The organism is Hyphococcus aureus (genome assembly GCF_042643165.1).
GTDB classification, from domain to species: domain Bacteria; phylum Pseudomonadota; class Alphaproteobacteria; order Caulobacterales; family Parvularculaceae; genus Hyphococcus; species Hyphococcus aureus.
Genome location: NZ_JBHRSH010000001.1, coordinates 1975001 through 2029672, shown reverse-complemented (window position 1 = coordinate 2029672; position 54672 = coordinate 1975001). Strand labels below are relative to the sequence as shown.

62 protein-coding genes (2 of these 62 only partly in view) are annotated in these 54672 nt (G+C 56.4%); 41 read left to right on the top strand and 21 right to left on the bottom strand.

Going from position 1 to position 54672, the window contains the following annotated elements:
- Positions 1 to 704: the end of a LysM peptidoglycan-binding domain-containing protein gene (locus tag ACFOOP_RS10030; protein ID WP_379880809.1), read on the top strand. 1177 nt of this gene lie to the left of the window's left edge; the window shows 704 of its 1881 coding nt (coding positions 1178-1881); its start codon lies beyond the left edge, outside the window; the stop codon is at positions 702 to 704.
- Positions 705 to 776: 72 nt separating this feature from the next.
- On the opposite strand, the gene ACFOOP_RS10025 is transcribed toward ACFOOP_RS10030, so the two are convergent.
- From ACFOOP_RS10025 to ACFOOP_RS10005, 5 genes are all read right to left on the bottom strand, one after another.
- Positions 777 to 1742: a M48 family metallopeptidase gene (locus tag ACFOOP_RS10025; protein ID WP_379880808.1), complete on the bottom strand. Its 966-nt coding sequence runs from the start codon at positions 1740 to 1742 to the stop codon at positions 777 to 779.
- Positions 1743 to 1745: 3 nt separating this feature from the next.
- Positions 1746 to 2435: an aspartate/glutamate racemase family protein gene (locus tag ACFOOP_RS10020; RefSeq protein WP_379880807.1), complete on the bottom strand. Its 690-nt coding sequence runs from the start codon at positions 2433 to 2435 to the stop codon at positions 1746 to 1748.
- Positions 2432 to 3058: a GNAT family N-acetyltransferase gene (locus ACFOOP_RS10015; RefSeq protein ID WP_379880806.1), complete on the bottom strand. Its 627-nt coding sequence runs from the start codon at positions 3056 to 3058 to the stop codon at positions 2432 to 2434. The genes ACFOOP_RS10020 and ACFOOP_RS10015 overlap by 4 nt, the downstream gene beginning before the upstream one ends.
- A 5-nt stretch (positions 3059 to 3063) precedes the next feature.
- Complete coding sequence (locus ACFOOP_RS10010; protein ID WP_379880805.1) at positions 3064 to 3627, bottom strand: LemA family protein; 564 nt, start codon at positions 3625 to 3627, stop codon at positions 3064 to 3066.
- Positions 3628 to 3721: 94 nt separating this feature from the next.
- The gene (locus ACFOOP_RS10005) at positions 3722 to 4495 is read right to left on the bottom strand and encodes an SDR family oxidoreductase (RefSeq protein WP_379880804.1); all 774 of its coding nucleotides are present in this window, start codon (positions 4493 to 4495) and stop codon (positions 3722 to 3724) included.
- Between the two features lie 157 nt (positions 4496 to 4652).
- Here ACFOOP_RS10005 and ACFOOP_RS10000 point away from each other — a divergent pair, with 157 nt between their 5' ends.
- Positions 4653 to 4988, top strand: a complete 336-nt coding sequence (locus ACFOOP_RS10000; RefSeq protein ID WP_379880803.1) for a hypothetical protein — start codon at positions 4653 to 4655, stop codon at positions 4986 to 4988.
- A gap of 4 nt (positions 4989 to 4992) precedes the next feature.
- On the opposite strand, the gene ACFOOP_RS09995 is transcribed toward ACFOOP_RS10000, so the two are convergent.
- On the bottom strand, positions 4993 to 5616 hold the full coding sequence (locus ACFOOP_RS09995; protein WP_379880802.1) for a LysE family translocator: 624 nt from the start codon (positions 5614 to 5616) through the stop codon (positions 4993 to 4995).
- A gap of 24 nt (positions 5617 to 5640) precedes the next feature.
- Positions 5641 to 5964 carry a DUF1476 domain-containing protein gene (locus tag ACFOOP_RS09990; protein WP_379880801.1) on the bottom strand — a complete coding sequence of 108 codons (324 nt, stop codon included), beginning with the start codon at positions 5962 to 5964 and terminating at the stop codon, positions 5641 to 5643.
- A 279-nt stretch (positions 5965 to 6243) separates the two neighbouring features.
- Here ACFOOP_RS09990 and purC point away from each other — a divergent pair, with 279 nt between their 5' ends.
- The 6 genes from purC to purQ all read left to right on the top strand — a co-directional run bounded on the left by purC (position 6244) and on the right by purQ (position 10381).
- The gene (gene purC, locus ACFOOP_RS09985) at positions 6244 to 7020 is read left to right on the top strand and encodes a phosphoribosylaminoimidazolesuccinocarboxamide synthase (protein ID WP_379880800.1); all 777 of its coding nucleotides are present in this window, start codon (positions 6244 to 6246) and stop codon (positions 7018 to 7020) included.
- Between the two features lie 217 nt (positions 7021 to 7237).
- The gene (locus tag ACFOOP_RS09980; protein ID WP_379880798.1) at positions 7238 to 7960 is read left to right on the top strand and encodes a hypothetical protein; all 723 of its coding nucleotides are present in this window, start codon (positions 7238 to 7240) and stop codon (positions 7958 to 7960) included.
- Between the two features lie 96 nt (positions 7961 to 8056).
- Positions 8057 to 8299, top strand: a complete 243-nt coding sequence (gene purS, locus ACFOOP_RS09975; protein WP_379880797.1) for a phosphoribosylformylglycinamidine synthase subunit PurS — start codon at positions 8057 to 8059, stop codon at positions 8297 to 8299.
- Between the two features lie 15 nt (positions 8300 to 8314).
- The gene (locus ACFOOP_RS09970; RefSeq protein WP_379880796.1) at positions 8315 to 9028 is read left to right on the top strand and encodes a class I SAM-dependent methyltransferase; all 714 of its coding nucleotides are present in this window, start codon (positions 8315 to 8317) and stop codon (positions 9026 to 9028) included.
- Positions 9025 to 9711, top strand: a complete 687-nt coding sequence (locus ACFOOP_RS09965; RefSeq protein ID WP_379880795.1) for a cysteine hydrolase family protein — start codon at positions 9025 to 9027, stop codon at positions 9709 to 9711. The genes ACFOOP_RS09970 and ACFOOP_RS09965 overlap by 4 nt, the downstream gene beginning before the upstream one ends.
- Before the next feature lie 7 nt (positions 9712 to 9718).
- A complete protein-coding gene (gene purQ / locus ACFOOP_RS09960) occupies positions 9719 to 10381 on the top strand; it encodes a phosphoribosylformylglycinamidine synthase subunit PurQ (protein WP_379880794.1) in 663 nt (220 codons plus the stop codon).
- Here the strand turns inward: purQ and ACFOOP_RS09955 are convergent.
- Entirely contained in the window at positions 10378 to 11862 is a 1485-nt protein-coding gene (locus ACFOOP_RS09955) for an amidase (protein ID WP_379880793.1), read from the bottom strand. The genes purQ and ACFOOP_RS09955 overlap by 4 nt on opposite strands.
- Positions 11863 to 11964: 102 nt before the next feature.
- On the opposite strand from ACFOOP_RS09955, the gene ACFOOP_RS09950 reads away from it, so the two are divergent.
- Positions 11965 to 13188: a parallel beta-helix domain-containing protein gene (locus ACFOOP_RS09950; protein WP_379880791.1), complete on the top strand. Its 1224-nt coding sequence runs from the start codon at positions 11965 to 11967 to the stop codon at positions 13186 to 13188.
- A gap of 206 nt (positions 13189 to 13394) precedes the next feature.
- On the top strand, positions 13395 to 14720 hold the full coding sequence (locus ACFOOP_RS09945) for a hypothetical protein (RefSeq protein WP_379880790.1): 1326 nt from the start codon (positions 13395 to 13397) through the stop codon (positions 14718 to 14720).
- A gap of 400 nt (positions 14721 to 15120) precedes the next feature.
- Here the strand turns inward: ACFOOP_RS09945 and shc are convergent, their stop codons facing one another.
- The gene (gene shc, locus ACFOOP_RS09940; protein ID WP_379880789.1) at positions 15121 to 17166 is read right to left on the bottom strand and encodes a squalene--hopene cyclase; all 2046 of its coding nucleotides are present in this window, start codon (positions 17164 to 17166) and stop codon (positions 15121 to 15123) included.
- 167 nt (positions 17167 to 17333) lie between these two features.
- Here shc and ACFOOP_RS09935 point away from each other — a divergent pair, with 167 nt between their 5' ends.
- Genes ACFOOP_RS09935 through ACFOOP_RS09925 form a run of 3 tightly spaced genes read left to right on the top strand, consistent with a single transcriptional unit; the run spans position 17334 to position 20071 of the window.
- A complete protein-coding gene (locus ACFOOP_RS09935) occupies positions 17334 to 17672 on the top strand; it encodes an ArsR/SmtB family transcription factor (RefSeq protein WP_379880788.1) in 339 nt (112 codons plus the stop codon).
- Positions 17669 to 18532 carry an MBL fold metallo-hydrolase gene (locus ACFOOP_RS09930; protein WP_379880787.1) on the top strand — a complete coding sequence of 288 codons (864 nt, stop codon included), beginning with the start codon at positions 17669 to 17671 and terminating at the stop codon, positions 18530 to 18532. The genes ACFOOP_RS09935 and ACFOOP_RS09930 overlap by 4 nt, the downstream gene beginning before the upstream one ends.
- Positions 18533 to 18568: 36 nt before the next feature.
- A complete protein-coding gene (locus tag ACFOOP_RS09925; protein ID WP_379880786.1) occupies positions 18569 to 20071 on the top strand; it encodes an AMP-binding protein in 1503 nt (500 codons plus the stop codon).
- A gap of 128 nt (positions 20072 to 20199) precedes the next feature.
- Here ACFOOP_RS09925 and ACFOOP_RS09920 read toward each other — a convergent pair whose 3' ends face one another.
- On the bottom strand, positions 20200 to 20742 hold the full coding sequence (locus ACFOOP_RS09920; RefSeq protein WP_379880785.1) for a GNAT family N-acetyltransferase: 543 nt from the start codon (positions 20740 to 20742) through the stop codon (positions 20200 to 20202).
- Positions 20739 to 22508 (bottom strand): DUF885 domain-containing protein, encoded by a 1770-nt coding sequence (locus tag ACFOOP_RS09915; RefSeq protein ID WP_379880784.1) that lies wholly within the window; start codon positions 22506 to 22508, stop codon positions 20739 to 20741. The genes ACFOOP_RS09920 and ACFOOP_RS09915 overlap by 4 nt, the downstream gene beginning before the upstream one ends.
- Positions 22509 to 22673: 165 nt before the next feature.
- Here ACFOOP_RS09915 and ACFOOP_RS09910 point away from each other — a divergent pair, with 165 nt between their 5' ends.
- Both ACFOOP_RS09910 and ACFOOP_RS09905 read left to right on the top strand, forming a co-directional pair.
- A complete protein-coding gene (locus tag ACFOOP_RS09910) occupies positions 22674 to 23876 on the top strand; it encodes a mechanosensitive ion channel family protein (protein WP_379880783.1) in 1203 nt (400 codons plus the stop codon).
- Positions 23877 to 23965: 89 nt separating this feature from the next.
- Positions 23966 to 24427 carry a YHS domain-containing (seleno)protein gene (locus tag ACFOOP_RS09905; RefSeq protein WP_379880782.1) on the top strand — a complete coding sequence of 154 codons (462 nt, stop codon included), beginning with the start codon at positions 23966 to 23968 and terminating at the stop codon, positions 24425 to 24427.
- A 60-nt stretch (positions 24428 to 24487) separates the two neighbouring features.
- On the opposite strand, the gene ACFOOP_RS09900 is transcribed toward ACFOOP_RS09905, so the two are convergent.
- The 5 genes from ACFOOP_RS09900 to fliF are packed head-to-tail and all read right to left on the bottom strand — an operon-like array spanning position 24488 to position 28843.
- Positions 24488 to 25615: a FliG C-terminal domain-containing protein gene (locus tag ACFOOP_RS09900; protein ID WP_379880781.1), complete on the bottom strand. Its 1128-nt coding sequence runs from the start codon at positions 25613 to 25615 to the stop codon at positions 24488 to 24490.
- On the bottom strand, positions 25615 to 26382 hold the full coding sequence (fliP, locus tag ACFOOP_RS09895) for a flagellar type III secretion system pore protein FliP (protein WP_379881548.1): 768 nt from the start codon (positions 26380 to 26382) through the stop codon (positions 25615 to 25617). The genes ACFOOP_RS09900 and fliP overlap by 1 nt, the downstream gene beginning before the upstream one ends.
- A 14-nt stretch (positions 26383 to 26396) precedes the next feature.
- Positions 26397 to 26729, bottom strand: coding sequence for a FliM/FliN family flagellar motor switch protein (locus ACFOOP_RS09890; RefSeq protein WP_379880780.1), 333 nt, complete (start codon positions 26727 to 26729; stop codon positions 26397 to 26399).
- Complete coding sequence (locus ACFOOP_RS09885) at positions 26726 to 27322, bottom strand: hypothetical protein (RefSeq protein WP_379880779.1); 597 nt, start codon at positions 27320 to 27322, stop codon at positions 26726 to 26728. Before ACFOOP_RS09885 ends, ACFOOP_RS09890 begins: the two co-directional genes overlap by 4 nt.
- The gene (gene fliF / locus ACFOOP_RS09880) at positions 27323 to 28843 is read right to left on the bottom strand and encodes a flagellar basal-body MS-ring/collar protein FliF (protein WP_379880778.1); all 1521 of its coding nucleotides are present in this window, start codon (positions 28841 to 28843) and stop codon (positions 27323 to 27325) included.
- A gap of 136 nt (positions 28844 to 28979) precedes the next feature.
- Between fliF and ACFOOP_RS09875 the strand changes: the two genes are divergently transcribed.
- From ACFOOP_RS09875 to ACFOOP_RS09830, 10 genes are all read left to right on the top strand, one after another.
- On the top strand, positions 28980 to 29765 hold the full coding sequence (locus tag ACFOOP_RS09875) for a flagellar basal body-associated FliL family protein (RefSeq protein WP_379880777.1): 786 nt from the start codon (positions 28980 to 28982) through the stop codon (positions 29763 to 29765).
- Positions 29766 to 29776: 11 nt separating this feature from the next.
- Complete coding sequence (locus ACFOOP_RS09870; RefSeq protein ID WP_379880776.1) at positions 29777 to 30388, top strand: hypothetical protein; 612 nt, start codon at positions 29777 to 29779, stop codon at positions 30386 to 30388.
- Between the two features lie 3 nt (positions 30389 to 30391).
- Positions 30392 to 30931, top strand: a complete 540-nt coding sequence (locus tag ACFOOP_RS09865) for a MotE family protein (RefSeq protein WP_379880775.1) — start codon at positions 30392 to 30394, stop codon at positions 30929 to 30931.
- A gap of 97 nt (positions 30932 to 31028) precedes the next feature.
- A complete protein-coding gene (gene motA, locus ACFOOP_RS09860) occupies positions 31029 to 31898 on the top strand; it encodes a flagellar motor stator protein MotA (protein WP_379880774.1) in 870 nt (289 codons plus the stop codon).
- Positions 31895 to 34324: a hypothetical protein gene (locus tag ACFOOP_RS09855; protein ID WP_379880773.1), complete on the top strand. Its 2430-nt coding sequence runs from the start codon at positions 31895 to 31897 to the stop codon at positions 34322 to 34324. Before motA ends, ACFOOP_RS09855 begins: the two co-directional genes overlap by 4 nt.
- The gene (locus tag ACFOOP_RS09850; protein WP_379880772.1) at positions 34321 to 35037 is read left to right on the top strand and encodes a flagellar hook-basal body complex protein; all 717 of its coding nucleotides are present in this window, start codon (positions 34321 to 34323) and stop codon (positions 35035 to 35037) included. The genes ACFOOP_RS09855 and ACFOOP_RS09850 overlap by 4 nt, the downstream gene beginning before the upstream one ends.
- A 30-nt stretch (positions 35038 to 35067) precedes the next feature.
- Entirely contained in the window at positions 35068 to 35853 is a 786-nt protein-coding gene (flgG, locus tag ACFOOP_RS09845) for a flagellar basal-body rod protein FlgG (protein WP_379880771.1), read from the top strand.
- A complete protein-coding gene (flgA, locus tag ACFOOP_RS09840; protein WP_379880770.1) occupies positions 35853 to 36365 on the top strand; it encodes a flagellar basal body P-ring formation chaperone FlgA in 513 nt (170 codons plus the stop codon). The genes flgG and flgA overlap by 1 nt, the downstream gene beginning before the upstream one ends.
- Positions 36362 to 37123 carry a flagellar basal body L-ring protein FlgH gene (gene flgH, locus ACFOOP_RS09835; protein WP_379880769.1) on the top strand — a complete coding sequence of 254 codons (762 nt, stop codon included), beginning with the start codon at positions 36362 to 36364 and terminating at the stop codon, positions 37121 to 37123. Before flgA ends, flgH begins: the two co-directional genes overlap by 4 nt.
- Before the next feature lie 12 nt (positions 37124 to 37135).
- Complete coding sequence (locus ACFOOP_RS09830) at positions 37136 to 37651, top strand: flagellar basal body-associated FliL family protein (RefSeq protein WP_379880768.1); 516 nt, start codon at positions 37136 to 37138, stop codon at positions 37649 to 37651.
- Positions 37652 to 37742: 91 nt separating this feature from the next.
- Here the strand turns inward: ACFOOP_RS09830 and ACFOOP_RS09825 are convergent, their stop codons facing one another.
- Complete coding sequence (locus ACFOOP_RS09825; RefSeq protein ID WP_379880767.1) at positions 37743 to 38435, bottom strand: flagellar hook assembly protein FlgD; 693 nt, start codon at positions 38433 to 38435, stop codon at positions 37743 to 37745.
- Positions 38436 to 38459: 24 nt separating this feature from the next.
- Positions 38460 to 39860 (bottom strand): flagellar hook-length control protein FliK, encoded by a 1401-nt coding sequence (locus tag ACFOOP_RS09820; RefSeq protein WP_379880766.1) that lies wholly within the window; start codon positions 39858 to 39860, stop codon positions 38460 to 38462.
- An 81-nt stretch (positions 39861 to 39941) separates the two neighbouring features.
- On the opposite strand from ACFOOP_RS09820, the gene ACFOOP_RS09815 reads away from it, so the two are divergent.
- The 7 genes from ACFOOP_RS09815 (at position 39942) to ACFOOP_RS09785 (ending at position 45282) form a co-directional block, all read left to right on the top strand.
- Positions 39942 to 40244 carry a rod-binding protein gene (locus ACFOOP_RS09815; RefSeq protein WP_379880765.1) on the top strand — a complete coding sequence of 101 codons (303 nt, stop codon included), beginning with the start codon at positions 39942 to 39944 and terminating at the stop codon, positions 40242 to 40244.
- On the top strand, positions 40244 to 40627 hold the full coding sequence (locus ACFOOP_RS09810) for a hypothetical protein (protein WP_379880764.1): 384 nt from the start codon (positions 40244 to 40246) through the stop codon (positions 40625 to 40627). The genes ACFOOP_RS09815 and ACFOOP_RS09810 overlap by 1 nt, the downstream gene beginning before the upstream one ends.
- Before the next feature lie 216 nt (positions 40628 to 40843).
- Positions 40844 to 42043 carry a flagellin N-terminal helical domain-containing protein gene (locus ACFOOP_RS09805; RefSeq protein WP_379880763.1) on the top strand — a complete coding sequence of 400 codons (1200 nt, stop codon included), beginning with the start codon at positions 40844 to 40846 and terminating at the stop codon, positions 42041 to 42043.
- A 279-nt stretch (positions 42044 to 42322) separates the two neighbouring features.
- Entirely contained in the window at positions 42323 to 43522 is a 1200-nt protein-coding gene (locus tag ACFOOP_RS09800; protein WP_379880762.1) for a flagellin N-terminal helical domain-containing protein, read from the top strand.
- A 100-nt stretch (positions 43523 to 43622) separates the two neighbouring features.
- Positions 43623 to 44015: a flagellar biosynthesis regulator FlaF gene (flaF, locus tag ACFOOP_RS09795; protein WP_379880761.1), complete on the top strand. Its 393-nt coding sequence runs from the start codon at positions 43623 to 43625 to the stop codon at positions 44013 to 44015.
- A complete protein-coding gene (locus ACFOOP_RS09790; RefSeq protein WP_379880760.1) occupies positions 44012 to 44434 on the top strand; it encodes a flagellar biosynthesis repressor FlbT in 423 nt (140 codons plus the stop codon). Before flaF ends, ACFOOP_RS09790 begins: the two co-directional genes overlap by 4 nt.
- Positions 44435 to 44478: 44 nt before the next feature.
- Positions 44479 to 45282: a DUF1217 domain-containing protein gene (locus ACFOOP_RS09785; RefSeq protein ID WP_379880759.1), complete on the top strand. Its 804-nt coding sequence runs from the start codon at positions 44479 to 44481 to the stop codon at positions 45280 to 45282.
- 3 nt (positions 45283 to 45285) lie between these two features.
- On the opposite strand, the gene ACFOOP_RS09780 is transcribed toward ACFOOP_RS09785, so the two are convergent.
- The gene (locus tag ACFOOP_RS09780; RefSeq protein ID WP_379880757.1) at positions 45286 to 46650 is read right to left on the bottom strand and encodes a FliI/YscN family ATPase; all 1365 of its coding nucleotides are present in this window, start codon (positions 46648 to 46650) and stop codon (positions 45286 to 45288) included.
- A gap of 77 nt (positions 46651 to 46727) precedes the next feature.
- On the opposite strand from ACFOOP_RS09780, the gene ACFOOP_RS09775 reads away from it, so the two are divergent.
- The 8 genes from ACFOOP_RS09775 to ACFOOP_RS09740 are packed head-to-tail and all read left to right on the top strand — an operon-like array spanning position 46728 to position 52442.
- Positions 46728 to 47102 carry a FlgB family protein gene (locus ACFOOP_RS09775; protein WP_379880756.1) on the top strand — a complete coding sequence of 125 codons (375 nt, stop codon included), beginning with the start codon at positions 46728 to 46730 and terminating at the stop codon, positions 47100 to 47102.
- 13 nt (positions 47103 to 47115) lie between these two features.
- Positions 47116 to 47508 carry a flagellar basal body rod protein FlgC gene (flgC, locus tag ACFOOP_RS09770; protein WP_379880755.1) on the top strand — a complete coding sequence of 131 codons (393 nt, stop codon included), beginning with the start codon at positions 47116 to 47118 and terminating at the stop codon, positions 47506 to 47508.
- 11 nt (positions 47509 to 47519) lie between these two features.
- On the top strand, positions 47520 to 47843 hold the full coding sequence (gene fliE / locus ACFOOP_RS09765) for a flagellar hook-basal body complex protein FliE (RefSeq protein ID WP_379880754.1): 324 nt from the start codon (positions 47520 to 47522) through the stop codon (positions 47841 to 47843).
- Between the two features lie 10 nt (positions 47844 to 47853).
- The gene (locus ACFOOP_RS09760; RefSeq protein WP_379880753.1) at positions 47854 to 48120 is read left to right on the top strand and encodes a flagellar biosynthetic protein FliQ; all 267 of its coding nucleotides are present in this window, start codon (positions 47854 to 47856) and stop codon (positions 48118 to 48120) included.
- A 25-nt stretch (positions 48121 to 48145) separates the two neighbouring features.
- Complete coding sequence (gene flhA, locus ACFOOP_RS09755; protein WP_379880752.1) at positions 48146 to 50230, top strand: flagellar biosynthesis protein FlhA; 2085 nt, start codon at positions 48146 to 48148, stop codon at positions 50228 to 50230.
- A 4-nt stretch (positions 50231 to 50234) separates the two neighbouring features.
- Complete coding sequence (locus ACFOOP_RS09750) at positions 50235 to 51023, top strand: flagellar biosynthetic protein FliR (protein WP_379880751.1); 789 nt, start codon at positions 50235 to 50237, stop codon at positions 51021 to 51023.
- Positions 51020 to 52120 (top strand): flagellar type III secretion system protein FlhB, encoded by a 1101-nt coding sequence (gene flhB / locus ACFOOP_RS09745; protein ID WP_379880750.1) that lies wholly within the window; start codon positions 51020 to 51022, stop codon positions 52118 to 52120. The genes ACFOOP_RS09750 and flhB overlap by 4 nt, the downstream gene beginning before the upstream one ends.
- On the top strand, positions 52104 to 52442 hold the full coding sequence (locus ACFOOP_RS09740; protein ID WP_379880749.1) for a hypothetical protein: 339 nt from the start codon (positions 52104 to 52106) through the stop codon (positions 52440 to 52442). Before flhB ends, ACFOOP_RS09740 begins: the two co-directional genes overlap by 17 nt.
- Here ACFOOP_RS09740 and ACFOOP_RS09735 read toward each other — a convergent pair.
- Positions 52439 to 53614: a PrnB family protein gene (locus ACFOOP_RS09735; protein WP_379880748.1), complete on the bottom strand. Its 1176-nt coding sequence runs from the start codon at positions 53612 to 53614 to the stop codon at positions 52439 to 52441. The two genes, ACFOOP_RS09740 and ACFOOP_RS09735, sit on opposite strands and share 4 nt — an antisense overlap.
- Before the next feature lie 216 nt (positions 53615 to 53830).
- On the opposite strand from ACFOOP_RS09735, the gene ACFOOP_RS09730 reads away from it, so the two are divergent.
- Positions 53831 to 54442 (top strand): hypothetical protein, encoded by a 612-nt coding sequence (locus tag ACFOOP_RS09730; RefSeq protein ID WP_379880747.1) that lies wholly within the window; start codon positions 53831 to 53833, stop codon positions 54440 to 54442.
- Between the two features lie 9 nt (positions 54443 to 54451).
- Here the strand turns inward: ACFOOP_RS09730 and ACFOOP_RS09725 are convergent, their stop codons facing one another.
- Positions 54452 to 54672 carry the 3' portion of an ion transporter gene (locus ACFOOP_RS09725; RefSeq protein WP_379880746.1) on the bottom strand. 580 nt of this gene lie beyond the right edge of the window, so 221 of the gene's 801 nt are visible here — the last part of the coding sequence; its start codon lies off the right edge, out of view; its stop codon occupies positions 54452 to 54454.

The window sequence follows — 54672 nt, the reverse complement described above, 5'->3', positions numbered from 1 at the left end:
ATGTTGCGCGCAACGCGGATAATGGCATCGAAACCGAACTGGCGACGGGGTCAGGCTTCTGGACTGTCGAGCCGAGCCTCACCTTCATCCTGTCCAGCGATCCGGCCTCGCTCTACGCAAATGTCGGCTATCAGTACAACATGCCGACATCGCCGAACGCTGTTCTGATCGACACTGAAACGGGCGTGATACCGGCCCCTGGCGACGACACTTTCGCCCTCTCCGACAGCCGGCCAACCAGAACGACGCTGCTTGAGTTCGACCCAGGCGACGCCATCCGCACCAGCATCGGCGTCGGGTTGTCGCTTAACGAACGCCTGTCGATCAACTTTGGATATGACCAGAGCTTCTTCCTGAGATCGCGCAACGAATTCGAGAACGTCTTCCGCAATCAGGTTTTCGAAATCGCGACCAGCACGGACGAAAATCCGGCCTATGTTGACGGCGGCGATCTGGTGCCTGCCCTTGACGAGGACGGCGTGCCGATCCCCCTCATGATCAACGACCTGCTTGTCTTCGGTCCGCAACAAACAACTCTGACCCTGTCAGAATCGCCGGCGACAACTGTCGGATCCTTCCTGTTTGGCGGGTCCTACGCAATCAACAACCGCCTGCGCATCAATCTCAGCGGCGCCATCGGCGCGACCGCGGAAGCGCCGGATGCGCGCCTCTCGCTCCGGGCGCAATACCGCCTGTTCGACTAGGATTTAGGACGAAACAATATCAAGGCAGAACGGCGGGACTGAAATCCCGCCGTTTTTCTTTTGGGTGTTTTTTTATTGCTGACCGCCGGCGAAACTGACCAGCGCCTTGATGCGTTTTTCTATGGGCGGATGCGTCGCGAAAACGCCCGCGAAGGGTTGGGTGTTTTCCACCATCATCTGCTGCACATCATTGGGCGCTTCGATGCGGCTATGGCCTGAAATCTTTTTCAACGCCGAGATCATGGCGTCGGGATTGCGCGTCAGCTCCGCCGCGCCCGCATCCGCCAGAAATTCGCGTTTGCGCGACAGGGAAAAACGGATCACGAGCGCCAGAAGATAAGCAACGACGATCATGGCAATCGCGATGAGAATCAGCACGCCCCCGCCGCGGCTGTCGCCATTGCGCGAGCGAGTATGGCCGCCAACGCGCACGCCGGACCGGAACATGTTGCGGAACACAAGTTCGCCAAAAAACGAAAAGACGCCGACAAAAATAACGGCGATGATCAGGAGCCGCACATCCTTGTTCATGATATGCGTCAGCTCATGGGCCAGCACCGCTTCGAGCTCGTCCTTGTCCAGCGTCTCAATCAGCCCGCGCGTCACCGTCACCTTATAGCTTTTCTCGGTCAGCCCGCTGGCGAAGGCGTTCAATGCATCGGTTTCAATGATGTTGAGCTGGGGCATGGTGAGCCCGCGCGAGACGCAGAGATTTTCCAGAAGGTTATAAAGCTCCGGCGCTTCCTTTCGCGTGAGACCGCGCGCGCCGACAGACGCTTCAATCATATTCTGATAGGAAAAGAAGGCGATGGCGAACCACAGTCCGGCGCCGAGAATCGCGAAAGGCCAGATGCGTTTCATGTGATCCGCCGCCAGAACCATGCCCTCGCCGACACTGTTGATCGGCTCCACAAGCCCGACATAGCCGACCGACAGGCCATACATCAGCAACAACAGCAGGACGGGAAAGCCGGCCAGCAACACGCCGGATTTCAGATTATTATTCCAGATATGCGTCTGAAGCCCTAACGCGCCCAAGGATCAATCCTCCCCGAACGCAAAACGCGCCGCCGCCGCCGCGTGAAGGCCAGTCGTATCGAACACCGGAATATCACAATGCTCGGCGCCCAGGATCATGCAGAGTTCCGTGCAACCGAGGATGACGCCATCCGCCTTGTGACGGCCGATGATCGCCAGCAACTCATCGCGCGAGGCGTCGCGAATGTCGCCGAGCACCAGTTCGTCGAGGATGACGCGGCCCACCACCGCCTGCTCCTCTTCGCTGGGAATCAACACATCGCCATCATAGCGTTTCGCCAGTTCGTTGCGGTAATGCGCCTCCGCCATGACTACGGGCGTGCCAAGCAACAGAGGACGCTGAGCGCCTTTCGCTTTCATCTCGCCCGCCAGCACATCAAGCATGTGAATGAGCGGAAGGTCGACAGCATCGCGCACGGCGTCTGCGGCGACATGGGTCGTGTTTGAACAAATAATCAGCCCGTCAACACCCGCAGCCTCAAGGTGTTTCGCGCCTTTCACCACTTCGGCGATAAACGCGTCCCAGTTGCGATGATCGTAATGACCAATCATCACGCCGTAATCGAGCGCATAGAGCATCAGGTTCGCCGAATGCAGCGCCCCTAATCTTTCGCGCGCCGCATCGGTCAGCAGACGGTAATAGATCGCCGTCGCTTCCGGACTGACCCCGCCGATGAGGCCAAGAAGTTTCATGGAGCCCCGCCTGCAGGTCGCAACATACCGAGCAATGGCGGCGCGCCTGTCGGCAAGGGCAGCGGCGCAATCGCCTGAAACCCCAGCCGTTCGTAAAGCGGTGTGTTTTTGGGATTGGAATTTTCAAGATAGGCGGGCGCGCCCTCTTCATCGGCGCGCTTCAGTCCTTCGCGGATCAGACGTCCACCGAGACCTTTTCCCTGTCCGTTTTTTGTGACGCCCACCGCGAAAAGATAATAATGCGGCTCGTCCGGATGATGCTTCTCCAGCACCGCCGCCGTCGCCAGCGCGCGACGGATGGAGGAAACGCCGTTGTGAAACAGGGCCGACGCCGCGATGCGCATCTCGTTCACCAATGGCAATTTGATCTCCACGCCCCTGGGCAACCAGAGCGTCGCCGCCCGTTCGCCCGTCAGGTTGTCGTCCGCAACATGGCCGAATCCGTCTTTCAGATATACGCCCCGCGCAAGCTCGTGAAAGACCGTGTGGAATGATTTGGCGCCGCCAAGGGTCCAGTTCATGACCGGATCGTCAGCGAAGGCCTCGGCGAGAATGCCGGCGATCAGACCGGCGTCGCCGCGAGCTGCGGCGCGGATTGCAATCTCTCCGCGCGCGCCGTCCATCCGCTTTAGAACTTCACTTCCGGGGCCGCCTCGATCTGGCCGCGGCTGCCTTCGGGGATCTCGAAATATTCTTTCGGCCCGAAACTGCCCATGGGCGCAACAAGATTGCCGGGGATCTGCTGGATCGCTGTATTGTATTCCTGAACCGCGTTATTGAAGAAGCGGCGCGCGGCGGCGATCTTGTTTTCAACGTCTGACAGTTCGCGCTGGAGCTCCATGAAGTTCGTGTTGGCTTTCAAATCGGGATAGGCCTCAGCGAGCGCAAACAGCTTGCCGAGCGCAGCGCCGAGAACGCCCTCAGCCGCGCCTTGCGCCGCGGGGCCATGGGCCGACTGGGCGGCGTTGCGCGCCTGAATGACAGCGTCCAGCGTTTCCTTTTCGTGGGTCGCATAGCCCTTCACCGTCTCAACCAGATTAGGGATCAGGTCATGGCGCTGGCGCAATTGAACATCCACATCGGCGAAAGCCTGCTCCGTGCGCTGAGAAAGCGCAACAATGCGGTTGTAAATGCCGATGATGAAAACGGCGAGAACGACAATAATGCCGATGAGGATAAGAATGCCGGACATGCGATCTCCTGTTTCGTGAGCGCGGCGCGGCAATGCCGGGCGCAAGCCCCTGTTATATAGGGCGCTTGCCGGTTCCCCGCAATGTTTCAGGCCGCTATTGGGCGGTGATCCCGCCGTCAATTTTGAACTCGGAGGCCGTAATATAACGGGACTCGTCCGAGGCGAGATAGAGAACGCAGTAGCCCACATCCTCGGGCTCGGCGAGGCGCTTCCACGGGATCTGCTGGACCAGGCGTTTTTCGCCCTCATCGCCGCCGCCGCCCAAGGCGATCAACGGATCGATGATCGGCGTTCTGGTGAACACGGGGTGTACGGAATTGCTGCGAATGTCATAGCCCGATCGCGCGCAGTGGAGCGCAATCGATTTCGACATCATCCAAACGGCCGCTTTCGCCGTATTATAGGCGATCATATTGCCGTCCGCGATCATGCCGGCGACGGAAGAAATATTGATGATCGAGCCGGGTTGCGAGTCCTTGAGATAGGGCATCGCAAGCTGCGTTCCGGTGAAAATGGAATCGACGTCGATCGCCTGCGTGCGCCGCCAGTTTTCTTCCGTTTCGGTTTCAATGCTGCCGAAGGTGCCAATGCCGGCATTGTTGATCAGCGTGTCGATGCCACCCATGGCGCCCGCAGCCGCCTCCAGCGCCGTCTTCCAGTGATCGCGGTTCGTCACATCATGATGGGCGGCCGATGCGGCGCCCGGATGCTTTTTGTTGATCTCCGCGGCGGTGGCTTCGGCGCCGTCGCCATTGACGTCGGTGATGAAAACCTTCGCCCCTTCATCGGTGAGCATGCGCGCGAAACAGGCGCCGAGCCCCTGTGCGCCGCCCGTAATGAACGCCTTTTTACCGCTGACCCGTCCCATGAACCGTCTCCTTTTGGTGTTTTGGCGGCAGCTTATCCCAGTTGACGCAGAAACGAAGATGCTTGTGCAGTTGCTGAAAGACCTGAAGGCGGCGTCATGCCGCAAGGCGCCGCGCCCGGGCCGGTATTAGTTTAGAGACCGGAGGTCACGGCAAGCGATGAAGAACATGCGCCGCAAGGGCATTGACTGGCGTCTGACGCGATTTTTGCTCACCCATCTCGCGCTTGGCGCGGTGAGCGGGTGGATTTTCGTCGGCGCGCTTTTCTATTTCAATGTCGGCGGCCTTGGCGATCTGATCGCCGACCCTGCGTCCGGGCCGCTAGCAGCGATCATGCTTCTGATTGTCGTCACCATTACCTGGGGCTCGGCGGCCATGGGCACGGCAGTATTTCTCTTGCCGCGCGAAGAAGATGATGAAGGCAAAGGCGGGCGCGCAATGATGACGCCTGCTCTGCAGCCGGCGCTGGCGAAAGTAAAAGCCCACCGCCGGTAATGTCTTATTTGGCGTGAGACGTCAGAAGATAAAGACCAAGCGCGCCGTAAACGCTGGCGGACAGCGTTTTCATGCGGGCCTGTGCTTTCGGCGATTCAACCAGCTTGCGCCGAAGCGCCCCCGCAGCAAACGCCACAAGAACCAGAACGCATGTGCCGGTAAAGCTGAAGATCGCGCCGAGCGTCATGATCTCCAGCCAGACGGCGCCCGCTTCCGGATTTGCAAAACCCGGCAGAAAAGCGAGAAAAAACAGCCCGACTTTCGGATTGAAAAGATTGGTCAGCGCGCCTGCGCGAAAGGACTGCAACGGGTTCGCCCGTCCTTCGGCGCCGATGGGCGCAGGTTTTTCCATCATCGTGCGAACCGCTAGATAAAGAAGATAAAGCCCGCCAACGATGCGAATGATATTGAGCGCGTGCTCTGACGCGGCGAGCATAGCCGCCAGTCCTACCGCGGTCGCAAGCGTCCAGCCGAGCGCGCCGGCGCCAACGCCAATCGCGGCTGCTATTCCTGCGCGCGCGCCGCCGCGCGCCGCTGACGCAAGGGTGAAGGCCATATCCGGGCCCGGCGTAATATTGAGAAGAAGCGCGCCGCCCAGAAAAAGCAGAAATGGCGCGCCTTCAATCATGACCCACCACTCAACTATTCGGATTTATTCGCCGGTCTGGAGCTGTCTGACAGCCTCTGTCATCATCTCCTCCATATGGCGGCGGATCTGGTGATCGGACTGGTCGACGCCGGCGGCGTCGAAATCCTTGCGGAGCTTGCGGAAGACATCCTCGTCGCCCGCTTCCTCGAAATCGGCCTTGATGACTTCCTTGGCGTAGGCGTCGGCGTCATCGCCGGTTTTACCCATCAGCCCGGCGGCCCAGAGCCCCAGGAGCTTGTTGCGGCGAGCCTCCGCCTTGAAGCGCAGCTCAGCGTCATGAGCGAACTTGTTTTCGAACTTGTCCTTGCGGTCGTCGAAGGTCGTCATCGGGGCAAAACTCCAGAATCTCAGCAATATCGAGCCAGCTGGCTGGCCGGTGACCGCGTCTTTACAGACGACCGGCTTCCGGCGCAACGCGCCTTCGGAAAATGTAAGGCGCCGGGGCTATCAATCAACTGACAAGGAGCGTAAACCCCCCGCTTCTCCCACCGCGCCAGTCGTGCTAGCGAAAAGGGAGGGCTAACCCGCTTGAGTCGCTGGGCGCGCCCTCACCCGCTCTTGCAGCGCTGGAGACCTGGCGCGCAAGGCACTGAAAGGATTACAGAAATGGCCCGCCGCAAGCAGATCTATGAAGGCAAGGCGAAAATCCTGTTCGAGGGCCCGGAACCCGGCACCATCATCCAGTATTTCAAGGATGACGCGACCGCATTCAATAATCAGAAAAAAGCCGTACTTGAGGGCAAGGGCGTTCTCAACAACCGCATTTCCGAGTTTGTCATGATGGGGCTGGAGCGCATCGGCGTCCCCACCCATTTCATCAAGCGCCTCAATATGCGCGAACAGCTTGTTCGCCATGTTGAGATCGTGCCGCTCGAGGTTGTGGTCCGCAATTACGCCGCCGGGTCGATTTCCAAGCGCTTGGGGATCGAGGACGGCGTGGCTCTGCCCCGCTCGGTGATCGAATTCTATTTCAAGAATGACGAGCTCGGCGATCCGCTGGTGTCGGAAGAACACATCACGGCGTTCAACTGGGCCAACCCCCAGGAAATCGACGACATGATGGCGCTGGCCCTGCGCGTGAACGACTATCTGTCAGGTCTTTTCGCCGGAGTCGGCATCAAGCTTGTCGATTTCAAGATCGAGTTTGGCCGCCAATATGAAGGCGATATGATGCGCCTGATCGTCGCCGACGAAATCAGCCCGGATAGCTGCCGCCTGTGGGACATGGAAACCGGCCATATCATGGACAAGGACCGCTTCCGCCAGGATCTCGGCGATGTCACGGATGCGTACCGCGAAGTCGCCCGGCGTCTCGGCGTTCTGCGTGAGGCGGAAAGTTCAGGCCAGAGCGGCCCTGTTCTTGTCAGCGACAACGAGAAATAAACAAAAATTAAGCGGTCGCTAAGATTCTCCGTGCATGGTCCCGGCGCGCGCCAGAAGGTGCCTGTCTTTCCTAACGTCAGGACCTGTGCGGGGTTGAACGGCGTCGACCGTTCAAGAACCTGTCCATCATGGTCAACAAAGAGTTGATTTAATAGATACAATACAAGCGGTTTTCCTAAGCCGCGGGCAAGCTGTGTTCTGATAATGTTACGCGGTTATGCCATACGCAGTGTTCACATATGGATCAGGCAGCGCCGGCTCTTCGCCGGTCTCGGCTCTGCGCCCGACAGCGCCGAACCGACAGCCTGCGAGCGCGCCGAGCAGGGAGGACGACGCCCTTTCGGGCAGCTCCTTACGCAACGCCGACGCCCGCAAGCAGGAAGCCGCCGCTGCATCGACCGCCAACCGGCAAGAAGCGGAGCGCCGCAGCGCCGAGCGCGCCGACGACCGCCAGATTCAAAACCAGCGCTCCGCCGATGAGCGCGCCTCTGCGGCTGACCGCAACGCCGAAAATGTGCGGGTCGCCGGCCAGAAGAACGAAGCGGCGCTCCGCAGCGCCGAAGCAGAGCTTAAGCGCCTGGAAGCGGCCGGAAAATCAGCCCAAAAATCCGACCAGGCTAAAGCGGCCGAGGAAATCGACGTCAATGACGCTGATGTGCCCGCTAGCCGCGAAGTGCGCCCCGAGGATATCAAGAAGCTGGAGCAGATCAGGGCGGAGGCGCTTTATCCGTCACCGCCCACCGCGGAATCGCGTGAAATCGCCCAGCGCGCCCACACACAGATCATCCGGGCCGAGGCCGAGCTCAAAGCCTACGCGCTTGAACAATCCATACAAAAGGCCCGGGAACGCGCAATCGCCCGGTTTGACGCCGATCAGGCCGCCGCCGCCTATCGCCAGCTTGAAGACTATACGGGCGAAGGCTCCCTCCTTTTGAACTAACTCAAGCCTTTCCGAGCTTCAGCCAAGCCCCGCTACATTGCGCCGCCAGACGGCCCGGTGTATCAGCCCCTGACAAGCGACAAGCGGGCACGGCTCATGAAAGCGAAAATCACCATCACTTTGAAAAACGGCGTTCTCGATCCGCAAGGCGCAGCGATTGAAAGCGCGCTCGCCGGTCTCGGCTTTGACGGCGCCCAAGGCGTGCGTCAGGGCAAGGTGATCGAGATGAAACTCGCGGAAACCGATGAGGCGGCGGCGCGCGCCACCGCTGAAGAGATGTGCAAAAAGCTCCTCGCCAATCCAGTGATGGAAAATTATTCGATCGAAATCCTGGCGTAACTTTCGGACGGGGACGTGGTCGCACAACCGCATTACATTCGGGAATATAACCGGCTCCTGCGTAATCTCCGCAAGACCAGCGCCAGTGAAACTGAAACTTTTGAGCGCGCCGTGGGCGGCGGCTTCAAAGCGACCGGCGCGACGCAGGCGAAACTAATCCTGGGACTCGCTCCGCAAGCGCCGTTTCATCTGATTGATGTTGGCTGCGGTTCGGGCCGTCTCGCTTATGCACTGCGCAATGAAGAACGCGTCTCCTATACCGGGTTCGACATTCTTCCCGACCTCATCGGTCATGCTGAAAAAGTCTGCGAAAGACCCGACTGGCGGTTCGACGCAATCTACTCCCTTGCCTTGCCGATAGAGGATGACGCCGGCGACATGATCGTTTTCATGTCGGTGTTCACCCATTTGAAGCCCGATGAAATCAAAACCTATCTCAGCGAGGCGGTGCGGGTGTTGAAACCCGGCGGCCGTATCGTCGCCTCCTATTTTGACGCCGATGATCCTCAGCACGCAAAACTTTTCCCGCCGGCGCCGGTTCAATATCTCGCCCGCATTCTCGGCCGTGATGTGCTCCGGGTGCGCCTGAAGCGCAAAGACCTTGAGACATGGATGCGGGACGCAGGAGTGGTTGTGGAGCAGGCCCTCACGCAGGGACCGCTGACCCAGCACGTCATGATTGCCCGCAAACCCTCCACCGCCGAACAAAACGGACAAGCGCAGCTATGATCGCCCTCGCCGCCCGCCCCGATCCCGTAGACGTCGCGCTTGAACAATCGGCGCTGGTCGTCGTCGACATGCAGAACGCTTTCGCCTCCAAAGGCGGCATGCTTGACCTTGCAGGTCATGACATCTCGGCGGCGGCGTCAGTGGTTGAGGTCAATAAAAAGATCATCGCCGCGGCGCGCGAAGCCGGCGTCCAGATCGTTTATCTGCAGGTTGGATACAAACCCGATCTCAGCGATGCCGGCGGGCCCCTGTCGCCGAACCACCATAAAGAACTTTCCTTGCGCACCATGCGCGCGCGGCCCGAGCTTGACGGCAAACTGCTGATACACGGGACCTGGGACTGGGAGATTGTCGACGCCCTGAAGCCCGAACCCGGCGATATGGTGATCCGGAAATCCCGCTATAGCGGCTTTGCAGGAACGACCCTCAACAATGATCTCCGCGCCAACAATATCCGCTATCTTTTCTTCACGGGAATCGCCACAAATGTTTGTGTGGAAAGCACCGCGCGCGACGCCTATTTCGAAGAATACTGGCCGATCATGGTCGAGGACGCCATGAACCATGCCGGGCCCGATTTTGTGCGCGACGCGACGATGTGGAATTTTGAAAACGTCTTCGGCTGGGTGACCGACTCGGACAATCTGATCGGCGCCTTTAAAAACAGAACCAATCTCTCATGAGGCAGTCATGAAAACCGCAGTCATCGTTTTTCCCGCTTCGAATTGTGACCGCGACATCGCCGTCGCGCTCGAGCAAGCCACGGGTAAAAAACCCGCCATGGTCTGGCATGGCGACACCGATCTGCCGGAGGCGGATTTCTACGCCCTGCCCGGCGGGTTCTCCTATGGTGATTACCTTCGCGCCGGCGCCATGGCGGCGAAATCGCCGATCATGCGCGCCGTGATCGACAAGGCCAAAGCCGGCGCTCCGGTAATCGGCGTTTGCAACGGTTTCCAGATCCTCTGCGAGACCGGCCTCCTGCCCGGGGTGCTGATGCGCAACGCCGGTCTCGACTTCGTCTGCCGCGATGTTGAATTGCGGGTTGAGAACAACCAGTCGATCTTCACACGAGGGTTCGAGAAGGGAAGCTACGTCACCTTCCCCGTCGCCCATCATGACGGCAATTATGTCGCCGACGAGGAAACCCTCAACCGGATCGAAGGCGACGGCCGCGTCGCCTTCCGCTATGTGGACAACCCGAACGGCTCGGCGCGCGATATTGCGGGCCTCATCAATGACGCTGGCAATGTGCTGGGCATGATGCCCCATCCGGAACGGGTGATTTCACCGCTTCTCGGCGGCATCGACGGCGCGACGTTCTTCAAGGGGCTCGTGGAAGCGGTTTCCTAACCGAACACAGCCGGGTGCCGCCCCGCCCAGGGACGCGCTTCCTCCATCTCGAAACCGAGGCCGATCAAAAGATCCTCCCTGCCCTTGGCCGCGCCGAACATGGCGCCGATGGGAAGTCCGTCCGGCGACATCGACAGCGGCAAGGAGATCGCCGGCGCGCCGGAAACATTGTAAAGCGGCGTATACTGAACATAACCGGTCAGCCGTTCGATCAGCGTGTCATAGTCGAGCGCGCCGTCAAAATATCCGATCTCGGGCGGCGGCGTGCGCACCACCGGCGACAGGATGACGTCATAGTTCTGGTGGAACTCCGCCATCAGCGCCTCGACCCCGAACAGGCGCTCAAGTGCGCCCTGGAAATCAGCCTTGTTTTCTTCAAACACATTCGCCAGGCCGAGCGTAAACGGCTCGAAGGCGAGCCCGTTGCGCGGCATTCCGGTCGCCTGCTCCCAACTGGTCATGACCTGGTCGGCGATGGCGGCCCAGTAAAGACTGAAGTCAGCGGAAAAGCCCGCGCCCACGGGAAAAACAGTCTCTTCCACATGATGCCCGAGATCGGCGCATAGCGCGGCGACGCTCTGTGTCGCAGCCATCACGGCGGGATCAGCGACAAAGCCGTCATCCGCCCCTTTCGTTACAACCGCGATGCGCAGGCGCTCTTTCAAGGGCGCAGTCACGAGATCGAGCGGCGCAAGCCCGCTTGTCGACGACGGCAACGCCATCGCCGCCGAGACCGCCGCCGTGTCGCGCATGGTGCGGCTTTCAACGCCGTGCGTCGACAGGGACAGCGGCATATCAGAAGGCTCGCCCCGCGGGGTGCGCCCGCGCGAGACTTTCAGGCCCACAGTTCCGCAACAGGAGGCCGGAATGCGGATCGAGCCGCCGCCGTCTGTTGCGTGAGCGATCGGTACCACGCCGCTCGCGACCAGCGCCGCGGCGCCGCCCGACGACCCGCCGGTTGAATGATCGAGATTCCAGGGATTGCGCGTCTTGCCGGTGGCGATCGATTCCGTCGTCGCGGTCAGGCCGAATTCGGGCGTTGTCGATTTGCCGAGACTGACGACGCCGAGATTTAAAAAGCCGGTGACAAAGGGCAATTGCTCGCCGCCCACATAACCGGGAAAGGCGCGGCTGCCGAAGCCGGAGGGAACGTCGGTGACGTCATAAAGATCCTTGATAAAGGTCGGGACGCCAGCCATGACGCCGCTCACATTCGCAGCGCCTTCACGCGCCGCGTCATAAGTCTCGGTTGCAACCGCGTTGATTTTTTTATTGATGCGTTCGGCCCGCTCAATCGCGCCCCCGACCACTTCCACAGCAGATGTTTCACCGGAGTTGATCCGCGCCGCCGTCTCCACCGCATCAAGCTCGGCGAGATCGTTCGACGCCGCCTGATCGGGGCGCGAGCACGCCCCTGCCGCTGTAAGCAACATGGCGCCGAGGCCGCCCGACTGCATCAAATGTCGCCGCGATAAAGACATGCAAAGCTTCCTTTTATTCACCGGCCGATTCCGGCATCATCGAATGCTGAAAGGGCGCGCGCCCAAAATCAAGATGAAGACGCAGGGATGAAGGGGAACAGGATGAAAAGCCAGGCTTTCGCGTGTGCAGCATTATTGCTCATGACCGCGTGCGAACAAAAAGAACAAGCGGCGGCGCCGGCAGACGCGTCCTATCAGGAAACGCTGATGACGCAGCTTCTCGATGCGAAACCGGGCGACGTGATCGACATTCCAGAAGGCCGCTTTGCCTTCGACCGCTCCTTGAGCCTCACGGTAGACGGCGTCACGATCAAGGGCGCCGGCATGGACAAGACGGTGCTGAGTTTTGCGGGACAAGTCGCCGGCGCCGAGGGCCTTCTCGTCACCGCCAGTGATTTCACCATTGAGGATCTCGCCATTGAAGACACCAAAGGCGATGCGCTGAAAATTTCCGAGGGCGAAAACATCATTATCCGCCGAGTGCGCACGGAATGGACCGGAAAACCGAAAACCGAAAACGGCGCCTATGGGATTTATCCGGTTCAGGTGAAGAACCTGCTGATGGAAGATTCCGTCGCCATCGGCGCGTCCGATGCTGGGCTCTATATTGGCCAGTCGCAAAATGTCGTCATCCGCAACAACCGCGCGGAATATAATGTCGCCGGGATCGAGATCGAAAACACCTTCGACGCTGATGTCTATGGCAATGTCGCCGTCAACAACACCGGCGGCATTCTCGTCTTCAACATGCCGAATTTGAAACAGCCCGGCGCGCGCACGCGTGTTTTCAACAATGAGATTTATGAAAACAACACGAAGAATTTCGGTCTTGAGGGAACGCCGGTCGCCTCCGTGCCCGCGGGGTCCGGCGTCGTCATCAACTCCAATGACCAAGTGGAAATCTTCGACAACGACATCCGCGACAACAAGACGGCGAATGTCATTGTCGCGAGCATTTTTTCATCAGGCATCTCGACCGACGGCGTGCAAGATGATTTCGATCCCTATCCGAACGGGATTTATGTTTACGGCAATCGGTTCGAAGGCGGCGGCGACAACCCCGACGGGCTAGATCTTCAGGCGCTGAAAATCGCCGTCGCGGGCCCCTTGGGCCGCATCCCCGATGTGTTGTGGGACGGCTATGTTGACCCGGCGCTTTCCGGCGCCAGCGACGTGCTGTGCGTGCAGAATGGCGAGGCGAAAGTCCTGAATGTGGACGGCCCCAATGACAATAAGAGCCCAAAAGTGGCGGAAGACGGCGTTCATGACTGCGCGTTTGAAAAGCTTCCTGTCATTACGCTGACAGGACCGCTCGCCGGGTTATAAAGCTCACACGCAAGGCGGGAAAAACACCTCAAAAGTGATGAATATGGGCGGTTTTTTGAGCTTTGGTGAAGAGTTATCCACCACCTTCGCGGCTGGGTTATGATGGTCACGTAGAAATTTCGCATCCCCACGACTTGATCGTGGGGACCAATTTCCTCACTGGACGCCACGGTCAAGCCGTGGCGAGTCGCCCTTGGGAACCGACGATGACGACAGAAAACTCCAAATGGCGCCAGACTCGTCTGCAGGCCAGTAAACAAGCGGGTGAAAAAGAACGCGACGCGATGGGCAAATCGCTGACATTGGTCACTGCGGCGGTATTGTTGTTCCTTTCCGCCTGCTCCCGGGAGCCAACGCCCACGCCCACCTATCACGCAGATGAAAACCCGCAGCATTTGAGCGAGTGGGGCATGATCGCCGCGACGGACGGCGCCTTGCAGTTGAGCAAAGGCGTGACGCCCTACGATCTCGCGACGCCGCTCTTTTCCGATTACGCCTTGAAGCTGCGCACGGTCTGGACGCCGGAAGGAAAGCCAGCGGTCTACAGCGCCGATGAAGCCTTCGACTTTCCTGTGGGCACGGTCATCACCAAGACGTTTTACTATTCAATACCGAAGAACGAATGGACCGGGGATGTTTCCATCGGGCGCGAGCGCAGCGTCAATGAAGGAGTCATGTCGCTGGATCATTTGCGGCTCATTGAAACGCGGGTGCTGGTCCGCCGCGAAACCGGATGGGACGCGCTGCCTTATGTATGGAATGACGACCAGACCGACGCAGTGTTGAAACGCACCGGCGCAGTGGCGCCGCTAACGCTGATCCGCGACACTAATGAAGACGGGGGTCGGATGGAGCCGTTCTCCTATCTCGTGCCGAACGCCAATCAATGCGCCGGGTGCCATGCGACAAACGCGACGACAAAGGCGATCAAGCCCATCGGCCCGAAAGCGCGGCACCTGAATAAACCATCAAGTTTCGCCGAAGGGTTCAACCAGCTCGATCACTGGCTGGCGAAAGGATTGCTAACATTTGCGTCGGAAAATTCTCCTCTCCTTCGAGACGCCCGCCCCCTTCATCCTGAGGAGACCAGCCAGGTTGAAAACCGGCTGGCCGTCTCGAAGGACGAAGGGCGGGCTCCTCAGGATGAAGTGAATTTTCAATTCCCCCGCAATGCAGACTGGACCGATGAAAACGAACCGCTCGACTTAAGGGCGCGCGCCTATCTCGACGCCAATTGCAGCCATTGCCACAACCCCAACGGCCCCGCTGATACGTCCGGACTGAACCTTGAACCTGATGCGGCGGGCCCCGCGCTCGGCCATTGCAAGACGCCGGTCGCCGCCGGCCGCGGCACGGGCGGACGCCCCTATGACATCGTGCCGGGGCGTCCGGATTTATCGATCACAGTGTTCCGCATGGAAACCACCGATCCTGGCGCCATGATGCCGGAGCTTGGCCGCGCCGTGACGCATGAGGAGGGTGTCGAACTTCTCGCTGACTGGATTGCGGCTATGGAAGGTAGATGCGGTTAAATTAAATATGGCCACTGCTCAACTCCTCGATCACTTAGTATTATTCCTATGGCATCTATTTGTTCTGATGCTGGCACGAGTGGCTTTAATTGCTCAGTTTCCCAAATCTTTTCCCGACAATTCCGTATTAAATGAACAATTCCCAACTCTAGCCGCAATCCCAATAGCGCTTACCCAAAACACACTTGTATTTGGCGTTTTCGGACCATTGATAATGAGCGATCAAGATTTCAGCTGGGCTCTTGCCCTCAGAGTGGCAGAATTAAGCTTGCAATACACATTGCTTGCGTCGGTAGTTCTAGCGATATGGCTAAGGCTTCACGGTCGAACCGCTAGGCTCCAACCTAAAACCAAGCTTCAAAAATGAAGCACTTCATGACAAGCCGGTTAACAAACAACTTTAAGCGCCCGCCATCATCTTCCGTACACGTCCCATCGCCATCAACGGGAAATAGTGTCGGTAGAGATTGTAGTTGATCATGAAGGCGCGGGAGAGTTCAGGGCCCTGTTTCAACCGCTCCTGCAATAGCGGATCGTTGAGCTTGATGGTCGCGCCGACGCCGTAACCGGGAAAACCCGTGCCGGTATATTCCGGCTCTTCCCAGGTGCCGTCTTTCTGGCGTTCGATCAGGAATTGAACGCCATCGGCGATGGCGCGCTCGTCTTCCGTGCGGCCCACCGCGGCAAGGCCCATCAACGCCCAGGCGGTTTGCGAGGCGGTCGATTTACCCCGGCCCATCTGTTTCGGGTCCATATAGGAGGCGCAGCTTTCACCCCAGCCGCCATCTTCGTTCTGATGCAGGATCAGCCAGTCCGACGCCTTGCGAATGTAAGCTTGCGTCATGTCCTCGCCGATGGCTTCGAGCGCCGGCAGCACCGCGCCGGTGCCATAAACATAATTGACGCCCCAGCGGCCGAACCAGGCGCCGTCCGCTTCCTGCTCGGCTTTTATGTAATCGAGCGCACGCACCATGGATGGATGGTTCTTGCCAATGCCGAGCTTGCCGAAGGCTTCGATAATATGGGCGGTCACATCCACCGATGGCGGGTCGAGCGCTTCGCCGAAATCGCAGAACGGAATTTTGGTCAGGATCTTTTTATCATTGTCCTTGTCGAAGGCGCCCCAGCCGCCATTCTTGCACTGCATGCCGATGAGCCAGTTGAGGCCCTTTTCGATGGCGGTCTCAACACCCTTCCCTTTCCATTTCGGATCATTGCGGAAAGGCGCCAGCGCGATCAGCGCCACGGCGGTGTCGTCCGTATCGGGATAAAAATAGTTTTTATATTCGAACGCCCAGCCGCCGGGTTCGAGCTTCGGACATTTGACGCTCCAGTCCCCGGGACGCAGCACCTGCTGAGCCAACAGCCAGTCTATCGCTTTTTCGACTTCCTTTTCCTGACGCTGATTCAAGTCGCAATCTTCGAAAGCGAGCAGTGTCAGCACCGTATCCCAGACCGGGCTCGTCGACGCCTGAATCCATGTCGCCTCACCCACATCGACGCGCCAGCGCGGATCGTCAAGCGCGGCGAGCCCTTTGGCGACGACCGCATGGTCATGCGCATAGCCTTCATTATAAAGCGCCATCAGCGAATAGATCCATGGCGGCTGGATGCCGCCCCAGACGCCGTCAGCGTCCTGATGCTTGATGATCCATTCGAGGGAACGGGAAAGCGCGCCCCTGCGCATCAGCCCGACCCCCGCCGTTGCGCCAAAGCTTTGCAGGCCGTGGAGGATTTTATCCGCGGTCAAAAAGAACGCGTCGAGAAACCCGGCGCCCGGCTTATCGGGATAGGCGTAATTATATGTGTCCCGGCCGTCGGGAAACAGTTCATCGAGCCTGCGGGACGCGGGCAAAGGCCGCGACGGACGGCGCGCCGACAAGACCGCAATCGGCATCAGGGTCGCGCGCGCCCATTGCGCAAAATTATAGATCGAGAAGACGAACCAGTTCGGGAAGAAGATGACTTCCGGCGGCAGATTTGGCGTTTTTTCCCACGGCCATTCGCCAATCAGCGCCAGCCAATAGCGGGTGAAGACGCGAATATTTTTAAGCCCGCCTTTGGACATAATCCATTCGCGCGCCTTGACCATATGCGGCGCATCCTTGCGGTCGCCCATGGAACGCAGCGCCGCATAGGCCTCCACCGTCGTATTGATGTCGCCGGCCGGGGCCCCGTAATAGATCTGCCAGGCGCCGTCTTCGCGCTGGGTTTCGCGCAAAGATTGCGCAAGGCGCGGGCGCAAATGATGGTTTTCAAGCCCCATGAACCAGAAGGCGAGAATCCACTGCGCCTCCATGCAGGCGTTGGATTCCAGCCGGCCGACCCAATAGCCCTCCGGCTTTTGCCGAGCGCTGAGCCAGTCCGCCGCCGCCTCTATGGACGCAGCCAATTGCCGGTCAAAATTCGAACGCCGCCCGGCGCCCGCTTCTTTCTCGTCGAACATGCATAACCCTTTGACGCTCAAGCGCTTAGGCAAAGGGTTCTTAGCGCGTGGCGCGCAGACGCGCCAGACCTTGACGGGCGAGCGCTTCACCCGTCGCCCGCCGCTTTCCGGGCCTCTTGCATTCATAAATATATCACTTATGTAAAGTGATAACTATGGATAAAGCAATGACAAAACCTGTGGCCATCAAGGAACTGAAGGAAAACGCTGACGAGATTTCAGCGCTCCTCAAAACCATGTCGCATTCCAACCGTTTGCTGATCGCCTGCGCCCTCACCGCGGGCGAAAAAAGCGTCAGTGAGATTGAGGCGGAGATCAAGGTTCCACAGCCGCATCTTTCCCGCGACCTTGGCCGGTTGCGCGACGCGGGGCTGGTAAAAGCGAGACGCGTTTCAAAAAACGTATTTTACTCGCTTAGCGATGAACGGCTGACCAACCTGGTTGAAGCGCTTTGCAAGACCTTCGGTCCAAAATCACATTCACCCCGGAAAGGAGACCGGTCATGACGCCTGTCGTCAAAACTTTTTTCGATGAAGCCACCTTCACCGCCAGCCATGTGGTGATCGATCCTTCCACCAAAAAATGCGCCCTTATCGATTCCGTGCTCGATTACGATCCAGCATCAGGCCGGACAACCACAAAATCCGCTGACGAGATTATTGCTTATGTTAAAGACAATGATCTTACCGTCGAGTGGATTTTGGAAACCCATGTCCACGCTGATCATTTAACCGCTGCGCCCTATCTAAAAGAACAACTCGGCGGCAAGACAGCGATCGGCGACAAGATCGATGTGGTCCAGAGCACTTTTGCAAAGGTTTTCAACGCTGAAAATGCTTTCAAACGCGACGGCAGTCAGTTCGACAAGCTCTTCGCAGACGGTGAGAGTTTCAACGTCGGTGAAATTGGCGCCCATGTCATTCACACGCCGGGACACACGCCCGCCTGTTCAACCATTATTATCGGCGATGCAGGTTTTGTTGGCGACACGCTATTTATGCCGGATTACGGAACAGCGCGCTGTGACTTTCCGGGCGGCGATGCAAAGACGCTTTTCCGCTCCATTCAGAAAATCTTCGCTCTTCCGCCTGAGACGCGCCTGTTTATGTGTCACGACTATAAGGCGCCCGGCCGTGATGAATTTATTTGGGAGACAACGGTCGCAGAAGAGCGTGAGAAGAACATCCATGTTCACGACGGGATCACAGAAGCCGGGTTCGTCAAGATGCGCGAAGCGCGCGACAGGACTCTATCCATGCCGCGGCTGATCCTTCCCTCAGTGCAGGTGAATATGCGCGCCGGGGAAATGCCGCCAGCTGAAGAGAATGGCGTCTCCTATCTGAAAATACCGGTGAATGCACTTTAGCTTTACGCGAAGCCTCAGAACCGCGTAAATGGCGCTATGACAAATGAAAACTTTTTTGCGGCGCTTCGTGGCGCCTATGCGGAATGCGCCGAGCGCACCTTTTTAAACCTGCCTGGGAAACGCAAGATTTCCTATTTGGAAATGGACGCCCTTTCCGCGAAATATGCAGGCGCATTGCGTCAGCTTGGCGCCGAACCGGGAGACCGGATTGTCGTACAGGTCGATAAGTCTCCTGAAAACGTCGCGCTCTATCTCGGCGCGATGCGCGCTGGTCTCGTCTATGTGCCTTTGAATTCGGCCTATACCGCCGCAGAGGTCGACTACTTCCTCGACGACGCGGCGCCAAAAGTTTTCATCTGTTCGCCCGAAAAACTCGCCGAGTTAACGCCCGTCGCGCAAGGCCAAAATGTCACTCACGTCTTGACGCTTGGGTCAAATGGCGAAGGCACGATCCTTGATGCAGCATCGAAAGCCGCTGCCTTTGATAGTATCGTTACACGAAGCAAGGATGGCCTTGCTGTTATTCTTTATACATCAGGCACAACAGGCCGATCCAAGGGCGCCATGCTCACCCATGAGAACTTGTCTTCGAACGCCAAAACATTGAGCGCGCTATGGGGTTTTTCGCCAGACGATGTTTTGCTCCACGCCCTTCCTATCTTTCATATTCACGGGCTTTTTGTAGCGTTGCACACCGCGATGTTGAACGCATGTGAAATAATGTTTCTTCCAAAACTCGACATTGCGGAACTGCGCCGTCTGCTTCCAACAGCAAGCATCTTGATGGGAGTGCCTACTTTTTACACACGCCTCCTTGCTGAAAAGGATTTCGGGAAAGCGGACTGCGTTAACATGCGCCTTTTCATTTCCGGCTCAGCGCCGCTCACCATTGAGACCTTCAACGCTTTTGAGGCGCGCACCGGTCATAGAATTCTGGAGCGATATGGTATGTCTGAGGCGGGTATGATCGCCTCCAACCCGCTTCAGGGCGCGAGGATTGCCGGCACAGTGGGGTTCGCGTTGCCGGGCGTAGCTTTGCGCGTCGCCGGCGATAAAGGAGCGCCTGGAGAAATCGAAGTAAATGGTCCGAATATCTGCGTGGGGTATTGGAAAAAACCGGACAAGACGGAAGAAGCTTTCACAGAAGACGGCTGGTTCCGCACCGGCGATGTTGGAACGCTGGATAATGAAGGCAGGCTTACGCTTGTTGGGCGTGACAAGGATCTCATCATTGCTGGAGGTTTTAATATTTATCCTATCGAGATCGAGCAAATCCTTGACGCTATTCCGGGTATTGTGGAAAGCGCCGTAATCGGCGTTCCGCATCCTGACATGGGCGAAGGCGTGGCTGCAGTCATTGTCGCCGACGGCGATGGTCCAGATGATGCGGCGTTAGCCGAAGCCTTAACGCCGCTGGCGAAATTCAAACGCCCCCGCAAGTTTTTTCGAGTTGACGCTCTTCCCCGCAATACAATGGGCAAAGTGCAAAAACAGGCGCTGCGTGAACAGTATAAGGACGCCTTCACTGCGCCATGCTGATTTCCTACTATACGGAGACGCCCTTGACGGGTTTGTGGAAATAATGGAACCGCATTTCCGGTTTTTTGGATATTCCACCGACATTGACCGCGCGTTCGAACCACCGTCAGCGCCGCCATCGCCGGAGATCATGAGCGGCGCGCAATGGGGCGGTGATAAATCTTGATGTCACTGCCGTGGTACTCAGTCGTCGTCACAAATGAGAACCCGCATTTTTCCGCGATGCGGATCGACGGTGTATTGTTGATGCCGATGATGCAGCTCATCCGCTCCGCAGATAATACTTTATCGCCCCATTGAATGGCGCCAAGCGCCGCTTCGCTGGCGTAGCCCTTGCCCTGATAATCCGGTGAAATCGCCCATCCGATTTCAGGCATGCCCGTGAGCGGCGGCGTCAGCTCTCGCTGAAAGTCTGCAAATCCCACCTGCCCCACAAAGGCGCCGCTCTCGCGCTCGAACACATGCCAGTAGCCGTAACCGCATACCGGCCAGAGGCCTGCGTTGCGCAGCAAGCGCCGCCACGACTCTTCAGGGGGCAGCGGCTCTCCGCTGATTTCTTTCGTCACTTCATGGCGCGCCCACATGGCGGCGAAGGCTGCAAAGTCCTCTTTTCGGGGACCCTGAAGGCGCAAGCGCGCGGTTTCGATTACCGGAACGGCGTCGGCGTTCACTCAGTGCGCGCCTTCATTTCTGCGATGTAATCATCGATCCGCTCGCGGAGAATATCGAGCGGCAGGCCGCCGCCGGTGAGCACTGCGTCGTGGAATTCGCGGATATCGAACGCATCACCAAGTTCACGCTCCGCTTTCCGGCGAAGCTCCCATAAAGTCAGCTCACCCATTTTGTAGGCAAGCGCCTGCCCAGGCCAGGCGATATAGCGGTCGACCTCGGTCTGAACATTATGGAGCGACAACGCCGTATTGTCCGCCAGGTAATCAAGCGCCTGTTGGCGGGTCCAGCTCTTGGAATGAATACCTGTGTCGATCACAAGACGGCAGGCGCGCCACATCTCCATAGAGAGCCGGCCAAAATCATCATAAGGCGTTTCATATACGCCCATTTCAACACCGAGCTTTTCTGAATAGAGCCCCCAACCTTCGCCGAAGGCGTGGGGATAGAAATCCTTACGGAACTCCGGCGCGTTTTCGATTTCCAGCGCGAGGGCGCTTTGCAAATGATGACCTGGCACCGCTTCATGCAGCGTGAGCGCCGTCATCTCGTAGTAAGGCCGCTTGTCGAGAGCGTAAGTGTTGACCCAATATTGGCCGCCCCTTGTGCCGCCCAATGGCGCACCCACATAGCGCCCGGTCGTGTAATTCGGCGCGATCTCAGCTGGCACCGGTTCGACTGAATAAGGCTGTCGGGGCAACTTTCCAAAATAGGCGGGAAGCCGGCCATCAATATCTTTTGCAATCCACGCCGCGCGCTCTAACAAGTCTTCCGGGGTTGTTGGGTAGAATTGCTCATCCGTGCGAAGAAACTCGATAAAGTCTTGAAAATTGCCTTTGAAGCCGGTCTTCGCCATGACGCCGGCCATTTCTTTGCGGATGCGCGCGACCTCTTTCAATCCAAGCGCGTGGATGCTTTCCGGCGTTACCGTATCAAGGGTGGTGTAATAGCGCACGAGCGTACGGTAATATTCGCGCCCATTCGGTAAGTCATATGCGCCAAGCGTTTCACGCGCGCCCGGCACATATTCATCATTCATGAAATCGAGCAACCGCTGGAAGGCCGGAATGACATCCGTTTCCAGAACCTCACGCGCTTCCTGACGCAACGCGGCCTGCCGGCGGTAGGGAATAGATTCCGGCATCTTTACAAATGGCTTGTAGTAAGGATGCGCCGCAGCGTTGTCTTTTATCTGCGCTTCGAAAGACGGCAGGATGTAAGGCAGTATTTCCTTGGGCTGCGTAAAACCGTCCGCCAGCCCCTGACGCATGTTCTCCACATGCTGATCGAGGAAACCGGGAAGCCCCTTTAACCGTTCAAGATAGTTTTCAAAATCTTGTTCTGTGCGAAAACTGGTCGCACCGACCACATAACCGAAATTGGTGTGAAAACCGGTGTCGGCGAGAAACGGAATGCGCCAACGGTCAAACTCGCTGAGCGCCAGATTATGCGTCAGGATGAATTCGAGAAGCTCCGCACTGAGCTTGTCGTCATCGTCAAGTTCAGCGCGGTCAATCGCTTCGAGACGATCGTAGAAACTTTGCGCCTCCGCCTTGCGGCGCGCATGATCTTCAGGCGCCACGCCGGGCATTTTGTCATCATACCCCGATACGCCTGAGCCGGTGGCGCTGAACGGACTTTCCTCCATTTCATTCGCCCAATACTCGTCGAACAGCGCATGGAGATCGTCCGCTGGAGCCGCCTGTGCAGATCCCACCGCCAGGGCGCCCGCCACGACCACAAAAACCATTAAAAACCGCTTCACCATAACCCGCTCCCTCACCGGCTAGCGCTCCGTGCATCCCAGCGCTTTTCTATCACGCATCGCTGCGGTGCTGAAACCCGCCTTGAAAGCGGCGGAACGATTGGCTTTCGCACCTGTTTGCTCGGTGAGCCATCCCAATTTCCCCGAATCAGCAGGCCTCAAGTTCCGATGAAAGCTTTCCTCACCTTTTTTGCGCAAGCCGCGCCAGATGGCGATGCAGATGAAAAAACCACAAACGCAGCCAAAGACGCCGCGGGAGAGGTTGAAACCTTCATGAATAGCGTCGGCCCACACTTTCAGGAAGGCTGGGCCTGGATTCAAGCCAACGCGTCTGAATTCTCCATAGCTCTTGGCGCCTGCATCGCTGTTTTCCTGACCCTGCGGATTTCGCGCGCCATGATCGCCGGCTTCATCCGCAGAAAGAAAAAGGACTATTACGCCTTCAATAATGTGGCTGCACGCCTGATCAGCCGCACCTCAAGTCTGTTTCTGCTCGTCCTTTCCGTTGCGCTCGTCGCCCCGTTCTTTCCCATCGTGCCAGAAGGCTGGGGGGCCTATGCAAGAACCATCGCCATTATCGTCGGCATTATTCAGGCGGCAGCCTGGGCCCGTGAACTTCTCACCGCCGGGATCGTAGGATATGCGCATACACACGCTGAAAGCTCGGGCGTTCTTACCAATGCGGTCAACCTCATCAAAACGCTTGTCGCGATCGGCGTCTGGACAATTGCGCTCTTGATGATCCTTTCCAATCTCGACATCGAGATTACGGCGTTGATCGCCGGTCTCGGTGTCGGCGGCATTGCCATTGGCCTTGCCGCACAAAGCCTCTTTAAAGACCTCTTTTCTTCTCTCGCTATTGTTTTCGATCAACCATTTTTGCGCGGCGATTTCATCACATTCGACAATGGAGAATATCTCGGAGACGTCGAGCGAATAGGCATGAAAACAACGCGCATTCGTTCTCTTAGCGGAGAAGAGGTCATTATTTCCAATTCACAGTTGTTAGACAAGGAGATCAGAAACTACCGTCGCATGGACGAAAGGCGTGTCTTGTTCGCAGTCGGCGTTCTGTACCAAACCCCTCATGAAAAACTTCGTAGAATCCCTGAACTCATCGAGAACGCGGTCAAGAGCGTCGAGAAGACCCGGTTCGACCGGTCGCATCTGAAGGAATACGCTGATAGCTCCATAAGTTTTGAAACGGTCTATTGGGTCAAGGACCGCGAATATGGCGTATATATGGAGACCAACCACGAGGTGCTTCTCAATATTCATAAGGCTTTTGAGGATGAAGGCATCGACTTTGCCTTCCCAACCCGGACGCTGCATGTAGAAAGCTTTCCGGAGGCGCCGAAAGATGGACATTAGGCAGCTCGCAATGCTGTGAATGCATTTGATTTGCGAGACGCAGTTAAGGCAGGCTAAGGGAAGGCGTCATTTTGATGGAGCTTCCAAAAATGTTTCGATCTTTGATCCACAAGGGTCTCGTTGCGGTCGCGCTTCTTCTCGCTGCCCTCAGCCCTGCAGCAGCCTTCGCCAAAGACCCCGTTTATACGGGACGGTTTTCCTCTGTCGCCGTAGATGGTTACGATCCCGTCGCCTATTTCACTGTCGGCCAACCGGTGAAGGGCTCGAAAGAGTTCACGATTGAATATAATGGCGCGCAATGGCGCTTTTCGTCTGCGGAAAACCTTGAGGCCTTCGAGGCGGCGGCGGAAAAATACGCACCGCAATATGGCGGCTATTGTGCTTGGGCTGTGTCGCAAAACTATACAGCAAGCGGCAATCCCAAGAACTGGTCGATTGTGGATGACAAGCTCTATCTGAACTATAATGACGAAATCCAGAAACGATGGGAAAAAGACATCCCCGGGTTCATTGCGAAAGCAAATGAAAACTGGCCAGATGTTTTGAACTAAATCCTCAAGTCCACCATTTTTATGAAGGCCGCTCTTGGGCGGCCTTTTTCATATGAGAGACTAAGCGCGCTCTTCCTCACCAGGCTCTTTCAGCGGGATAAGCTTGAATTCGCCATCATTCACAAGTTGACGCACAACAGTTGTCACTTCTCGCTGAGCAGTTTCACCGTCTTCTTCGGATGGCGTCTCCAGCTCGGCAAGCTCTTCTTTATACTGCTCAACCATGCGTTTTGAGATGTTGCCAAACAGAAACTCGACCGTTTCTTGCGCGTTGGTCTCGCCATATTTTAAGGCTTTCAACAGCACTTCGCGATCAAGATCGCGCAAGAGTGCTGTAGCGCCGGAGGCTGGCATGCGCACATAAAGCTCTTCGAACGTAAGAACAGCGCGGCGGACTTCGGCCCCGACCTCGGGATCAGCTTGTTTAAAATGCTCGAGCAGCGCATCGCGCTTAACCCCGGGAAGATAGTTGATGATCTCGCCGACTTTCGCGCCAGCGTTGCCTTTAGCGGCCGCCGGCGCCGGCTCTTCTCCATCTTCCTCGTCGCCAGTGGCGCCTGGAGCCGCTTTTAATAACTCTTCTTCCAGAACATTGGAGATCGCCTCAAGCGCATCGGGCGATGATGGTTTCTTACGAGCGATCTCAAGCAGGACTTTCTGTGCGTATTCGGGCTCGGCGAGATTGAGCACCGCCGCGGTTTTTTCATAAGACAGTTTAGACAAAATCGTCGCAGCAATAGGCATCCGCTGGGCCTGAACATACTGAGCGAGCTCTTCATCCTCAACTTTTTCAACGCGTGTCCAGACAGCGGACTCCCCGCCCCCGCCCATATCGGCGAGAATGCGCTCGGCTCGTTCCTCTTTAGCCATAAGGGTCAACACGCGCCGCGCTTCATCTGTCCCGCCGGCAAGGTCGGTTTCCTCATATGAAGCGGCGGAGAGGAACTCTTCCGCCACAGACTCCAGCAGTTGAGGAGAAACGGTTTTCAGCTCCGAAAAGGCTTTGGCGAAGTTACGCAACTCATCGTCGGACATTTCCTCGACGATGGCGGCAGCGGCTTCAGCGCTCAAAGACGCAAGCACGATTGCCGCCTTATGCGACCGTGTAAACCAGTTCTCCATTTGCGTGTTAGCGCGTTCGCCCGTTTTCGGCGTACGCAAATCCATTTTTTGCAAGGCCGTCGCCATTACGAATACCCTCTCACAAGCGCGCCAGAAACTGCGACCCAGCCATTGGTCAAGACAAAGAACGCCACTTTGAATGGCAGCGAGACGATCGCCGGCGGCACCATCATCATACCCATCGCCATGAGAATTGAAGCTACCAGCAAATCAATCACCAAAAACGGCAAAAGAACAATGAAGCCTATTTCGAAAGCCCGCTGAATTTCCGACAGGACAAAAGCCGGAACAAGCAACGCCATTGGCGTCATGCCGTTTTCAGCGGGAGCCGTTTCAATGGGACGCGCATCTTCTAAAATATCAACCGCGTCCTGATCTACCCGCGCTTCCATGAAGACGCGGAAAGGCTCCATCATTTTTGGAAACGCCGCCTCTTCAGTGATTTCCCCATTTAAAAGCGGCGAAACTCCTGCGGCCCAGGCATCCTTGAAAACCGGCTCCATTACGAAATAGGTCAAAAAGAGCGCAACAGAGACAATCAGCATATTCGGCGGCGCCTGCTGGAGGCCAACGCCCTGGCGCAATATAGACAAGACAATCAGCATGAAAGGCAGACAGGTCACCATCATGGCGATGCCGGGAGCAAGGCTCAGCACCGTGACCATGAGGAACATCTGAACGACGCGCCGTGTCAGTCCGCCGCCAGCTGTCGCCTCCGCAACCGCCGTATCAAGCACATCCGGCTGCTGCACAATGTCTTGCGCAAACGCCGGCGTTGCGCCAAGCGCCGCCAGCGTCAACAGCAATACAATAATAATCCGGAAACGCCCCATCACGGTCGTTTGTCCTAGTTACCAATTCCGACGATTTCGAGAAGCTTTACGCCGATGCCGTTTTCATTGTCTGTCGCTTCAACAAGTTCGCCTCTTGCGATCAGGCGGTCGCCGACAAATATATCCACGGGATCATCGATTAACTGCTCAAGATCAACAACGGTCTCCTGAGACAGCTCAAGCAGTTTCTGGACCGTGATTTTCGCCGAACCGATCGAAACAACAATACGCACAGGCAAATCGAGAATATTGCGATTGCCTGCGCCGCCATCCCCGCCATTCAGGACGTCGGCGACAATTTCATCATCACTCGGATCAGCTTGGACAACCTGATTTTCGTCACTCATGACTCATCTCCTTCAACGCCGCCGGTTTCTTGACGCAGCGCCGCCAATACATTTTTGATAAGGGTGTCAGGGTCGTGATACAGCCCACCCTTTTTCCATTGCGCGTCAACCGTTGCCGGCGCGCAGGACTCGTCGGATTTGAGGGTCACCAGCGGAGTTTCCTTCAGCGTCTTCTGGTCGGCTTCGCAAAGATGCGCGATCAGTGACGGATGCGTGCGTAGGGAAAGCTCGGAATGATCACGCTGGGCGCGTTCTTCCACAATATCCATAATATCAGCAAGAGATGACTTGACCGCAAGTGTCGGCGCAACTGCGCCGAACAGCCGCTCAATAAGGCTCAACGCTTCCTGGCGGTAGCGCATCTCCATCTCGGCAAGCATATCGCCAATGCTTGTGACAAACGATTCGTGGCTTGCTTCCTGCTCAGTCATGCTCACTTGAAGCGCTGCTGTCGCAGCGGTATAACCCGCCTTATAAGCGTCGCATTCAGTGTCGACCTGCGCCGCTCCTGGCTGACGGCCGGGCAAAGAGGGAATGCGAACGGCTTTCGCCGAACCGGCGCTTTCATTGGCCTGGAGCGCACTCTCGCCCATTTACGCCGCCCGCTCGGTTTCGCCGAGCCATTCTTTCAGGAGAGTCGCTGTTTTCTCCTTGTCGGAGGTCGACAGATCGCGGAGTTCTTCTAACGGCGTGCGCGAAATCATGCCGGCTTCAACGCCAATATCTTCAGGCATGCCAACTTCGGCGATAGCGGTCGCGCCGGAAATATCCTGCGTAAGAACCGGCTTCAGAACAAACATTCCCAGAATGATCACCACGATTGCAGGAATAACAATCTGCAACACTGACATGACATTCTGTTGTAGCCAGAGCATGATGCCGCCGGATTCTTCAGGCGTTTCTACAGGCTCATATTCGTGGAAAGGCATGGATTTTACGGTGACAATATCGCCGCGCGCTTCATCAAAACCGACGGCGGCGGTGACAAGATCGCGAATTGACTGAAGTTCCGCTTCAGTGCGCGGCGTCGGTTCTGCGCCATCAGCCCCCGGCACGTCATTGATCAGCGCGGCCACATGAACACGAGCGATTGCGCCGGGCATTTTCTCACGCTGACGATTGACTTCAGAAATATCAAAGCGGGTTGTTTCATTGGTTTCCGAGCGAGATGAATTCGACTGCGTCCCGCCCGCGCCATCCCCTTCGGGCAGATTACTGGCCACAGTGACGGCGTTCGAGCCTGAGCCGGATTCCGACTGTTGCATGTCCGTTGTTTCACGGCCCATCATCACGCGGCTTTCAGGATCAAGAATGCGTTCGGAGACGGTCTCACGCTCTCGGTCGATATCCAAAGAGACCGTGACACGAGCGTTTCCGGGGCCCACACGCGCCTCCAGAAGGTTAATGAGATTGGCTTCCAGCCGGGTCTCACGGTCAAGGCTATCGCCCTCGGCGTCTACAATCGGATCCCCCGCGCCCGGCTTCAAAATAACGCCATTGATGCTATCGAAGATCCCGACCTGCTCGGCGTCCATATCAGGAATGGCGAGCGCGATCAGATAGCGCATGGCCATGGCCTGTTGCATATCGAGACGGCCACGGCTCATGGTGATTGTCGCTGAAGCCGTCGGCGGACGCCGGCGACGCGCGAAAGACGAGGATTTCGGCACAGCGATATGAACGCGCGCCGATTTCACCCCTGGTGTCGCCAGCAATGTGCGTGCGAGTTCACCTTCTTTTGCACGCCAATAGGCGGCGTCAAACATTTCCGAAGTCGTTGCAAAGCCATTTAATTCGTCAAGCAATTCAAAGCCTGGCTGGCCTTGTTGCGGCAGCCCCTGGCGGGCGAGCGCCATCCTCAGAGAGTCGCGGCGATTCTCCGGCACATAGATCGCGTCGCCCCTCACCTCTGGATCGACGTCCATCGTCTCAAGCGCGCTCAAGACATCCCCGGAAGCAGACGCGTCGAGACCCCCATAAAGAAAGGCCATGCGCGGCTTTGTCGCCATATTCATAACAGCTGAAAACACAATTAGCGTCGCCACAAGGACACCCACAAGGATCGCCTTGCGCGAGAGCGACATTTCATTCCAGACAGAAGCGAGTTTGAACATACTATAGGCCACCGGTGATGGGAGATGCGCAGAAAACGCATTCCTGAAATTTCTTGGTTAATTTCCGGGGGTTTGATTAAATAAGCGTTTACGTCTCAGCGTCTATGGTGTGCCAAGAAACCTTAAGGCGCTTCTTTTGTCAGACGTTACGCCCATAGCATTGGATCTTGATCTCGGCGAGCTTGAAGCGCAAGCCGGGGAAGATGAAGCTGCGCCCAAAAGTAAAGGGCTGGGCCTCATCCCCATGGTCGCAGCGGCAGTTGTCGCGGCTGGTGTCGCCGGCGGGGCGGCCTTTGTCCTGACGCCAAGCGCCAAAGAGATTAATCCAGCCTGCATCGATGCAACCGAAAGCGGCGAAGAAGGTCATGGCAACGAACATGATAGCGGCCAAGATGATGGTCACGCCGCTACGCAATCCCATAGCGATGACCATGGTGAAGCATCTGAGCATGGCGACAGTGGCGAAGACGCAGCACCCATCGAGGAATGTCCTGCCGAAGAACACGGCGAAGACGACAAGAAAAAGAAAAAAGCCGACAAAGCAAAAGGCGGCGGGGGCCATGGCGGCGGTGAGGCCGTTGAAAGCACAGTAAAACCGTTAGGCGCAGTTCAGCACTCCGAACATGCGACTTTTCTCGTTCTCGAGCCAATGGTGATTTCAATCCAGCCTATAGGCCGGTCGAAACATCTTCGCGTTTCTCTCGTCTTCGAAACCGATGATGAAGGCGCGGAAATTCTTTTGGCTAACAGCTTTTACGTTCAGGACGTCCTGAATACCTATTTGCGCTCTGTGGATCACACAGTGCTTGAAGACCCTTCCTCCATGTCGCGTCTTCGCGCGCAAATCCTTCGGCGCATTCGCGTTATTGTTCCGGACGCTTCGGTGACGAACGTCCTTTTCACTGAATTCATACTAACTTAAGAGGCATTCAAATGGAGATGATCATCGACTTTATGTTGCTCGCCGCTTCCGGCGCCGCAACATTTTATTGCTTCATCCTCAGCCGCAAGCTCGAAGCGTTAAAGAGTACGGAAAAGGGCCTCGGCGCGACAATCGCCACTATGTCGCATACGGTGGACCAGGCGCGCGCCACAGTGACGCTCGCCAAAGAATCGAGCGCTGAAAGCATCAACGAACTGACGCCGCTGATTGAGGAAACCAAGGAAATCCTGCCGCAGCTTACTGAAATGATCGACGTCATTTCCGAGCTCGCTGAAATAGCCATCCATGATGTCAACGAAGCATCTAGTAAAGCCGCCGCTGAACTCGAAGCGCGCCTCGCCAAGGCCAGAGAGCTTCAAGAACGCCTTGATGAACAAATTGATTTCTTCCTTGTGGACAATCCTGATCCGGGCGGTCCCGGCGCAAGAATGACGCCGAATGGACGCGGTGATGAGGACATCGCTTATCTTGATGATGACGATGAACAAGAACTCACCGCGAAAACAGCGCAAGCCCGAGCCAAGCCCAAAACCACCTCAAAAGTGACGGCGGTGCTGATGCAGGCGCGCAATCAACGCAAAATGAAAAAGCTCGCTGGGTAAATCATGAAGACGAGAGCGCTACTTGTCCTGGGGCTGGTCTTTTTTGGCTCCTTTGTGGGACGCATCGCTGTTCTGGCGTCGGAAACGGCCGCCAAGACTGGCGCCTTTCCTAAAGAAGGCGAAATCGCCGGTGTTGCTTCCTGTATCGACGGGGATCTTGCGGCTGCAGTGAAAGACAGAATGTATTCGCTTGATACGCGCGAGCTCGCCATTGCTGACCGCGAGGCGGAATTGAAAACCTATGAAGCACAGATCGAAAAGCGCCTAGCAGAGCTCGAAGGCGCAAACGAAGATCTGCAGGAAAAAATCACTGTCGTTCAGGATGCGCGTAGCGCAGACATTCAAAAACTCGCCGCTATTTATGAGGGGATGAAGCCTGCTCAGGCCGGAGAGATCATCAATGAGATGGACGCAAAGTTCGCTGCTGGCTTGATTTCGTCAATGAACAGTGAACAGGCGGCGCTTGTTGTTGCAAATATGGACGCTCAAAAAGCTTATCTCGTCAGCGTCATTCTCGCGAACCGCAACCAGACCGACCAATAAAACTTGCGGGTTTCAGTGAAGATTAACTTCTTCGTGAAACACTTATTAAGCCAAAAATTAAAATTGTTTACGGTTAAAGCGGTTCAAGCGGGCACAAATGGGACCAATCCTCGGCATCCTCATTACGATCGGCATGGTGTTCGGCAGCTATATTATGGCTGGCGGCAAGATGGAGATTATTCTCCACGCTTTGCCGCACGAATTGATGGCGATCGGCGGCGCTGCTGTCGGCGCCTTTGTAGTCAGCAACGACTTCGCCACCATCAAACATACCGGCGGCGACATCATGAAAGCGCTCACCGGCCCAAAGTGGAAGAAGAAAGACTATCAGGACCTTCTGTGTCTCATGTACGAACTTCTTCGCGTTGCTAAGGAAAGCCCTGTTCAGGCGGAAGCGCATATCGAAAACCCAGAGGAGTCTACGATCTTTCAACGCTATCCGAAGATCGCCAAGGACCATGACGCCAGCGACATCATCTGCGACACCATCCGCTCGATCCTGATGAATTTCGACAACCCGCACCAGGTTGAAGATCTGCTCGAGAAACAACTCGACGCGATGCATCACGAAAGCATGCATGGCGGTCATGCCTTGACCAATATCGCCGACGCCCTTCCCGCACTCGGGATTGTCGCGGCCGTGCTCGGCGTTATCAAAACAATGGCGTCCATCGACAAGCCGCCCGAAGTTCTCGGTCTGATGATTGGTGGCGCGCTGGTCGGTACATTTCTTGGCGTGTTCCTCGCTTACTCAATCGTCGGCCCGCTGGCGACGCGAACCCTTGCAGTGAACGAGCAGGAACAGGGATTTTACAAACTTATCAGGGAATGCATTGTCGCCCATCTCCAGATGCACACACCGCAAATGTGCGTCGAGGTCGCGCGCCGAAACATTCCAGGCCATGACCGCCCCGGTTTCTCCGATATGGATGAAGCCTTGAAGCAATTGAAGAAGGAGGCCGCATGATTTCTCGCACGCTTCTTTCTCTGCTCGTTTTGCTTGCTCCCGCTGCGGCTTCTGCTGCGGGTGAAACCTTGCCTGTACGGGCCGGAGAACATGGTGACTATTCCCGCCTTGTGATCCCCAAGGCGCCCGAAGACTGGAAAATCGCCACTTCCGACCGCAAGATCGAGATCACCTTTCCGAGCAAAGACTACTCTTTTGAACTCGGTGATATTATTGACAAACGCAAGGCGCACCGCGTTCTCAATGCGCGTATCCTCGATACGGACGAAACCCGGGCGCTGGTGCTGACCCTGACTTGCGACTGTCCAGTGCGCACATCGAAGAGCGCTGGAAACTCGATTGTCATCGATATTTTCAACGAAGCGCCTGTAACCCTTGTTGAAGAAGAGACGCCGACAGAACCCGTATCTGAAGCCGCCCGGAACACCGTTTCCGGAACGCCTGAATCCATGCGCGAAGCCCGCGATCGCATGATCGCTCTCCTCGCGGAAGCGCGCCACCAGGGCGTCGTCCAGCTAAAGTCTGATGATAAAAATGCAGAGGAGCAACATGCCGCTGTTGAAGCGATTTCCGCTGCGCACACGCCTTCCTCTGCCCATGAGACACCCCCTGCGCCCAATCCTCAAGCCGCCCCTTTGCCTGAACATGTCGCAGAGAAAACACATGGAGACGACGACCACCAAGGTCCATTAGAGCATGGACCCTCCCTGGCTGACGGACCGCCACAACCTCTCGTCATGGCCGAACATCTCGCCGATGAGAATTGCGCCGACCCTTCTCTTTTTCATGAACCGGAAGACGGCGCCCTCGACTTTTCGGCGATAGCAAATTTACGCCGGAAATTCGATGAAAGCATCACAGAGGACGACCGAGCAGAAATTGCTGCTACACTCGCCCTCGCCTATATCCAAATCGGTTTTTTCGAAGAAGCCAGCGCCATCGCCTCTCCGCTCGCCAGCGCCGGAAATCGCGATATGGCCATGGCGGCCGGTCTTTCCGATCTCGCTGCCGGATCGCGCCCGCGCGCATCACGCATTCTTGCCCAGCACCGCGAATGCGGCCCCTTTGGCGAGCTTGCTTTCGCAGCCTCCGCATCAATTGACGACGATCGTGTCGTAACGATGCAGGAAAAGCACCTCTCTGCGCTTAAACCTGTGACGCGCGAGCTACGCGCGCCGCTCGCCGAATGGCTTGGCCTCAACGCTATTGAGCGCGATGAACTGACAATTGCAAAAGAATTCTATGAGGTAGCGAAAGCCGCCCGCGGCCGTGACCGCAGCCCGGCCCTAGCTATTATGGAAAATACGCTCGCCGCCCATCTTGCTGACGCTGGTCAGGATGACGATAGTCACGGCGCGGACACACACTCCGAGGCGCAGAACGCGAAAGCGGGCCACAGCCCGGCGCCAGTCATCACGGAAGAGCTAAAAAAAATCGCGCAAACTCCCGGGCCTTTACAGGCGAAGGCACTTTCAATCCTTGCTGACGACTATGAAAACCGCGCTGACATTGCTTATGAAGGCTTTCTCGACGATGTCGCCGCACAAAGCGGACGGCGCAATTCATCACTTGCAGAAGCGCGTGCCTCCTTTACGGGAGCAAAAGCCCTCGTGACCGCTGGCCGTCTTCGTGAAGGTATCGCTGTACTTGAAGCGGCTGCGCAGGCCGCACCAGGCGCTGAAGGCGCGAGCCGCGCCCTCGCCCAGTCTATTATCATGAATGGCCTTATGGGCGAGGCGAAGACCCGCCTCACCGCAGTTTCTGCGTTTTTTCACCATCGTGAATTTGTGGATGTCAAAGATAATGGCGATCTCAACATCGCCGTTGCGCGTGAACTCGCCGCCTATGGCGCGAATGATCTCGTGGGCGAAGCGCTTTCCGGAATACCTGAAAAATGGCGCGCGGACGCAGACGCCGTCCGCGCCCTGTCCCATCTCAATAGCGGAGACCCGCATGGCGCCCTCGCCATCGCTGATGAAGGCGCTATGAGCGCTGATCTTGGAGTCGTCGCCGCTAAATCTCATGAACGCCTCAATGACCGCGCAGGGGCCATCGCGCTGATCAAATCTTCACTTCGTCGCGGCGAAGCCGATAATGAATTCGCCAATACAGCCTGGCGCGCAGGCGATTGGTCGCTAGCGACCGCCGCGTTCAACGCCGTACCAAAAAAAGAACGCAAACCCGCCGCCGCGTCGCGGGCAGCGCTCGCAGCACTTAATAGCGGCGCCGACACATTGCCGTTGGCGGCGCGCGAAGCCCTTGTCGATGATCCGGAAACGCTCGCGGCTCTAACTCACATGTTTAAAACCGCGCCTGCGGTTAGCGTGCGCGCGATCGATATTCTCGCCGACTTCACGACGGGCGTAAAAAAAGAAACAGACTTTATGGAGCGCGGCCTTGAAGCCGCTACAGGAGACGGACGATGAGCAACGCCGTTTACACCGCCCTTTCCAAACAGGCGGGCCTCATGAAGGAAATGAACTCCATCGCGAATAACATCGCGAATGCGTCCACCGCAGGCTATCGCCGTGAAGGCTATGTCTTCTCGGAATATGTTCAACGCCTGGAAACCCAGGATCGCTCCCTGTCGCAATCCAATGTCGCGGGGCACTTTTTCGATACGACTCAAGGCTCCCTCGCCAGCACAGGGTCTGCTTTCGATGTCGCCATTGACGGCGAAGGCTATTTTCTCATCGAAACGCCGCGCGGAGAACGCCTGACGCGCATGGGAAGTTTCCTTGTTGACGCCGAGGGCCAACTGGTTACGCAAGACGGCAATCGCGTGCTTGGCGATGGCGGCTCGCCGGTCGCCATTCCCGCCGGCGCCAACAATATCACAATCGCGCCAGACGGGACGATCGCAGCCGATGGCGCGCCGATCGGCAAGCTCGGTGTTGTAAACGCCTCTCCGACCGCCCTCGCCCGTGAAGGCGACAATTTCTTGCGCTCGGATGAGGACTATCAGCCGGTTGAATTCGCCAAAATTCGCCAGGGCTTCATTGAAGGATCGAACGTCAATGCAGTTATCGAGGTCTCTCGCCTGATTGAGGTGCAACGCGCCTATGAGCTCAACCAACAGCTCATGCAGGATGAAGATGAGCGGATCGCGAAAACCGTAGAAGCTATGAGACGCCGCTAAAGGCGCACAAATTTTTAAGGAGGCCATAACATGCAGGCTCTGAGAATCGCCGCCACAGGTATGGACGCACAGCAAAAGCGCGTCGAAGTCGTGTCGAACAATATCGCGAATATGAGCACGACCGCCTATGATGCGCGGCGCGCTGAATTCGCCGATCTTCATTATCAACAATTACGCGCGCCGGGGGCAATCTCGTCTTCGACAGGTCTTGTCGTGCCTTCCGGTGTAGAAATTGGACTTGGCGTCAGAACGGCCGCGGTATCCGTCAATCACGCGCAAGGCTCCCTGCGCCAGACCGGCGGCGACCTTGATCTCGCTGTTGAAGGTCATGGCTATTTCGAAGTGACCCTGCCTTCAGGCGACCCGGCTTTCACACGCGACGGCACGTTCAAGAAAACCGGCGAAGGTCTGATCGTCAACAATGACGGCTATCCGCTCGCGGGCAATATCACTATTCCTCAGGATGCGCGCTCGATCACCATCAATAATAGCGGCGAAGTCTTTGTCTATTTTGACGGTCAGACCGCTGGACAGCAGATTGGCACGCTTACGCTGACCACATTCGTCAATGAAAAGGGCCTCGAAGCGCTCGGCGGCAACCTCTATCGCGAGACCCAAGCCTCGGGCTCGCCGCTTCAGGGAGAGCCCGGTCTCGATGGCCGTGGCACGCTCCGCCAGGGTTTCCTGGAAGAAAGCTCTGTCGACGTCGTTGCGCAGATCGCTGACATGATCGAGGCGCAACGCGGGTACGAACTCAATTCAAAAGTGATCTCCGCTGCTGACGAAATGCTCAGCTCGGCGACACGGATCCGGTAATGGACATGAAACACACTCTTTCCGCCATCGCTCTTACAGCTGCGCTCGGTGCGCCGGCGGGCGCGCAACAGCAAGTCGCAGCCGTCACGACGCCCCAGGCTTCACGCGCGGCGGCGGACGATCTTCTTATGACGTCTGTGCTGCCGCAGGGAAAAAAACCAACCGTTGTCCGCGCGGCGCAAAATCTGCGCGCTGGGTCGGTGCTGCACAGCTCTGATCTCCTGGTTGAAGGCGACAACGCCAACGCCCTCGACCTTTTTGTGGGTCTTGAGCTCAAGCGCGCGATCTACCAAGGAAAAACCTTATCGCCGAACGATGTAGGCCCCCCTACCGTTGTGACCCGCAACGCAATTGTTCAACTTGAATTCGTGCGCGGCCCGCTCATGATCTCTACGGAAGGCCGCGCACTCGACGCTGGCGCCGTTGGCGACAGTGTGCGCGTCATGAATATGAGTTCCAGAATAATCCTGACAGCCGTTATTACCGGCCCGAACAAAGCGGTGACGCAATGACCAGAAAACTTTTGCTCCTGACCGTTCTCATGCTGGCGCCACTCCTGACTGTAGGCGGCTGCTCGTCACGTCTTGACCACATGTTCAATCCGCCGAGCATCTCTCCGGTGGGTGATATGCGCAATCCCATGCCGGCTCCCGATCCGCGCCGTTATGACGTGCCGCCAAAGGCCGAGCACCCAACCGATGCAAAAATAACGACAGCGTCTCTCTGGCGCTCCGGCCCCTCATCTCTCTTCGGCGACCGCCGTGCTCGCTCCATGGGAGATATCGTCACTGTGGTCATCGAGATCGATGAGGAAGCGGAAATCAAGAATTCCACAACACGTTCGCGCAGTTCTTCCGACGATATGGCGGTGTCAAATTTGTTCGGACTCAACTCACTCGCAGAAGACATTTTGCCAAATGGCGCCACCCTTGATCCCGCGATTGGAACAAGCTCCGGGACGTCTTCGTCAGGTGATGGACAAATCAAGCGTGAGGAAAAAATCACCCTGCGCGTTGCCGCAACAGTGATTAATGAGTTGCCTAATGGGCATCTCGCGATCACTGGCAGTCAGGAGATTCGAGTGAACTACGAGTTGCGTGAACTTCTCGTCGCCGGAATCATCCGCCCTGAAGACATCGCCCGCAATAATACGATCACCTATGACAAAATCGCTGATGCGCGCATTTCCTATGGCGGCCGGGGACAGATCTCTGACATGCAGCGCGCGCGTTACGGCCAGCAGATTATCGATATGGTCTCGCCCTTCTAAGAGGACGCCTTGATGCTCCAGAAACTGCTACCCGTGATTGTCATCGTGATCGCCGGCCTTGTCGGCGGCGGCGGCGGTTTTTTTGCTAAATCTATGATGTCCGGCGGCGGCGGCGACAAGGAAGCCGCACATGAAGAAGACGCCGACGGTCATGGCAAGGAAAAAAAGAAAAAAGGCGGCGGGCACGGCGAAGAAGACACCGGCAGCACCAGCTATATGAAGTTCTCGCGCCAGTTTGTGGTCCCCGTGGTGCGCCGCGGAAAGCCCAAATCCATGGTCATTCTCGACATCAATATTGAGGTCGACAATTCTCAAGGCGAGAGCGTTTATTCTTTGGAGCCACGCCTGCGTGACGCTATCTTGACGCGCCTTCTTGCTCTTGCCGGTGAAGACATGCTGCCTCAGATGCTTGAAGACGTGGATAAAATGGAATTGATGAAAGCTGCTCTTCTAGAGACAAGCCGCGAAATCATGGGCGATGCTGCTCTCAACATTCTTATCCTTGATCTCGGCATTCAGAATTACTGACCGACGCAGTATAGGTCATTTCAAGATTTAGACGTAAAAAAACACCGCATGATGCGGTGTTTTTTGTGGGATCACCCTCTGGAAGAGCTTCCTATTGACCGAGGCCAGACACTTGCTCCGGCGTCAGTTCAACGCCGCCATTGAGAACAATTTTTGTATTCCCATCGTCTAGCCTAACAGCCTGCACATTGCCGAAAGTGTGAGCGATCTCTTCACCAACCACGTTGTCCTGGCTGTCATAATAGAGCGCCGTCACGCCATAAGATCCCGTCGAAACAGGCTGACCGTCTATCTTGCCATCCCAGCTTTGAGTTACAGGACCATTCAGGGAGGCAAAACGCGTCACTTCCTTGCCGGAGGAACTCGTTATAACCGTCTCTACTCTCGTCGCTTTACTGTTGCCGGAAAAGCGATAATCGACCGGCGCCGAGCCATCGAAATAAGCAGGCGCAGAAGCGACCTCAGCCTGTTTGCCGATCCAGCTTGCATATTTGTCTATGCCTTCGGCCACCAGCGCAGTCGCAAGATCATCGATCTTGTTATTGACGTTGACCAGCTGCTCGACTGAAGTGAATTGCGCTAGCTGTGCGACAAATTCAGTCGAATCTGAAGGGTCCAGCGGGTCCTGGTTGCGAAGCTGAGCGGTGAGCAAAGTCAGAAAGTTCTGAAAGTCTACAGCTTCCAGAGATTCGCTGCCCGCGCTGTTACTGGAACCGCCGCCATTAGGCTGCGACCCAGCGCTCGGCAATGGATTAAACGGTGATACGGTCGGGGATGCTTGCATGAGCGGTCTCCTTGAAAAAGGCGCCTATAACCGGCGATCGAGGCGGCCGAGCGCAACCCTTGGGCCATGCTCCGCCAATGCAGCGGCGCCGGCCTCTTCATCCGCCAAAGCGAACAGCCGGGCATTATCGCCAGGGTCTTCCTGCGCATTTTCACGCGCTCCCCTGTCAGCGAATTGAAGATCGAGATTAGAAAAGCCCTGCTGCTCAAGCGCACGCTGAAAGACATCTGCGTTACGGCGCATGAGATCAAGGGTGTCCGGTGACTCTGCCGTGACGACAGCGCGTACAATGTCGGCGCCGTCACGTTCAAAACCGATCAACACCCTACCAAGTTCTGGCGGATCAAGGCGTATTTCCAGTTTCGCCTCACCAGGGCGCGAGGCAACGGCGGCGATAATCTGGTCGCGCACCGGATTGAGATGCACATTGCGCTCAACTGTTTGGGGGGCCGTTTCAAGCCGGCTCGACGCCATGCGGTCAAAACCGCCGATGTCACCTTCGCGCGTTAAAGCTGAATGGGCAAGTGCTTCCGGCGCGGCATGGTCGGCAATTGCGGCCGCCCCATTATTGTGCGCTTTGAGGCTTGCTTCCGGCGTCTTTATCTGCGGACGGTCTGGATGAAAATCCGGACGTCGGTCAAGATCAACAACGCCAGGCTCCACTGGAGCCGACTGGTTCGGAGGAGTCTGCCCGACAGGCTCAACAATGCCAACGGATGCCAAAGTTTGCACCTGTACCCCTGCGATAACAGGTTCCGCCGGTGTCACTGGCGGAGCTTTCGCTATCGCTACGCCAGGAGGCTGAGCCGGATCAATGGATGGTGTGGCGGGATCTACAAATCCCGGGGCTTTAGCCGCGGCGGGGCGAACTGGCGCTGATTGGGATGGATTCGCAAAAGGCGGCGTAATTTCAACTCGTGTAACTGCGGTAGGAGATGCCGACATCGCGGATGTGGTTGCAGCGGGTCCAGTGACAGTCGATGCAGTGACCGCTGCCGGAGCATCGCTTAGCAATGGCGTCGTGACTGGCTCCTCAAGGGCGGCTTCATCAGAAAGAGCAATTTCATTGGTTTTCAGCGATGACACATCAAATGCCGCTGACGCTTGCGGTTCAGCGACGGTAAAAGTTGTGGCGCCAATTGCGGCGTCATCACCTGACAAAACCTCATCGCCAAGCAGCTTTCTCAACACCTCAACCTTGAGCCCAGGAAATGTCGCAACATCTTTCGGCGCCAAAGGTGCGTTAAGTGTTTCTTCACCACTTTCTACTGCAGTCGCCGTAAGACTTTCAAGAAATGAGAAAAAACCTTGCGAAGCCTGCTCTGTCTCGCCTTCAGCGGCGAACGGTTTTTCAAGGAGAAGCGCCTCACCGGGCGTTTTACCGCCGAAGAGCGCATTCAACAGTGACAGTTGCGTGTTTTCCATAAAGCTTTTCTACGTTTGATAACTTATTTTTTAGTTACGCGTCCTAGGTTGGTTAAAATTTTTCCTATCCGGAGCGCGCCAATGAACGCCGCCAGCCTGAGCCTTGTCATAAACGCCAACACAGCCGAAAAGGTGCGTGAAGCCAATACCGCAGCGACTAAACAAGATGCAGCTCTGCGCAAGACAGCGCAGGAGTTTGAGGCCGTTTTCATAAAGGAAATGTTGACCCATGCCGGCCTCGACAAAGCCATGGCCAGCGATAGCGGCATCGGCGGCGAAGCTTTCTCATCAATGCTTGTGCAGACTTATGCTGAAGGGATCGCCGAAAAAGGCGGTTTCGGACTTGCTGATCAAGTTTACCGACAGCTGAAGGAAAAGCTCTAGTGAAACCGCTTGATAAAATTAAGACAATTATCGGACAGCTAAAAAAAGTCACTGAGTCCGAAAGTCTCGCTATCGGCAAGCGCGCTTTCGATCAGGTCGCTTCACTGACAGCACAAAAGGAATCCCTGCTCGCTGAGTTCGATGAAGCTGCGCAGGCTATGGAAGCCTCAGAGCTTAGTGAGCAAATCATTCAGGAACTTGAATTTGTACGCTTAAAGGCGGAAGAGAACGCGGCCATCCTGAAAGCGACCGCTCAAGGCGTTCGCGAGGCGCGGTCGCGCCTCAAAAAGATACGTGAAGCCGAGCTCAACACCGGAGCCTATGGGCGTGGCGGCGGTGCGCTACGTAATCCCGATGCATCCACAATTGTCGCAAAAGCATAATTCTTAATACTTTTGAAACCATACTTTTTAAACGCTTGTTATTTCCCGCATTATATAGCTGATGTTCTGCAACCGCGTGGTTGCTGCGGACATGCTTAAACGGCCTGCCGCGGGCTAAAACGGCTCATAAATTCCCGCAAAACTACACTGCGGGGCTCCCGGCATCTCCATCGCGAGGTCGGACCGTTAAAACAACGATCCAACTGGAGTCTCAAAATGACCAATAGTCTTCTCACCAACACATCCGCCATGGTGGCGCTGCAGAACCTCCGTTCAGTCAACAAAGGCCTGAACATGGTTCAAGAGCAGATCTCGACCGGTAAAAAGGTCTCGACTGCCAAAGACAACGCGGCGATCTTCGCGATCTCCACAGTCATGCAATCGGATGTGAAAGGCTTTGAAGCCATCAACCAGTCGCTCAACCTCGGCAGCGCGTCTGTTGGCGTTGCACGTGGCGCGGCTGAAAAAGTATCTGAACTGCTCGTTGAGATGAAAGGTCTCATCGTGGCTGCTCAGGAAGATAACGTAGACCGCACGAAGATTCAGACGGATATCGGACAGCTTCGCGACCAGATCGACGGCATCGTCGAAGCGGCGCAGTTCAACGGCCTGAACTTCCTCAAAGGCGCTGATTCGACAGACTTTCTCGCTTCGCTTGACCGCGATGCATCCGGCAATGTGACTGCGAGCACCATCTCTGTCGACGCATACAGCCTCGAAACGACGGCTGGCGTCGCTGTGGTCGGTCTCGACACCACTGGCACGACAGGCGTTAACGCTGCTGGTGACTCTGCCGCTGCGCTGATCGCCGATACGAACGACTTCGAAATCCATGTTGACACCGGCGCCACCTTCACCGAAGGCGACGTCTGGGAACTTCGTATCGACGGCCGCAAGATCAACTACACAGTTGCCGCTGGCGCTGACCATGACGACGTTGCGGCTGGTATTGAATCCGCCATCGACGCGGCTGGCATTACCGGCATTTCTGTAGCTCTGGCTGGCGGCGGCGCTGCCGATGCAGAAGTCATCATCACCAACGGCACCGGTGGCGCTGTCGGTTTTGAAGTCACCGTCACCGATGGTGCTGGTGGTGGCCTCGCCAACCTGAATGGCCTTGACGTTTCGACCGCAGCCGGCGCAGCCGCTGCTCTCGTCTCGATCGAAGGTCTTATTCAGGAGTCGGTCGACGCTTCGGCTGAATTCGGTTCCGCCCAAAAGCGTATCGAAATTCAGAACGAATTCGTCTCCGAGCTGACGGACTCTCTGAAAACCGGTATCGGCGCTCTTACCGACGCTGACCTGGAAGCGGCTTCGGCTCGCCTGCAGTCCCTGCAGGTCCAGCAGCAGCTTGGCATTCAGGCGCTGTCGATCGCCAACGCCGCGCCGAACTCGATCCTCGGCCTCTTCCGTTAATCGGAACTAACGACTATCGCCCGCGAAAGCCGCAAGGTTTTCGCGGGCTTTTTTTTGCCTGAAAGGCAAGCGCAGAAACGACACTGACTTCAGCGATAATACACCCTTTGAAGGAAGGGTCAGCGATCGAATATTAACAAATCATTGACTTCCGAATGGCGCAGCAGAATCCGTATGGTTCGTTGTGATAACAAAATTGCGGGCCGTTAAGAGCTTATTATCCCTAACCGGATATTTAAAGCTTGAATTTCCTGTTGCGATCCAACTCGGAGTCTAACAATGACTAACAGCCTTCTTACAAACACGTCCGCGATGATCGCGCTTCAGAACCTGCGCACGGTCAATAAAGGCCTGTCGATGGTTCAAGAACAAATCTCGACCGGCAAAAAAGTCGCGAACGCCAAAGACAACGCGGCGATCTTCGCGATCTCCACAGTCATGCAATCGGATGTGAAAGGCTTTGAAGCCATTTCCCAGTCCCTCAACCTTGGCGCCGCCTCTGTTGGCGTTGCGCGCGGTGCGGCTGAAAAGATCACCGAGCTGCTGGTTGATATGAAGGGCCTCATCGTTGCAGCTCAGGAAGACAATATTGACCGTACGAAGATTCAGACGGACATTGAACAGTTACGCGAACAAATCGACGGCATTGTGGAATCGGCGCAATTCAACGGCCTGAACTTCCTCAAAGGCGCTGAATCGACAGACTTCCTCGCCTCGCTTGATCGTGATTCCAGCGGCAACGTAACCGCAAGCGCCATCACTGTGGATGCATTCAGCCTCGAAACGACGGCTGGCGCAGCGGTGGTCGGTCTGGACACCACCGGGTCGACGGGCGTTAATGCTGCTGGTGATGCAGCTGCTGCGCTAATCGCTGATACGAACGACTTCGAAATCCATGTTGACACCGGCGCCACCTTCACCGAAGGCGACGTCTGGGAACTTCGTATCGACGGCCGTAAGATCAACTACACAGTCGCCGCGGGCGCTGATCATGATGACGTTGCGGCTGGTATTGAATCCGCCATCAACGCCGCTGGCATTTCCGGCATTTCTGTAGCTCTGGCTGGCGGCGGCGCTGCCGACGCAGAAGTCATCATCACCAACGGCACTGGCGGCGCTGTCGGTTTCGAAGTGACCGTGACGGACGGCACCGGCGGCGGCCTCGCCAACTTGAACACCCTTGACGTTACGACTTCAGCAAATGCAGCCGCTGCGCTCGTCTCGATTGAGGGCCTCATTCAGGAAGCGGTCGACGCTTCGGCAGAATTCGGTTCCGCTCAAAAGCGTATCGAAATTCAGAACGAATTCGTCTCAAATCTGACCGACGCGTTAAAAACCGGCATCGGCGCCCTCACTGATGCTGACTTGGAAGCAGCTTCGGCTCGCCTGCAGTCCCTGCAGGTCCAGCAGCAGCTTGGCATTCAGGCGCTGTCGATCGCGAATTCGTCACCGAACGCGATCCTCGGACTGTTCCAATAAGAGACAGGGAGGGCCGTGAAGGCGCTCCAAGTCTTTACGGATTTTTTAAGATAGTAAAAATACAACGTGGGGAAGAACCACGGAAGGGGCGTTAAGGGAAATGACGGCATCGACGCTTGCGCGAAACGCCTATCATCAATCTGCCAGAACAACAGCATCGCCGCGCGCTGTCGAGCGTCAACTTCTTTCCAAGCTGACGACGGCAGTTGTTGTTGCACAGAAAAATCGTAGCGCTGATCCTGCGGCTTTTGCTCGCGCGCTGGGAAAAAATCTCGAATTCTGGAATGTGGTCGCTGTCGATGTTGCGAGTGAAAGCAATCAACTTCCAGTCGAATTACGCTCTCAACTCTTTTATCTCTTTGAGTTCACCCAGCATTACACGCGTAAGCTGATGGCTGACGAGGACCGCGCACTGGACGCCGAGCCCTTAATTGAAATCAATCAGAATATTATTCGCGGACTACAGGGATCGGAGGAAACCGCTTCCTCATGACCGGGCTCGTCATAAAGCTGAAGCCTAACGAGAAAGTGCTCGTTAACGGCGTTCTCCTCCAAAACGGAGACCGTGCAGCGCGACTTCGCGTGCGCACCAGCGACGTGTCGATCCTGCGCGCCCGTGACGCGATCCCCAAAGAAGAAGCCAACACGCCCTTGAAGCGGGTCTATTACATTGCACAGCTGGCTCTCGCTGGCGAAGCTGATGCGGACCAGGCGGTCGGCGAGTTGCTTCAGGGCCTCAGCGCTCTTAAAGGTGTCTTCCCTGGCGACGCCGGAGAAGACGTCCTGCGCGCCATTGAAGCGGCGCGGGAACAGAAATTTTTTGTCGTTATGCGCGCTGTCAAAAAACATTTTGAATTTGAACGCGCCTTGCTAGAACGCTCGCCCACCGTGGCGCATGCGATGGCTTCCTGATGTTTACGCCCGCCATACCTCTTGGGGGATATCTGGGCTGGCGCGTGCTTCAGAACACGGCCGAACGTCAGTTCGAAACATTTCAGAAATCGCCAGAAATCGTCCGTAACGTGGACTACTTTCGCGAACATATAGCGGAAGCGGATACTGCTGAGAAACTTGTTGATGATCGCAAGCTCTTGACGGTTGCGCTCGGCGCGTTTGGCCTGGAAGAAGAAATCAACAAAAAAGCTTTCATCCAGAAAATCCTTGAAGAAGGTACGGATGCAAGTGACAGTTTTGCCAATCGGCTTTCTGATACGCGCTGGCGGCAATTCGCTAAAGCCTTTGGCTATGGAAATTTTACAGGTGCAAATACAGGCATTCCCTCTTTCCGAGAGCAAACAGCCAACGACTATCTTGAACGCGCCTTCGAAGTGAGTGTTGGCGAAGTCAACACTGACATGCGTCTCGCAATGAATTTCCGCCGCGAGATCGCGGCTATCGCTAACGGATCAAATGTCGAAGAAGTCGGATGGTTCCAGATTATGGGACAGGAACCATTGCGCGCTGTTATGGAAGGCGCTTTTGGTCTTCCCTCTTCCATAGGCTCGGCGGATATCGACCAGCAGAAAGAACTTTTTGAACGCAAGGCCGACCAGTTCTTTGGCGGCAAGTCGCCGGCGGTCTTCAAAGATCCGTTGAAGGTCGAAGAGGCGCTGCGCCGGTTCTTCGTCCAGTCCGAGATCCAGAACGGCCCTACAGCCTCGACTCCGGGCTCAGCGGCGCTTTCTGTGCTGACAGGCAGCGCCAACACCAGCGGCCTTTCCAGCAACAGCATCGTCAATCTCTTCATTTCCAATTTTTAGGCTTTAGCCAAGAGCACTCGCCTGCGCCGACATGGCGGGCTTTTTTGCGCCCGGATGAATGATGGCGTTCAAGCGCTTGTAGCTGTCTTCGACGCCATTTTCGGTTTTTTCTGAAATCAGCTGATCGAGCTTCGGCCAGATCTCCAACGCGCGATCGATCTGCGCATCCGCGCCATGAGCATAAAGGCCTGCACGGACAATCGTTTCAGAGTCCTCATAAGCACGGATCACCGCCCGCGCCTCACGCAGAAGCGCATTTTCTTCCTCACTCGCAGCGCCAGGAAGCGAGCGTGACACAGAGCGCGACACGTCGATCGCCGGAAAACGTCCGCGCTCAGCGATCTTGCGCTCGAGCACGATGTGGCCGTCAAGGATCCCGCGGATCATGTCCGCCACAGGTTCATTATGGTCTGAACCCGCCACAAGTACCGAGAAAACGGCGGTGATATCACCCTGCCCCTCTTCACCCGGTCCCGAGCGCTCCACAAGCTGCGCAATGGTGCGGAAAGTCGACGGCGGAAAGGCATGCAACGACGGCGCCTCCCCGGCCGATAGGGCGATTTCACGGTGGGACTCAGCGTAGCGGGTCAGAGAATCGAACAGCAGCAGCACCTGCTTGCCCTGATCGCGAAAATACTCCGCCGTCGCCATGGCGAGATGAGCGCCGCGTTTTTTCGCGAGAGGCGACTGATCCGCTGTAGAAGCGATAACCACGGATTTCTTGCGGCCTTCGGGGCCGAGCGTGTCCTCGATAAAAGCGCGCACTTCTCGCCCACGTTCACCGATCATGGCGATCACAGCGACATCGCAATCAACACCATTGGCGATATCGCCAAGAAGACTTGATTTTCCGACGCCGGAGCCTGCGAACAGCCCTACGCGCTGACCACGGCAGATCGGCAAGAGCGTATCAAGCGCGCATAATCCAGTAGACAGGCGCGCACCCAGCATTTTGCGTTTGGCGGCGTTTGGCGCCGGGTGTTCCAGCGGCATCGCGGTTTCGCCAAGACCCAGAGGCCCGTCGTCCATGGGCGCGCCGAACGGGTCGACAATCCTGCCGATCCAGTCATTTGACGGCATGGCGTCACCCGCAGCCCGATCCAGCGTGGCTACGTTCCCGACCGCGGCGCCGGTTAACGAACCGTAAGCAAAGCCGGTCGCGACATCCCCGTCCATAGCCACAATCTTGGCGCGCACATCCCGGCCGGAAACCGTCGCAACCATCACTGTGTCGCCAAGAGCCGCGTAACCAGCGAGCCCTGCGATCTTTAATGACAAACCATCTGTCGCTGTTACAACGCCATAGCGGCGCGGCCCTGCGGTCTTCAGAAGTTTCTCAATCTTTAATGGTGTCAGCGACGGCGTCATGCACAACAATCGTGGTTAACAGTTCATTCAACTTATCGGTGCATTTATCCCTTACCGCTGGTTAAGGCGAGGTGTACATGTTTACAGATCTCAAGATTATGCATACGGCGTCGATGCTGGCGCGCCACTCGGTGCAGCGCCATGCACAGGTCGCTGAGAACATCGCTAACGCCGATACCCCCGGCTATAAAGCGAAAGATCTCGAACCTTTTGCGGAAGCGTTTGCAAAGAACCAGCGCGCGCAGATGGACGCCCATACTTCCGGTTTCGCAAACCAGGCCTTTGAGGCGCAAAAAATCGATATTGAAGGCGTCGCCTCACCCGACGGCAACACCGTATCTCTTGAAGATCAAATGACGCGCTCCACAGCCGCTGTGCGCGATCACGAAACCGCACTTACCGTCTACTCCAAGGCGCTCGCCATGATGCGCGCGACCCTTGGCGGCCGTTAATAGGAGATAGCCCATGAATCCTTTTGACAAGATCAGCGCCGCCGCAACATCTGGGATGCGCGCACAGGCGCAACGCCTTCAGGTTGTCAGCGAAAACATCGCCAATGTCGACACCCATGGTTACAAGCGTAAGCAGGTCACTTTTGAAAATGTCTATGACCGGTCTGAGGAGGTCACTCGCGTAGAAATAGACCGGATGTTCCTCGATCAAAAGGAAGGCGAAAGGGTTTTCGACCCCAGCCATCCGCTTGCTGACGGGGATGGCTATGTCATCATGTCCAACGTCAATATGATGACAGAATTCGCAGACGCGCGTGAAGCGACGCGCTCCTATGACGCCGGGCTCGAAGTCTTCCGCCAGGCGCGCGATATGTACACTTCGCTCCTCGACATATTGAAATCGTGAGGGACTGAACCATGAAAATGCCCGCATTCCAGGCCGCCCAAAGCTACAACCTCGCCAAAACGGCGCTGAAATCTGACAATGCGCAAACGAAAACAGGCGCCGAAGCGACGAATGTGAAAGGCCTTGAGCAGAACCCTGCCTTTCAGGCCGTCCATGAACTCGCCGGGGCAGTGTCCAAAGGCGAAACCGCCGCCATGAATTACATGACCGGTTCGGCCGATCCGCATTCTGTTGTAGAGGCGCTTGCCGCCGCCGAACTTGCGGTCGAAACCGCCGTTACGGTGCGCGACAAGGTCGTCGAGGCCTATCAGGAACTCATTCGGATGCCGGTCTAGGGAGCGCGACGTGACGGAAACGGAAATCGCCGACATTTTCCGCCAGTTCATGTGGACCGCCGCCTGGATGGGCGCACCCATGATCGCGACGGCGCTGGTCGTTGGTATTGTCGTCGGCCTGTTTCAGGCGCTCACCTCCATCCAGGAGATGACGCTTACATTTGCACCAAAACTGCTCGCCATGCTGCTAGTCTTCTGGCTCACCGCCGGACATATGGCGCGGCTTCTGGCCAATCTTTTCGACAGCATCATCTTGCCCGCCATCGCGGGCTCATAACGCGTTACAGTATTAAGGTTCTTCCATGGAAAGCGCGCTGAAGTTTAATATGCCGGGTCAAACCACGGTGCTTCTCGCATTCGGCCTGATGGCAATCATTGTCATGATGGTCTTGCCTGTGCCGTCCTTTGTGCTCGACATTGGCCTTACACTTTCCTTTGCCCTTGCAATCCTGATCTTCACGATGACGCTCTTTATTGAGCGACCGCTGGATTTTTCCGCCTTTCCAACCGTGCTTCTGGGCTCGCTCATGCTGCGCCTGTCGCTCAACGTGTCCTCAACAAAGTTGATCATTGGCGATGGCCATACAGGACCCGATGCCGCTGGCGCGGTCATTCACGGCTTCGCCATGTTTGTTATGGGCGGAAATATTTTTCTGGGGCTGGTGGTTTTTGGCGTTCTCCTGATTGTCAATTTTATGGTGATCACCAAAGGCGCGGGCCGTATGGCGGAAGTCGGCGCCCGCTTCGCCCTGGACGGCATGCCCGGTAAACAGCTTGCGATTGACTCAGACCTCGCCGCTGGGGCCATCACTCATGAAGACGCCAAAGCTCGCCGCAAGCTCGAACAGGATGAGACAACTTTTTTCGGCTCCCTCGATGGCGCCTCGAAATTCGTCAAGGGCGACGCGATCGCCGGTCTTTTGATCACCCTTTTGAATCTTGTCGTCGGACTCGGCATGGGCATCGGCGTTCACGGCTTGTCAGCGGGAGATGCTGTCGCCACTTACTCCATCCTTACTGTTGGCGATGGCCTCGTCTCCCAGATCCCAGCTGTCATCATCTCGATCGCCGCCGCACTTCTCTTGTCTAAGGGGGGTGTCGCTGGCGCCGCCGACAAGGCGATGCTCGCTCAGCTCGGCGCCAACCCGCTTGCTCTCGGCACCGTCGCAGTCATCATGGGCTTTTTCGCACTGATGCCGGGCCTGCCCTTCCTGCCTTTCTTTGTAGGTTCCGCCGGCATCGCTGCCGCTGCGTATTTCATTTATCAGGAACAGGAAGAGAAGAAGAAAGCAGAAGCAACCGTTCCGGCGCCAAAGCCGAAGGAAACAAAAAAGCAACTCGGCGACATTCTCGACGTGGACGAAATTCACGTTGAATTTTCCGGCGATCTCATCCCGCTGGCGCTGGACAATGTGAACGGGCTTGAGCCACGCATCGTGAAGATTCGCCATTACATCGCAGCGGAGTTCGGATTTATTATACCGCCGATCCGTCTGACTGATAATCTTGACCTCTCTTCGAACGAATATGTCATCAAGATTCAGGGCGTTGCCGCAGCAAAAGGTACGCTGTATCAGGAGCGTGTGCTGGTCATTGTAGACGATATCGCGAACCTGCCTATTCCCGGTGAGGATTGCGAAGAGCCGGTATATGGCGCGCCGGCGCGCTGGGTTGACCGCAAGGCGCGCGAGGACGCCATGTCGCTTGGCCACGCTGTCGTTGAACCTGCAGAGGTGGTTTCGACCCACCTACTTGAGACAATCAAGCAGAACTTCTCGCGGCTTGTCACACGCCGCTCCGTTAAACGCATTTTCGAAGAATTCACGAAAAATTCCGATACGGAGCGAGCCGCCTCCAACAAACGCCTGCTCGATGATTTCGTACCGGACAAGGCTCCGCCTGAATTCGTGCAGGCGGTCTTCCGGCTGCTTCTCGATGAGCGGGTGCCAATTCGCAACCTGCCCGTCATGCTGGAGACCATAGCCGAAGGGCGAACTCTTTATAATAGCGCCGAAGACGTAACTGAGTTTGTGCGCCAGCGTATATCCCGTAATTTTGTAACGCCAATGCTGAATGAGGATGGAGCGCTTCCGCTCATCCAAATCGGCCTAGACTGGGAACAAACTTTCTCTGAACATGAAACCCATGGCCCGAACGGCCATGTAGACGTCGCTCTTCCCCCGGAAGAATTCAACCGCCTCGCTCAGGCCGTTGTAGAACAGATCAACAACGCCTCGGCGCGACAGCTCTACCCGGCCATTATTACATCGGCCAAACGCCGGCGTTTTATTCGCGCTGTTCTCCACGCCAAGAAAATCCGTAATCCCGTTCTTTCTTATGAAGAGATCGACACGGGCGCAAAACCGCTATTGATCGGGACAGCGTGAGATAATGGATTTCCTGGACGCGCTAGCGCCGATAATTGATGCGGGCGCGCCGTTCATTATCCTGATCGGCGCAGTGTTCACACGCGTATCGGCCGTCATCTTCCTGACGCCAGGGATCGGCGAACAAGCGATCCCCTTACGCGCGCGCCTCGCCGCCGCCATCGCTGTCGCTATCGTGCTTACACCTATGGTTCTTTCGCCGGACATGAAGCCGCCTGCCACGACGGCGGGCGTCGTTTCGCTCTTTGCCGCAGAATTTATGTGCGGTGTCCTTGTAGGTTTCGCTTTGCGACTAATGGTGTTCATTCTGCAAATCGCCGGCGCTATCATCGCGCAAAGTTCATCGCTCTCTCAACTATTCGGCCCAACCGTGGGGTTTGATTCTGAATCTCCATTCGCCGCACTTCTGGTGATGGCTGGCGTCGCTATGGCCGCCGCCGCAGGTCTACATATTCATCTTGTAGGCGCAATGGCGGATGTTTATCAGCTCCTTCCTTTTGGCACATTTCCTGGCGCCCAGGAGACAGGAGAATGGTCGAGCACACGAGTTGGCGCGGCGCTCTTTAAGTCACTGGCTCTCGCTTCGCCTTTTGTCATTCTCGGCTTTCTTTATTCGCTTGCCCTCGCCGCCGCGAGCCGGGCTATGCCACAATTAATGGCCGCTTTTGTTGGGGCGCCGGCAGTGACGCTTGCTGCGCTTTTCCTGTTCGCAGCAGCAGCGCCGATCATTCTGTTTGATTGGCTGGCAAGCTTCCAGCGTGTTCTCTTTGACCTCTTCTCGGCGCCGCTATGAGCGAAAATCCCGAAGATAGCGGCCAGGAAAAGAGCCACGATCCTACCCCGTCGCGAATCGACAAGGCGCGACGGGAAGGCGATGTCGCGCAGTCGAAAGAAGCGAACGCAGCCGCCGCCTATATTGGGTTTTATATTGCGCTCGCCGCCGCCTCGACCGGGGTCGCCGCAGCGCTCGCTTTTGGTCTCGCACGTCTGCTTGAACGCCCCGAACATTTTGCTGAGCAAGCGTTCGCCGCCGATTCCGGAGCATTCATTCAGTCACTTTCAGGCGTAGGCTTACAAGCGCTGTTCCCATTTCTCGGGCTGCCAGCGCTGGGTGTCTTGATGGCCTTGTTTGCGCAACAAGCGATTACATTCGCACCTACAAAAATTCAGCCGAAATTCAACCGGCTCTCAATTATTGCCAACGCCAAGAAAAAATTCGGCCCTGATGGCCTCAGCGAATTCACAAAAAGCGCCGTGAAACTTGGCGCTGTCTGCATCATGTTTGCTGCAGTTTTCGCCCATCGCTTTGCTGTCCTGCCTCTGGAGGCGCGCCTGCCAGCGCAAGGGCTGCCAGCGTCGATCCTGCGTGAAGGCGTTATCTTTACAGCATTGATTGTTCTATTTTCGGCTGCGCTCGCCACGGTCGACGTGCCGTGGTCACGGCATCGCCATACTCATAAGCTCAAAATGACTCTGGAAGAGCTCAAAAAAGAAATGAAAGAGCAAGAGGGCGATCCGATCATGAAGCAATCGCGGCGCGAACGCGGTCAGGAGATCGCCCGTAACCGCATGATGCAGGATGTGCCGAAGGCTGATGTTATTATCGTCAACCCGACCCACTACGCCGTAGCGCTGAAATGGGACCGTAAAGTGGGCGCCGCTCCAATTTGTGTCGCTAAAGGCACCGACGAAATTGCACTCAAAATCAGAGAAGTCGCCACCCTATCCGGCGTTCCGATCCGCTCCGACCCACCGACGGCTCGCGCCATCCATGCGACCGTTGAGATTGGCGATGAAATTCATCATGACCACTATGCCGCAGTAGCGGCGGCCATCCACTTCGCAGATGCAATGCGCAAGAAAGCAAAGTCTTATGGCGACGCCAACTGATCAGCTGAAAGAGTTAAAAAAGATCGCGCAGATCCGCTTCGACAAAGAGCGTCACAAGCTGTCTGCAATCAATGATGAAATCAACCGGCTCGAAGCGGAACGCAAGGCTGTTCGAAAGAAAATGACAGACCTGACAGGCGGGAGCGAAGCTAGCCCAGCTTCCTTGATGAACGCCTACGCTTATCTCGATGCGCTGTCGAAAAAGGCCGGTCTTCTCGAGGCTGAACGACAGGAAGCCAGAGAGCGCACAAAGGCTCAGCGTGAAAAAATAAAAACTGCACTCGCTTCTAAGATTCGTGTCGACGATATGGAAAACAGCTAGGCCGAAACATAGGCTTTTAGCGCCTCTATCTCTTTATAGCTTGTGCGAATATCGTTTCGATCGGCGGCGTTCCGCATATCCCGCAAAGTTTCGAGAGCACGCAAAAGCACAGGCAGGGGTGGGCCGCTCGCAGTCACTTGCGCAAGCTTGTCGGCTTCAAGCGCCGCAGATGGTTTCTCAATAAACCGCTTTACGAGCTGATCATGATGTTGCACCGCTGTCTCTCCATGCAGGCGGCACACTTCCAGAAAAGCCGCTGCATTGCGCTTGAACCAAGGTTTCTTGGCGGACTCTGGAGCCACATCCAGAAACTGCGCCAAAATGCTGCGCTGACGCATACAGTCTCGTAGGCTCGCCTGATCTTCAGGCGTCATGAAGAGCATTTTGTCCACGAGCAATTGCGCATAATAGGGATCGTTCGCCTGGCAAAGGCCGAGCAGCATGTCAATTTCATTTATGCCAGAAAAGTCGCCCGCATTGGCGCCGCGATATTCATGGCGGCCTACACGATATGGTTTGTAATAAGGCCTGACCGAATAAAAAAACCGGTCCGCATCCAGCTCTTTATAGAGAGTGTCATTGTATTTTATGACAGCGCGTAATGCACTCGCCGCATCTTGCAGCAGTGTTTCCGTCACTGGATGGGAAACCCCCAGCGGGAGAATTCTCATAAGTGCATCGGCGCAACGCATAAAAGAAAAAATTCCGCGCGTATTGTAGTCTAGAAACAGAAACTCGTCCTTTAATGTGGTGAAACTTTTCTGACGGCCGTTCACTGCTGCATTTCTGGTCGCGAGGTGTGCAGTCGCAAAACGCGGCGCCATACCAACGGAAGCCGCTATATGGAGGCCAAGCGCCGAAGCTTCCTGAAAAGGAGATTTTTCCTCACGCGCCGGATTGGTGAGTTCATGACGGCGCAGCGCCGCAAGATAAAGCCCAAGGTCCCCAAGAAGGTCGAAAGCGTTATCAAAGCCTTCGTCAGTGTTGCCTTCTGCAAGCAAGCGCACGATGAAATCATGCCCTTCGCCGCAGATGCGCGTCTTGATCGCGTCGCCGACACCTTCGACAGCCTCCCGCCGCTCTTGTTTGAAATATGTCTCCTCAAGCTCGGTGTTCATCTCCACAAAGGAGGTGCGGATCCAGCGCTCAAAAGATTCGGAATTGTTGCTCATGGCGTTCCCTTCGCCCCCGTTTCTGGCTGTTTAGCGGTTTTCACCTTCTTATAGGGTTTAACTTCGTCTGGGAACGCCAGGGCCAGCCCGTTGCGGGTCTGTCCTGTATGGCTTGCGCCATAGGTCAAGCACTGCGACGCATGCGCCGCTATGGTGAGGCCGTTTTAACAAGAAGACACACCACCTAACGAGGTGCGCAAGGTATGGGAGGACCCAATGAACAAATATGAAAAAGCGGTCGAAGAGTGTATGGCGCCAACCGCGGCGCTTTATGAACGGACGACCAATCCGTTACATAAAGCGATGCTCCTCAACTTTTGGCGCCATGTGCATCTCGAAGGCTCAGGCCAATATGACAAGATCGTCGTATCCGACATGATGGTGGATCATCCCGTCTATCGCGTTAGCTGGGGCGCCAACCCTGTTATCGTTGAAGGCAAGAAGGGCGTTGTTGATTTTTATAACAGTGTCGGCGAAGTGGTGTTGTGGAATTCAGATGACGTCATTGCCGTCAGTGACTGGGGTATTTTTGACGAACTGACCTTCCATCAACTAGCAAAAGGCTCGGACCTCATGGCGATGAATTACGGCATCGACAACCCTGACGGAATTTATCACATCTCCAGCCGCCAGGCGTTTTTCTGGCCTTATGACGACAAGGCGCGACTTGCCGGTGAGCATCTTTATGAAGACAAGACGAGCCTTACGATCGAAGAGATCGATCCTGAAGAGGCCATCACCCCCACACGCGTACGCGAGATACAAAGAGAACAGCTCGCCAAACTTGAGGCCCGGTTTGGTCCTAATTATTGGGTCTATAAGGGCTGATCACACCCCTTAGGTGAAACCCCGCGTTTCAATATGAATAACACGGCCGCAATGTTTGCAGTGAACCGCATCGCGGTCGTGACGCAGCAGACCGCAATCAACGCATTCATAATCGACTTTTTCATCAGGCTCGATGAGGGTGCGTAACAATTGCAGGAAAAGCGTGAGCCCCAATCCCATAATGATAATGGACAAGACCTTCCCGGTCTTTCCTTGCATCAAAATATCGC

What these genes read in the sequence shown, in the direction of transcription:
- flgH (WP_379880769.1), top strand. Translation starts at nt 36,362, where the DNA reads ATGACCAGAAAACTTTTGCTCCTGACCGTTCTCATGCTGGCGCCACTC.
- ACFOOP_RS10020 (WP_379880807.1), bottom strand. Translation starts at nt 2,435, where the DNA reads ATGAAACTTCTTGGCCTCATCGGCGGGGTCAGTCCGGAAGCGACGGCG.
- ACFOOP_RS09890 (WP_379880780.1), bottom strand. Translation starts at nt 26,729, where the DNA reads ATGAGTGACGAAAATCAGGTTGTCCAAGCTGATCCGAGTGATGATGAA.
- ACFOOP_RS09790 (WP_379880760.1), top strand. Translation starts at nt 44,012, where the DNA reads ATGACCGGGCTCGTCATAAAGCTGAAGCCTAACGAGAAAGTGCTCGTT.
- fliE (WP_379880754.1), top strand. Translation starts at nt 47,520, where the DNA reads ATGAAAATGCCCGCATTCCAGGCCGCCCAAAGCTACAACCTCGCCAAA.
- flhB (WP_379880750.1), top strand. Translation starts at nt 51,020, where the DNA reads ATGAGCGAAAATCCCGAAGATAGCGGCCAGGAAAAGAGCCACGATCCT.
- ACFOOP_RS09915 (WP_379880784.1), bottom strand. Translation starts at nt 22,508, where the DNA reads ATGGTGAAGCGGTTTTTAATGGTTTTTGTGGTCGTGGCGGGCGCCCTG.
- ACFOOP_RS09780 (WP_379880757.1), bottom strand. Translation starts at nt 46,650, where the DNA reads ATGACGCCGTCGCTGACACCATTAAAGATTGAGAAACTTCTGAAGACC.
- ACFOOP_RS10010 (WP_379880805.1), bottom strand. Translation starts at nt 3,627, where the DNA reads ATGTCCGGCATTCTTATCCTCATCGGCATTATTGTCGTTCTCGCCGTT.
- ACFOOP_RS09935 (WP_379880788.1), top strand. Translation starts at nt 17,334, where the DNA reads ATGACAAAACCTGTGGCCATCAAGGAACTGAAGGAAAACGCTGACGAG.
- flgG (WP_379880771.1), top strand. Translation starts at nt 35,068, where the DNA reads ATGCAGGCTCTGAGAATCGCCGCCACAGGTATGGACGCACAGCAAAAG.
- ACFOOP_RS09990 (WP_379880801.1), bottom strand. Translation starts at nt 5,964, where the DNA reads ATGACGACCTTCGACGACCGCAAGGACAAGTTCGAAAACAAGTTCGCT.
- ACFOOP_RS10015 (WP_379880806.1), bottom strand. Translation starts at nt 3,058, where the DNA reads ATGGACGGCGCGCGCGGAGAGATTGCAATCCGCGCCGCAGCTCGCGGC.
- ACFOOP_RS09945 (WP_379880790.1), top strand. Translation starts at nt 13,395, where the DNA reads ATGACGACAGAAAACTCCAAATGGCGCCAGACTCGTCTGCAGGCCAGT.
- purS (WP_379880797.1), top strand. Translation starts at nt 8,057, where the DNA reads ATGAAAGCGAAAATCACCATCACTTTGAAAAACGGCGTTCTCGATCCG.
- ACFOOP_RS09965 (WP_379880795.1), top strand. Translation starts at nt 9,025, where the DNA reads ATGATCGCCCTCGCCGCCCGCCCCGATCCCGTAGACGTCGCGCTTGAA.
- ACFOOP_RS09865 (WP_379880775.1), top strand. Translation starts at nt 30,392, where the DNA reads ATGAAGACGAGAGCGCTACTTGTCCTGGGGCTGGTCTTTTTTGGCTCC.
- ACFOOP_RS09855 (WP_379880773.1), top strand. Translation starts at nt 31,895, where the DNA reads ATGATTTCTCGCACGCTTCTTTCTCTGCTCGTTTTGCTTGCTCCCGCT.
- motA (WP_379880774.1), top strand. Translation starts at nt 31,029, where the DNA reads ATGGGACCAATCCTCGGCATCCTCATTACGATCGGCATGGTGTTCGGC.
- ACFOOP_RS09740 (WP_379880749.1), top strand. Translation starts at nt 52,104, where the DNA reads ATGGCGACGCCAACTGATCAGCTGAAAGAGTTAAAAAAGATCGCGCAG.
- ACFOOP_RS10000 (WP_379880803.1), top strand. Translation starts at nt 4,653, where the DNA reads ATGAAGAACATGCGCCGCAAGGGCATTGACTGGCGTCTGACGCGATTT.
- fliF (WP_379880778.1), bottom strand. Translation starts at nt 28,843, where the DNA reads ATGTTCAAACTCGCTTCTGTCTGGAATGAAATGTCGCTCTCGCGCAAG.
- flgA (WP_379880770.1), top strand. Translation starts at nt 35,853, where the DNA reads ATGGACATGAAACACACTCTTTCCGCCATCGCTCTTACAGCTGCGCTC.
- flaF (WP_379880761.1), top strand. Translation starts at nt 43,623, where the DNA reads ATGACGGCATCGACGCTTGCGCGAAACGCCTATCATCAATCTGCCAGA.
- ACFOOP_RS09815 (WP_379880765.1), top strand. Translation starts at nt 39,942, where the DNA reads ATGAACGCCGCCAGCCTGAGCCTTGTCATAAACGCCAACACAGCCGAA.
- ACFOOP_RS09850 (WP_379880772.1), top strand. Translation starts at nt 34,321, where the DNA reads ATGAGCAACGCCGTTTACACCGCCCTTTCCAAACAGGCGGGCCTCATG.
- fliP (WP_379881548.1), bottom strand. Translation starts at nt 26,382, where the DNA reads ATGGGGCGTTTCCGGATTATTATTGTATTGCTGTTGACGCTGGCGGCG.
- ACFOOP_RS09805 (WP_379880763.1), top strand. Translation starts at nt 40,844, where the DNA reads ATGACCAATAGTCTTCTCACCAACACATCCGCCATGGTGGCGCTGCAG.
- ACFOOP_RS09925 (WP_379880786.1), top strand. Translation starts at nt 18,569, where the DNA reads ATGACAAATGAAAACTTTTTTGCGGCGCTTCGTGGCGCCTATGCGGAA.
- ACFOOP_RS09995 (WP_379880802.1), bottom strand. Translation starts at nt 5,616, where the DNA reads ATGATTGAAGGCGCGCCATTTCTGCTTTTTCTGGGCGGCGCGCTTCTT.
- ACFOOP_RS09820 (WP_379880766.1), bottom strand. Translation starts at nt 39,860, where the DNA reads ATGGAAAACACGCAACTGTCACTGTTGAATGCGCTCTTCGGCGGTAAA.
- purC (WP_379880800.1), top strand. Translation starts at nt 6,244, where the DNA reads ATGGCCCGCCGCAAGCAGATCTATGAAGGCAAGGCGAAAATCCTGTTC.
- ACFOOP_RS09955 (WP_379880793.1), bottom strand. Translation starts at nt 11,862, where the DNA reads ATGTCTTTATCGCGGCGACATTTGATGCAGTCGGGCGGCCTCGGCGCC.
- ACFOOP_RS09905 (WP_379880782.1), top strand. Translation starts at nt 23,966, where the DNA reads ATGTTTCGATCTTTGATCCACAAGGGTCTCGTTGCGGTCGCGCTTCTT.
- ACFOOP_RS09825 (WP_379880767.1), bottom strand. Translation starts at nt 38,435, where the DNA reads ATGCAAGCATCCCCGACCGTATCACCGTTTAATCCATTGCCGAGCGCT.
- ACFOOP_RS09730 (WP_379880747.1), top strand. Translation starts at nt 53,831, where the DNA reads ATGAACAAATATGAAAAAGCGGTCGAAGAGTGTATGGCGCCAACCGCG.
- purQ (WP_379880794.1), top strand. Translation starts at nt 9,719, where the DNA reads ATGAAAACCGCAGTCATCGTTTTTCCCGCTTCGAATTGTGACCGCGAC.
- ACFOOP_RS09870 (WP_379880776.1), top strand. Translation starts at nt 29,777, where the DNA reads ATGGAGATGATCATCGACTTTATGTTGCTCGCCGCTTCCGGCGCCGCA.
- ACFOOP_RS09885 (WP_379880779.1), bottom strand. Translation starts at nt 27,322, where the DNA reads ATGGGCGAGAGTGCGCTCCAGGCCAATGAAAGCGCCGGTTCGGCGAAA.
- shc (WP_379880789.1), bottom strand. Translation starts at nt 17,166, where the DNA reads ATGTTCGACGAGAAAGAAGCGGGCGCCGGGCGGCGTTCGAATTTTGAC.
- flhA (WP_379880752.1), top strand. Translation starts at nt 48,146, where the DNA reads ATGGAAAGCGCGCTGAAGTTTAATATGCCGGGTCAAACCACGGTGCTT.
- ACFOOP_RS09735 (WP_379880748.1), bottom strand. Translation starts at nt 53,614, where the DNA reads ATGAGCAACAATTCCGAATCTTTTGAGCGCTGGATCCGCACCTCCTTT.
- ACFOOP_RS09775 (WP_379880756.1), top strand. Translation starts at nt 46,728, where the DNA reads ATGTTTACAGATCTCAAGATTATGCATACGGCGTCGATGCTGGCGCGC.
- ACFOOP_RS10005 (WP_379880804.1), bottom strand. Translation starts at nt 4,495, where the DNA reads ATGGGACGGGTCAGCGGTAAAAAGGCGTTCATTACGGGCGGCGCACAG.
- ACFOOP_RS09800 (WP_379880762.1), top strand. Translation starts at nt 42,323, where the DNA reads ATGACTAACAGCCTTCTTACAAACACGTCCGCGATGATCGCGCTTCAG.
- ACFOOP_RS09910 (WP_379880783.1), top strand. Translation starts at nt 22,674, where the DNA reads ATGAAAGCTTTCCTCACCTTTTTTGCGCAAGCCGCGCCAGATGGCGAT.
- flgC (WP_379880755.1), top strand. Translation starts at nt 47,116, where the DNA reads ATGAATCCTTTTGACAAGATCAGCGCCGCCGCAACATCTGGGATGCGC.
- ACFOOP_RS09930 (WP_379880787.1), top strand. Translation starts at nt 17,669, where the DNA reads ATGACGCCTGTCGTCAAAACTTTTTTCGATGAAGCCACCTTCACCGCC.
- ACFOOP_RS09900 (WP_379880781.1), bottom strand. Translation starts at nt 25,615, where the DNA reads ATGGCGACGGCCTTGCAAAAAATGGATTTGCGTACGCCGAAAACGGGC.
- ACFOOP_RS09980 (WP_379880798.1), top strand. Translation starts at nt 7,238, where the DNA reads ATGCCATACGCAGTGTTCACATATGGATCAGGCAGCGCCGGCTCTTCG.
- ACFOOP_RS09750 (WP_379880751.1), top strand. Translation starts at nt 50,235, where the DNA reads ATGGATTTCCTGGACGCGCTAGCGCCGATAATTGATGCGGGCGCGCCG.
- ACFOOP_RS09950 (WP_379880791.1), top strand. Translation starts at nt 11,965, where the DNA reads ATGAAAAGCCAGGCTTTCGCGTGTGCAGCATTATTGCTCATGACCGCG.
- ACFOOP_RS09830 (WP_379880768.1), top strand. Translation starts at nt 37,136, where the DNA reads ATGCTCCAGAAACTGCTACCCGTGATTGTCATCGTGATCGCCGGCCTT.